The sequence below is a fragment of the Flavobacterium bomense genome (genome assembly GCF_003970355.1).
Window position 1 is genome coordinate 57,672 of record NZ_RYDJ01000011.1, and the last position, 57,671, is coordinate 115,342.

The following is a 57,671-nucleotide window of genomic DNA, read 5'->3' on the forward strand; positions in this document are numbered from 1 at the left end:
CTGGTAACACGGAAACCAGAGAAAAATCTACTTCATTTCTTTCTAAGTTTTTCAACACTTTAGTTTTATTGGTCACATCCAGAATCAATTCGACACCTTGATTTTGTTTCAAAAAATCAGATAAAAAATAAGGAATTACATATTTCCCGGTTGATACGACAGAAATTTTTAATCGTCCTGTCAGTTGTCCCTTGAATGCCATTGTTTTATAATTGATTGCATGCACTTCATTTAGAATTTTTTCTGCAGCCGTGGCGATTTCTTTGCCAAAATCAGTAACAAACAGCTTTCTTCCGATTACTTCTGTTAACGGTACATCAAATTGATCTTGAAAATTTTTTAATTGAATGGATACTGCGGGTTGTGTAAGGTGCAGTTCCATTGCGGCTTTAGTGATGCTTTTATTTTGGGTAATTTTTAAAAAGACATGCAGCTGGTGTAGTGTATAATTCATAAATAATTTTTATGTTTTGTATTACAAATATAAATAAAAATATATGGATAGCCCGTTTTACTTTTGTAAAAAAAAAATAAACAAAAAGATATGCAAAGAATAACAATAGCAAAAGGAGACGGAATAGGACCTGAAATAATGGATGCTACTTTGAAAATTATTAAGGCAGCGGGCGCACAGCTTCAATTTGATGAAATTGAAGTTGGTGAAAAAGTGTATTTAAAAGGTAATACCTCCGGAATTGAAAAGTCATCTTGGGATTCTATAATAAACAATAGAATATTTCTCAAAGCTCCAATTACTACTCCGCAAGGTGGTGGTTATAAAAGTTTGAATGTTACCACTAGAAAATTCTTAGGATTATATTCTAATGTTAGACCATGTATGAGTTTGCACCCTTTTGTGGAAACAAAACATCCAAAAATGGATATTGTCATTGTTCGTGAAAATGAAGAAGATTTATATGCGGGAATAGAACATCAGCAAACGGATGAAGTTGTGCAGTGTTTGAAAATCATCAGTCGTCCCGGCTGTGAAAAAATTGTCCGCTATGCTTTTGAATATGCCAAACAGTATGGAAGAAAGAAGGTAACTTGTTTCACAAAAGACAACATCATGAAGCAGACGGACGGATTATTCCATGAAGTGTTTGATGAGTTAGCGAAAGAGTATCCTGAAATTGAAAACGAGCACTGGATTATTGATATTGGTGCTGCAAAAATGAGCGATACACCAGAGAATTTTGATGTTATTGTAACCTTAAATTTATACGGTGACGTGATTTCTGATATCGCTGCACAAATTGCCGGTTCTGTGGGGCTGGCAGGCTCAGCAAATATTGGAGAAGAATGTGCAATGTTTGAAGCAATTCACGGATCTGCACCCAGAAGAGCCGGGCAAAATGTTGCGAATCCGTCGGGATTATTACAAGGAGCAGTAATGATGCTGAATCATATTGGGCAAAACGAAGTGGCTAGTAAAGTACAAAATGCATGGCTGAAAACGCTTGAAGACGGAATACATACCTATGATATCTTCAAAGAAGGCGTAAGCACTGCAAAAGTAGGGACTTCAGAATTTGCCGACGCAGTAATCCTAAATTTAGGGCAAAAACCAAAACAGCTTCCTGCTGTAGATTATAAAAATGTTCAAGCCTTAGATCTCCCGAAATATAAGAGAAGACCAGCTGCAAAAAAAGAATTGGTAGGTCACGATGTATTTGTGCATTGGAATGGAACCGATCCTAATTCGCTAGCCGAAATTCTAAAAAATATAGGGACTGAAAATCTAAAACTGAATATGATTTCCAATAGAGGAATCAAAGTTTGGCCCGAAGGATTTAAACAAACCTTTTGTACGGATCACTGGAGATGCCGTTTCAAAGCTGAGGATGGAGTACTAGTTAACAAAGAGGAGATCATTGGATTATTGCAGCAATGCATCGACCATAATATCGATAGCATCAAAACTGAAAATTTATATAAATTTGACGGGAAAATGGCTTTTTCATTGGGTCAAGGACAGTAAGAAATGCGTTAACTTCTCCTTTATTTAATTGGTACTCTTTCACTAAATGTGCTGTTTCCTTTAAAGAATTTAATAAGGTGAGTTATTCCTAACACGCTCCATTAAGTAGTAAAAAAAATTAGTCCCTATGAAAAATAAAAATAAAAAAATTAGTTTGGTCTTTGGAATAGTTTGGTTGATTGGTGGAATACTATTGACAATCGTAGCACCTAATAACTTATTTTTCACACTGTTTCTAGGTTTGGGAATATTTTTCACGATCTACACATTACAAAAAAATAAAATTTCATTATAAAGTATTATGGAAAAAGAATATCAATTTAAGCTAGTTGAAGGTCAGTTTGCACCATCAGAAGCAGGAAAAGTACTGTTTTCGTTAATCAACAATAAGATTAATTATCATAATTTAGAAAAATTTAGCAATCAAATTCGATTTGATGAAGACTGTTCGCATTCAAAAATAAGGCTTGAAACTCTTTTAGAAGCCTCTGAATACATCAAGGAACTCATCAAAGAAGCGTCGTCAAAGGATTTGGAACTGAAAATTGACAGTGTAATTCAAATTGTACTGTGTCCTAAAGTAAAAACTGAATTGAATGTTTGAGGGTAGACAATTACTCATTGCCACCAAGCATCACAAAGAAAAAGTGATTGCTCCAATTTTTGAAAAAGGATTAGGTGTTCACTGTTTTGTTCCTGAAAGTTATGATTCGGATATTTTCGGCACTTTTTCAGGTGAAGTGGAGCGGAAAAATACGGCAGTTGAAACCGTCAGGGCTAAATGTTTGGCGGCAATGGAAGAATTTGACTGCGATTTGGCTATTGCCAGCGAAGGCTCTTTTGGTTCACATCCTTCTATCTTTTTTGCCCAGGCCGATGATGAGTTTTTAATTTTTATCGATAAAAAAAACGACTTAGAAATCATTGCCAGAGAACTCAGTTTGGAGACTAATTTTTATGGAGAAAATATTTCTAGTAAAGAAATGCTCTTGGATTTTGCAAATAAGATTCAATTTCCTGCCCATGCCATAATTTTGCGAAGCAAGCCTGATGATCTAACAACACTAGTTAAAGGGATTACCACAAAAGGTGAATTGGAAGATACTTTTCAGCACCTTGTGAACAAATATGGGAGTGTTTATGCTGAAACTGATATGCGTGCGCTGTACAACCCCACTCGTATGGGTGTGATAAAAGTAGCGGCGCAAAAATTATTGGAAACTATAAAAACGGAATGCCCAAGCTGTAAAGCACCGGGTTATTGTGTGATAGATGCGAAACAGGGCTTGCCTTGTTCATGGTGTTCAGCGCCCACACGATCTACCTTGAGTTTTATTTATAGTTGTAAAAAGTGTTGTTTTAGTTCCGAAAAAATGTATCCCCATCAAAAAATAACCGAAGAACCAGGATTCTGCGATTCCTGTAATCCATAAGATATGAGTGTAATCAGTAGTTCGATTCCAAAAGCTGTTGCGCTTTTAAATCAGGAGCAAACCATAGGAATTCCTACCGAAACGGTTTATGGTTTAGCCGCCAATATTTACAGCTCAAAGGCGGTAGAGCGTATATTTTCGATTAAAAAACGTCCGTTTTTTAATCCGTTAATTGTTCATATAAAATCGGCAACTGTCCTTTCTGAAATAGCGAGAGACATTCCTGAAAAAGCGAACTTGTTAGCAAAAGCTTTCTGGCCGGGACCTTTAACTTTGGTTTTAAAAAAGCAAATTTCCATTCCGGATTTGGTTACCGGTGGTAAAGATACCGTAGCGATCAGAGTTCCAAATCACCCAGTAGCCTTAGCCCTGCTGAATCAGTTAGCCTATCCTCTAGCGGCTCCGAGTGCTAATCCGTTTGGCTCTCTTAGTCCCACTACAGCAATACATGTTGCTGACTATTTTGAAGAGGTGTTACCAATGGTTTTGGATGGTGGAGCTTGTCAAAGGGGAATAGAGTCAACGATCATCGGATTTGAAAATGGGGAGCCTATTTTATATCGCTTGGGTTCTTTGGCTGTAGAGGATATTGAAGCAATTGTTGGGCCGGTAAAAATGATTACCCATGATGATATTGCTCCAGCGGCACCAGGCATGTTTTCTAAGCACTATGCTCCTTCGACGACGACTTTTTTGACAGCTGATGTGACGGAGAAGCTAAAAATGTTTCCGGATCAAAAAATTGGAGTTTTAGTATTCCAAAAAGGGATTGATGATCCAAAAATTGTACAACAGGAAATTCTATCGACAACAGGCAATTTAGCAGAAGCCGCATCGCAATTGTATGCTGCCTTGCATAGATTAGATAAGTGCCATCTCGACTGCATTATAGCGGAACGATTTCCAGATGTGGGTTTAGGCAAAACGATAAACGATCGTTTAAAAAGAGCCACCAAAAAATAAAATATGGATACCATCATAAGAAATGCAAAAGTGGTCAATGAAGGACAAATACTTAATTTAGATCTTCTGATTTCAGGAGAAAGAATTGAAAAGATAGCACCATCAATTGGACTAAATCCTGCAAAAAAATATATCGAAATTGATGCGACAGGACTTTATCTGCTTCCGGGAGTCATTGATGATCAGGTTCATTTTAGAGATCCGGGACTAACACATAAAGGCACTATTTTTTCAGAGTCGGTTGCCGCTGTGGCTGGCGGCATCACCTCCTTTATGGATATGCCCAACACGATTCCCAATACGCTGACTCAAGAGTTATTAGAAGAAAAATACAAGATGGCGGCGGAAAAATCAATTGCTAATTATTCGTTTTTTATGGGAATTTCAAAAAATAACTTGGAAGAAGCTTTAAAAACAAATACCGAAAATGTATGTGGAATTACGGATGATGGGCTTTATTTTAATAATGACGAGGGAATTTTAGCCAACTATCCAGAATTTTTGGAGCAACTTTTTTCAAGAACCGATACCTTGGTAGCTTTGCACAGCGAAGATGATTCACTGATAAAAAAGAATACGGAGGATTATAAACTAATTTACGGAACTGAAATTCCTTTTTTTTATCATTCTCTTATTCGGGATGAGGAAGTTTGCCTAAAAGCAACTGAACGAGTATTGAAAATTGCTAAAAAACACCAAACACGCTTGCATCTCTTTCATATTTCAACTTTGGCGGAAGCCAAATTATTTGATAATCATACACCGATCAGAGAAAAACGAATCACCGCCGAGGCTTGTATACATCATCTTTGGTTTTCGGATGCCGATTATGAAAGACTGGGCTCCAAGATCAAATGGAATCCCTCTATAAAAACAGAGCAAGATAGAAAAGGTTTACTGCAGTATTTGCTCAATAATTCAATAGATATTATTGCAACGGATCATGCTCCTCATACTGTTGCCGAAAAAGCAGGGAATTATTTTCAGGCGCATTCCGGCGGACCATTAGTACAACATGCTCTTTTAGCAATGTTAGAATTATTTTATCGTGGTGAAATTCCGTTGGAGAAAGTAGTGGAGAAAATGAGCCATAATGTAGCCGAAATTTACAGAATAAAAGAACGAGGCTATATACGGGAGGGCTATTTTGCCGATTTAGTTTTAGTCGATTTAAATAAAAAACAGGAAGTAACTCCAGACTCTCTTTTATATAAATGCAAATGGTCTCCTTTTGTAGGACAGGTTTTTAAAAGCAGCATCAGTTCAACTTTTGTTAATGGAAATTTGGTGTATGAAAAAGGACTTGTGAAGACAGATATAAAAGGAAAAAGATTGCGATTTGAAAAGATAAGATAATCAAAATGTATAAAATAATTTAAAATAATTAAAATATGAATCTTAGTTTATTACTGGATAATTTAACTAATCCTGCCTTGTTGTTTTTTGTGTTAGGAATTATAGCCGTCTATGTCAAAAGTGATTTAGAAATTCCGGAGAATACCTCTAAATTTATATCGCTGTACCTTCTTTTTTCGATTGGTTTTAAAGGTGGACAGGAATTAGCTCACAGTCACTTTACTATAGAGATACTTTGGTCGATCGTTTTTGGAGTTTTGATTGCGGTATTAATTCCATTATATACTTTTTTTATTTTAAAGAAAAAGTTTAGTATTGAGAATTCGGGCGCAATAGCCGCCGCTTATGGATCTGTGAGTGCAGTTACTTTTGTAACGGCTGTTTCTTTTTTAGAAATTCAAAGTTACAATTTTAGCGGCCACATGGTTGCTGTTATGGCGCTGATGGAAGCTCCGGCAATCATTATCGGAGTGATTTTGATCCGATTATTTAGTAAGGAAAAAGTTCAAAAAACGAAGATGACCACAATTATCAAACATTCATTTACTAATGGAAGCGTGCTCTTGATTCTAGGTAGTTTGGTTATTGGGTTTTTGGCCAGTGAGCAACAGGCTTTAGGAATTAAGCCGTTTACTACTGATATTTTTAAAGGATTTTTGGCTTTATTTTTACTAGACATGGGAATTGTTAGTGGACGAAAATTAAATGATTTTTTCAAAAGTGGCTGGTTTAGCGTCTTTTTTGCTATTGTTTTCCCATTGATCAACGGGTGTATTGTTGCTTTTCTAAGTCAATTCGTTACCGATGATGTTGGGAATCGTTTTATTTTTGCGGTCCTGGCGGCCAGTGCTTCTTATATTGCCGTTCCGGCAGCAATGAAAATAGCCGTTCCAAAGGCGAATCCAGGAATATTTTTACCCATGGCTTTGGCAGTAACGTTTCCTTTTAACATTACTTTTGGGATGCCTATTTATTTTTCAATTGTGCTGTGTCACCTTTAGACAGTTGCTTTGACCAATGTAGTAGCACTTATTAATTGTTTCAAAAACTATTGGTAATAACATGAATGTTCTTTACAGAGAATCGTTAGTGTAGTTTTGTAAACTGTGCCCATTTCAATTGGCAACTAAAATAAATCTAATAAAATTACCTCTAATTCATTTTCTAATGCAGCATAATTTCTTGCAGAACTGAAATAATAATCTTCCGGCATCGTTACAATTTTTTCATTTACAGGATTGTTGTGTATGCAATCCATTTTTTGTCTAATAAATTTATTGCTGTAAATATGTTCTGCATGATAGCCGTTTTGCCAAACTTTGTATTGTTGTTCTTGTTTTAAATGCTGACAAGCTTTTTTAAAATAATCCAAGATCCATTCTCTCCTGCTTTCCGGTTCTTCAATAATAGCCTGAATAATTTTTTTAGATGTATATTTTTTAAAATCACGCATCACATCGGATAATATAAAACCGTTTGTTGCTTTGCAAAGCAGATGAATATGGCTGTGCATAATACAATATCCATAAATTTCTAAGCCCTTTTGATCTTGACAATAGTGTAACGCTTGTATAATAATTTGTTTTTGATTTAATCGTGTAAAAATATCTACCCAACCCATTGTAGTTATAGTAATAAAATAAGCGTCTTCAGTTGTTGTGGCTTTATACTTTGTCGACATTTTTTGTGTTATTTGTATTGTTTGCTCACTATTTTTTGCACATTATTGTGGGCACAGTTTGCAAAACTGCGCTAACGATTGCGGTATATCGGTGCGATCGGGCAGACACCATCAAATTCGCGCACAGCTTTCGGCTATTGGCTCACCCATATAAGGCGATTTAAAATATGGTTTTGATCGAAGTAATCCAGATGGAGGCATTCATTTACATGCTCGAAAACTAGTCTTTACCCATCCTGTTACCAAAGAAAATATGGAAATCTTGGCGCCAACTCCTGATGATGTAATTTGGAATGCAATTTAAAAAACTCATTTCATATAAATATTTCGTCACAACCTTTCATTAAAAAAAACTAACTAGAATGGTCAACTACGATTTTCCAACCTTCTTTAAATTTTTCTACTATTAAAGTAAAAAATCCTTTTTGTTCTCCTTTTTCCATTTGCAAATTCCAAGCACCTAAAACAAAGGCATGTTCGCTATCAATCATTTTTATTTGTTTGATATCAAAAGTTAGAGTACCCATTGAAGCTTTGTCAGGATAAACTTGTTGATAGATCTCTAAGTTTTTTTGCCAGCCGTAAAATGGTCCTGTTTTTCCAACAAATAGTAAAGAATCGGATTTTAAATAACCTTGCATATACCCAATCATATCCCCATTATTCCAATCTAAACGTTGTTTTTCTAAAACTGCTTTAATTTCTTTCTCTTGAGCAATTGATAAATGACTACAAAATAAGAGCACTATTGATAATATGATTTTTCTCATTTTTTTTACGATTTGATTGATTTTAACTTTATTGTGGACAACCTTTATCCCTTTTCATAAATCAAATGTATTCAAAAAATCGTGTTCATTCCCATTTAATTTTATGAAATATTGTACTATAAAATACTTGAACTACTTTTTAATTTTTGTACAATTTTACCCCAATATAAAATGCAGCGTTAATTATTTATTCCTGTACATCTCATGAATTCATTTTCAGGATAAAAAATTAGTTTTTATTTATACTTCTCTTAAACAAAATATGAAAATCCGTTAGCGCGGATTTGCAATCCGTGCCTATTCCAATTAATCAATTAAATATGTTACAGGATACTTTTTTTGAAATTTTTAAATTGCAAATTCTCTTTGTAGATATTCTATGTGCGCACGGATTGCAAATCCGCGCTGTCGCTGTCAAAAAAAAGTAAATCCGCGATCTAGCTTCTGAGGGTGCATAACCACTTGTACACGATTTTTAAAAATATTCAACAATAAAAAAATAAAACACTGCCCATATTATTATAAAAAATAGTCCAAGGTATACATTATTTAAATTTTTATTTAAGTCTTTTTTAATTATTAGTCGGTATAAAATCCAACCTATAAAAACGATTACTAAACCTACTACCATTACAATTCTTGACATAATTTATTTGTTTTTAGTATAATATGATTAATTCCTGTAGAAGCCTATTGCAATTTAGATTTAGTTACTCTTGAGAATGTTCACGAGCGGGACGCTCACGCTAGCGGGGGAATTTCATGCTTAAATATACAAAAAACCAACGAGTTGCATAAATTATTTGAACGATTTTTTGTACAAATTATCTAACATAGAGAAAGGAGGTTATTAGACAGTTTGACGTCCTTTGGCTTGGCGTCAGTTGGGGATTTGTTTAGCCAAATGTATCGATTTAAGAACCAACTTCCAAGTACAAAACCAACTTTAAAGTTTGTGTATGAAACCGATCGCTCTTATTTACAGACAATCGTTAGCGCAGTTTTGCAAACTGTGCCCATTTCAATTGGCAATTAATATAAATCTAATAAAACCACCTCTAATTCATTTTCTAATCTGGTCTTCGGTTTTTAGGGCTTTATTCTTAGCAGACATTTTGTTTGTTTTTAAATAGCAAAAAGTAATGAAGTACTCATAGCTTTTTCGTTTTTTGCTCTCTGTTGTGGGCACAGTTTGCAAAACTGCGCTAACGATTGTGGTATACCGGCGCGATCGGGGTAACAAACGTGAAACAGGCAAGTATAGAACTCGAATAAGACCTTTGGTTCTTAAAAATCAGAAAGATGCAATATGAAAATCCCTTAACTTAATGACATTGCGCGCTAGCTGGGAATCTTATTTAATCACCGCTCGTGCCTAGTGAAATTTAGAGTAATCTATCTATAAGAATTTTCACTAACGAGATGCTTGCGCCAGGCGGATAGAAGATTTATCATAACTTTTTGAAGATCGTTTAAAACTTAATTTTTGATAAAATAGATTATTTCGCCTAAACTTTTACCTGCTGCATATATTGCAAAAACACTTAAGGAAACAGCTGTAATTTTAAATTGTAGTTTGTATTTTGTATTTGCAAGATAATCTTTAGATTTCTGCATCAATTTTATAATTTCTACTTCTAAATTATTCATAATTAGGTGTTTTAAAGTCTTTATATTCTGTTAGTTTTTCTATGTTATTAATGTCAAAATTGCATGAAAATCTAGCTTTTCATACGATTTTGCTTAACTTATATTTAGTATTGAAGTAATTTAGAATATATTATTAAAACAAATATATAAATAATCCTTTACAAATTATTATTTATTTACTTTTTCTGCTAAACGAAGTTTTAACCTTAAAACGCTCTAAATAGCCCCGATAGAAGTGAAAATCCTTTGCTTTGGCGGGAGCCAAAGGCAAAGATTGCAGCGTATAGCGGGACGAAAGTGATTCTGGAAAACAATCGTTCTGCTCCAAAAAAAAAGCTGCCCAAGGTTGGACAGCTTTAGTATGTTGGATATTCCGAAGCACGTTCGGAATCAGCGATTCACATAATTTTAGTTGATAAAATGGGTTCGCTGCTTATTTGATCAGCTCAAAACTTCTTTTTACGAAAGCAGTCAACGCTTCTCCTTTCAATAGGTTTTGTGATAATTTAGCTAAGTCAAGCGCTTGTTTGACCAAACTTTCCTGAGCGTCTTTGTCTTTGTTGTTTAGAATGCTTGTTGCCAACTCAGAATTAGTATTTACAACCAAATTGTACATTTCGGGCATATTTCCCATTCCGAACATTCCACCGCCGCCAGACTGACTCATTTCCTTCATTCTACGCATGAATTCCGGTTGCGTGATGATAAATGGCGAAGCATTGCTATCTAAAGCTTCCAGTTGTACGGAATACGTTTGTTTAGGAACAATAGCTTCTAAAACAGTTTTCAAGTTGGTTTGCTCTTCCTCCGATAATTTAGAAATAGTAGTTTCCTCTTTCTTGATTATATTATCAATATGATCCGAATCCACACGTACAAAAGTCATGTTGCTGTTGTCGCCTTCAATTTTTTGAATTAAATGCGAGATAATTGGAGAATCCAACAATAAAACTTCATATCCTTTGTCTTTTGCAATTTCGATATAAGAGTGTTGCGCTTCTTTGTTTCCAGCATATAAAACCACTAATTTCCCATCTTTATCCGTTTGATTTGCCGCAAGGTTTTCTTTTAATTCTTCTAATGTGTAATATTTACCATCCACTGTTGGATACAAAACAAATGCTCCTGCTTTTTCGTAGAATTTATCTTCGGAAAGCATTCCGTATTCTAAAACAATTTTGATATCGTTCCATTTTTGTTCAAAATCCTCACGGTTTTCAGTAAACAACGATTTCAATTTATCGGCAACTTTACGCGTAATGTAATTGGAGATTTTCTTCACCGCAGCATCCGCTTGTAATCCAGAACGAGATACATTCAACGGAATGTCCGGTGAGTCGATAACCCCTTTTAACATAGTCAAAAATTCAGGTACAATTCCTTCAACATTATCCGTTACGTACACTTGATTTTGGTACAACTGGATTTTGTCTTTCTGAATTTGTAAATCCGAACCTAATTTTGGGAAATACAAAATACCGGTTAAGTTGAACGGATAATCAACATTTAAATGAATGTGGAATAACGGTTCTTCAAATTGCATTGGATATACTTCTCTGTAGAAATCCTTGTAATCAGCATCTGATAACTCCGTTGGTTGTTTCGTCCAAGCCGGGTTTGGGTTGTTGATGATGTTGTCAACTTCTACTTCAGTAAAAATTTTGTCTTTATCTTCTGCAGCAACTTCTTCACCCTTTTTTTGCTCTATTTTCTCTGTTTTGGTTCCAAATTTAATTGGAATAGGCATGAACTTATTGTATTTGTTCAGTAACTGATTGATTTTTGAATCTTCTAAAAATTCCAAAGAATCTTCGGCTATATGCAAGATAATTTCTGTTCCGCGAGTAGTTTTGTCAGCAGGTTCTAGAGTAAATTCCGGGCTACCATCACAAGTCCAGTGCGCAGCTGGCTCGTCTTTGAAAGATTTAGTGATGATTTCCACTTTTTCAGCAACCATAAAAGCAGAATAGAAACCAAGACCAAAATGGCCAATAATTCCAGAATCTTTAGCAGAATCTTTGTATTTATCCAAAAATTCTTCAGCTCCAGAAAAAGCAACTTGATTGATGTATTTTTCCACTTCATCAGCTGTCATTCCCAGACCTTGATCGATGATGTGCAGTTTTTTGCCTTCCTTGTCGATTTTTACCTCGATAATTGGGTTTCCGTATTCTACTTTGGCCTCGCCAATGCTGGTTAAATGCTTCAGTTTTAAAGTTGCATCTGTCCCGTTCGAAATCAATTCACGCAAGAAAATTTCGTGATCGCTGTATAAGAATTTCTTGATTAAGGGAAAGATGTTTTCTACCGAAACATTAATTTTACCTGTTGTCATATTTTGAATTTTTAAGTTTATTTTTATGGATAAAATCCTTTCAAATAGAATACCAATTATTGTTGAAGTGACAAATTGGCGCAGGCGTTAATTATGATATAAAATAATTTAATTTTGAAACTATTTTGTTTTTATTGCTTTGTATCTTTGTTAAAACATTAATTACATAAATTTCAAACGATGAAAAAAATCATTTTATTATGCACATTAGCGGTTTTAATGTTTGCATGTAAGTCAACATCGGTAACGAGTACGAACACCGATAGAAAAGCTCAGGTCATGATGAAAGGAGACTGGGTGATTAGCGCAGTAACCTATCCAGGTTCACAATATATTAAAGTGAATACGTTTCAACTTGCGGATTCCGAATGCTTTATTGGAAGTACGTGGAAGTTTATTTCGAATAATAACAAAGGGAATATGGCTTTGACCAAAGCAAATTGTGTTTCGTTTAGTTCACCAATTACATGGTTTGTTAACAATGACGAGCAATTTGTATTGAAAGTACTTGATGCAGGTGAAAAAGCGCGAAAAGTGAGAGACGGTTATATTTTACGCCTTGCAAACCAAACGGAAACTTCTTTTCAATTGATCGATAAAATCGATGTAGGAGGAAAAATGACGGATGTCGTGTATCAGTTCCAGAAAGTTAATTAATTAATAAAAATAGCGATATGAAAAAGATTTCAATAGTTGCAATGGCAACAATAATGATTATAGGTTCAATGTTTACCAGTTGTGAAGCAATCAAAAACACCAATAAAACCCAAAGAGGAGCTGGAATAGGTGCTGTTGCCGGAGCCGTTCTGGGAGGTGTTCTTGGAAACAATCTTGGAAAAGGCGGTAATGGAGCAATGGGAGCTGTACTTGGTGGAGTTGTTGGTGGAGTTGCCGGTGGAGTTATTGGTAACAAAATGGACAAACAAGCAAGAGAAATAGATGCAGTACTTCCTGGAGCTGAAGTCGTTCGTGTAGGAGAAGGTATTAAACTGGTTTTGAATGAAAATGCAGTGCGTTTTGATACTAATAAATCTTCATTGACGGCCAGTGCTAAAGCAAATTTAGATAAATTAGTTCCTGTTTTTTCAGAATATCCGGATACTGATATTACGATTTACGGATATACTGACAGCACAGGTCCAGCGGATTACAATTTGAAACTTTCAGGAGAAAGAGCGGCATCAGTTAGAAATTATTTAACTAGCAAAGGGGTTTCTTCCAGTAGATTTCAAGTGACTGGTTTAGGAATTGCAGATCCAATTGCCTCCAACGAAACAGTTGATGGCAGAAGTCAAAACCGTCGTGTTGAATTTGCGATTACTGCAAACGATAAAATGATTAAAGATGCTGAATCCGAAGGAAAAAATTAAGTATAAAATACCAAAAAACAAAGGCTGTTTCGTCAAGAAGCAGCCTTTTTCTGTGTCCAAATTGCAATAAAACATTGTAAATTTGCAGTCTTAATTACAGATGATGCTCGAGATAAAAAACATATCCTTTACTTACATTGAAAAGCCCGTAATAGAAGAGGTTAGTTTTGCCATTGCAAAAGGGGAAAACGCCGCTATTATTGGCGAAAGCGGTTGCGGTAAAAGTACGTTGCTAAAACTCATATACGGATTATATGATTTGGATAACGGAACAATTACCTATAATGACAAACCTATTTTGGGTCCCAAATACAATCTGATACCGGGAGAAGATTATATTAAATATTTAGCACAAGATTTCGATTTGATGCCGTACATAACCGTTGAAGAAAATGTGGGCAAGTTCTTGTCAAATATGCATCCGGAACAAAAGCAAGCTCGAGTCCAAGAGCTGTTAGAAATGGTCGAAATGACTGCTTTCGCAAAAGTAAAAGCAAAGTTCCTAAGCGGCGGACAGCAGCAGCGAGTAGCCTTGGCAAGAGTTTTAGCATTAGAACCAGAAATTATTTTGCTCGATGAACCGTTCAGTCAAATTGATTCTTTTCGGAAAAATTCGTTGCGTCGCAATTTATTTAGGTATTTAAAAGACAAAGAGATTACCTGTATTATTGCCACGCATGACAGTACTGATGCGTTGTCTTTCTCTGATGAAACAATTGTGGTTCAAAACGGAAAAGTAGTGGCAAAAGGAGATTCTAAATCCTTGTATGAAAACCCGGCTAATAAATATATAGCTTCTCTTTTTGGAGAGGTCAATGAACTGAAATTGTCGCAATTAATTGAACTTGTGGATGAAGCGGATCAGCCGCTTTTATTGTATCCGCATCAATTAAAAGTGGTGGACAACGCCATTATGAAAGTAGTCGTAAAACAATGTTATTTTAAAGGAAGTCATTATTTAGTCAAAGCAGCTTTTGAAAGAAGAGCGATTTTTTTTGAACATGATTCGGAATTAGCATTAAATCAGGAAGTATATTTGATGTTATCCTGATGATTAGTATTCAGTAAACAGTGCTCAGTATTCAGTGATTTTCAGTTCTGATAACTATCGAAAGTAGAAGTCGTTTTCAACTTTTATAAAAGTAGTAATAAACAAAAACCCCAAAATCAAAGTGAATTTGGGGTTTTGTGCTATGTTAATTTTTTTGTACAACTTACTGATCACTCAATAACTGATCACTGAACCCTTTTTAGAATTAATTCTTTAAATACTTTTCTAAAAACTGGTCTTGTTCCCAAAGCAAATGCAAAATATTTTCTTTGGCTACATAACCGTGTGCTTCTTTTGGCAGAATTACCATTCTTGCCGGAGCACCTAACCCTTTCAAAGCTTGAAAATAACGTTCGGTTTGCAAAGTGAAAGTACCCGGATTATTATCTGCTTCACCGTGTACCAAAAGCATGGGAGTTTTCATTTTATCCGCATTCATAAATGGTGACATCGTGTTATACACTTCAGGAGTTTCCCAGTAGTTGCGTTGTTCGGTCTGGAAACCAAAAGGTGTTAGCGTTCTGTTGTAAGCACCACTTCGAGCGATTCCACACGCAAAAAGATTAGAATGCGTTAGTAAATTAGCGGTCATAAAAGCACCATAGGAATGACCGCCCACAGCTACTTTTTTTCTGTTGATGTATCCTAAAGCATCCACGGCATTGATGGCCGCTTCAGCATTGTCAACTAATTGCGTCATGAAATTATCATTGGGCTCCGTTGTTCCTTCGCCAATTATGGGGAAAGCTGCGTCATCAAGAACTACATAGCCTTTGGTTACCCAATATACGAACGATCCATAACTAGGAAATGTAAATTCGTTCGGGTTTTGTGTGCTTTGTCCTGCTGAATTTTTGTCTTTATATTCAGCTGGATAAGCCCAAATCAACAATGGCATTTTCTCTTTTTTGATTTTGTCATAACCAACAGGTAAATATAACGTTCCGGATAATTCAACACCATCTTTACGCTTGTATTTAATCACTTCTTTACTCACGTTTTTGATACTTTCAAAAGGATTTTTGAATGCGGTAATTGGTGTTAGTTTGTTTTTTTGTTTAATATTTCTAAGGTAATAATTAGGGTATTCATTTTTAGACTGGATTTGGACTAAAACCGTTCCTTTTTTGAAGTCTTCAATCTCCAAAACGTCTTCTTTTTTATCGGTGTAAGTCGAAGTATACAACCGTTTTGCTTGCAACGTTTTCAGATTAAATTCACTTATAAACGGGAATTGCCCGTTTTTAGTAAATCCATTACCAATAAGATATGCATTGTCATTTTCGATAGCCAAAACATACCTGTTGTATTGGTTTTTTCTGGTTTCAAAATTTCCAGGATCAGAATATACATCCTGTGAATTTCTGTCGAAAATTACTTTTGGAGCCTGACTTGGATTCGAGGGATTTATTGCATACGTTTTGGTATTACGGGTATCATACCATTCATCTGTAATTATAGCCACGGTATCATTTCCCCAAATTATTCGGTCGTAGCGTTGTGGTGTTTTTACCAATGAAGTAGCGGAAAGATTAAAAGGCGCGTTCCAAAGAAAAACTTCATCTCTGAATTCCACTTTGTTTGCAGGATCTCCACCGTCTAAAGCTTCAGCATAAGTTAATGTTGCGGGTTTGTCGGTTCTCCAGCTCATGTTTCTTTTTCCTTTTCGAACGGCCATAAATCCTTTAGGAATAATCTCCGTCAGCGGCACTTCATTGACTACTTTTACTTCGTTTCCAGCTTTGTCATAGATTACTGATTTTGAAGGAAAACGACTCAACGGGACAATGTATGAAAAGGGTTTTTGAATCGTAGTCAGCATTAGATAATTGCCGTCAGGGGAAAAACTTTCTCCCGCATACATAGCTGCATTTTTGAATAAAGTTGCTGTTCCGTTCAGATTTACTTTGTACAATTCAGAAGTCATGATGTTCTCAAAATTGATTTCATCATTCTTGTTTTTCAACATATCCGGATAAGTTCTGTTCTGCGATTTTACACCATCGGCGTTTGAAATTATCGGACCGGTTGGCAAATCTTTTTTGGCATCCAAAAGAGCTGCTCTGTTTTTTGGTAACATTTTCACCAAAATAGTTTCGTTGTCATTCATCCAGCTGAACGGACTTCCAATATTAGCATTCACTGTTGCTTCCGTTAATTTGGTGGCTTTCGCCGAAGCAACATCGATAACCCAAAGTTCTACTCCGGAAGCTGTGGTGTGCGAAAATGAGATTTTTGTATCATTTGGAGACCAACCGATAGTACTGATACGAGGATTCGTTGGCAAACCTGTAACCTGTACTTCATTTTTGTCTTTTATTTTGCGTAATTTCAGGTTGTTCACGTATGTAACAGTACTGGAAATATTTGTAATTGGATTAATCCGCAATCCACCCAAACGCAGTTCTTCTTGGTTTAAATCGTCCAGTGATTTATACGTATTTCTGTACGTAAGCAACATGTATTCTTTTTTAGTATCCATCGATACTGAAGGTGCTCTTTCATAATCCGCTAAATCCAATATGGACTGAGATGGTTTTTGATAGGTTAAGTTTTCTTGTGCAAAAGTGGTTAAGCTCAGTCCAAGAAATAAAAAAAATGGAATTTTTAACTTCATAATTTGAATGATTTTAAATTAGCATTGGCAGTATCAATAATTGGTCTAAAATAAATGAATCTTGTTACATTTGGAAACAAAAACTTTTTTTTAACGTTTGAGTCAGATCCGGATGAGGTCACAATAGTATTATTTTTAAGCACTTCAACAGATTGTATTTGTAAGTATAACAAGAAATTGCGCAAAAAAGCATAAAAGTTGTAAATTGCTAAAAAAGTAGTAATTTGTGTGCTCATATTTTCAAGTATGTTTTAAATTTGTACTCGTATTTTAATAAAATAACAATAATATATGTATCATTCAAAAATAGCAGGATTGGGTTATTATGTTCCCGAAAACGTAGTGACTAATGACGATTTGTCCAAAATTATAGACACTAATGATGAATGGATTCAGGAAAGAACTGGAATTCAGGAGCGAAGACATATTATAAAAGGAGAAGACACGACGACTTCTATGGGAGTGAAAGCTGCCAAAATTGCTATTGAGCGTTCTGGTGTTGCTAAGGAAGACATCGATTTTGTGGTTTTTGCCACATTAAGCCCTGATTATTATTTCCCTGGTCCAGGCGTTTTAGTGCAACGGGATTTAGGGTTAAGAACCGTAGGCGCATTAGATGTAAGAAATCAATGTTCTGGATTTGTTTATGCTTTATCAGTGGCAGATCAATATATCAAGACTGGCATGTATAAAAACGTATTGGTAATTGGATCAGAAGTTCATTCTACCGGATTGGATATGACCTCGCGCGGAAGAGGGGTTTCAGTAATTTTTGGAGATGGTGCAGGAGCGGCTGTTTTGAGCAGAGAAGAGGATTTGACCAAAGGAATTTTATCCACACACTTGCATTCTGAAGGGCAGCACGCCGAAGAATTAATTGTAAAAGCGCCCGGAATGGGAGGCCGTTGGATAACAGATATCTTGGCAGATAATGATCCGGATGATGAGAGTTATTTCCCGTACATGAACGGACAATTTGTATTTAAAAATGCAGTGGTTCGTTTTAGCGAAGTAATTAATGAAGGATTACAAGCGAATAATTTGCAGGTTTCGGATATTAATATGTTGATTCCGCATCAGGCAAATTTGAGAATTTCACAGTTTATCCAAAAGAAATTCAACTTGACCGATGATCAGGTCTATAATAATATTCAGAAATACGGTAATACTACCGCCGCTTCTATTCCAATCGCTTTGACTGAAGCATGGGAAAAAGGCAAAATAAAATCAGGAGATACGGTTGTATTAGCCGCTTTTGGAAGTGGATTTACTTGGGGAAGCGCCATTATTAAATGGTAAATAGTAGTACAATAAATCGTATGTCGATTCCAATTGTTCTTTGATAAATAGTCTAAGCCTGCGCAAATTATTGTGCAGGTTTTTTTTATTTAAAGAGGAACCGTTATATTTATAGTTCAAAATTGATGCAACCAATAGTAATACAATCAAAATGACTAATCGTAGAAATTTTTTAAAAACAGCTGCTTTCGCTTCCGCAGCTATGGCTTTACATTCATTCAAAGGGAAACCAGAGGAAGAAAATGATTTTTCATCTAAAAAAGGAAGTAAACCTATTGTGCTTTCGACATGGAATTTTGGAATCCAAGCGAATGCAGCCGCTTGGGAAATTTTAAAAAATAACGGACGAGCTTTAGATGCTGTCGAAGCCGGAGTAAAAATTCCAGAAGCCGATCCTACGGAACGGAGCGTAGGCTATGGCGGAAGACCAGATCGAGACGGTCGCGTCACACTTGATGCATGTATCATGGATGAAAACGCCAATATAGGCTCAGTAGGATGTTTGGAGTTTATAAAACATCCCATTGCGGTGGCTCGCGCTGTGATGGAAAAAACACCGCATGTCATGTTGGTAGGTGATGGTGCTTTGCAGTTTGCGTTGTCGCAAGGTTTTGTAAAAGAAAATTTATTGTTGGAAGAATCTGAAAAAGAATGGAAAGAGTGGTTGAAAACCAGCCAATACAAACCCATTGCCAATATTGAAAATCATGATACCATTGGGATGATTGCATTGGATGCTGACGGTAATCTTTCTGGCGCATGCACCACCAGCGGAATGGCTTTTAAAATGCACGGACGTTTGGGTGATTCCCCGATTATTGGCGCTGGATTGTATGTAGACAATGAAATTGGTGCGGCCACGGCCACAGGACATGGAGAAGAAGTGATTCGGATTTCTGGTTGTCACTTAGTGGTTGAGCTGATGCGCCAAGGAAAATCACCACAAAAAGCGTGTGAGGAAGCGGTTGCCCGAATCGTAAATTTGACCCGCAAAAGAAATAAAAATGTAAAAGATATCCAAGTTGGTTTCATTGCCTTAAATAAAAAAGGAGAATATGGCTCGTATTGCATTCAGGGCGGTTTCAACTATGCTGTCCATGATACATCTGGAAACCGATTAATTGATGCCGATTATTTTTTGAAATAAATGAAAAAAGCACAACTGGAAATTGCCTGTTTTAATTTAGAATCGGCTATAATTGCTGAAAATAGTGGTGCTGACAGGGTTGAATTGTGTGCCAATAGAACAGCTGGCGGAACAACGCCAGATTTAGAACTTACTAAAATTGTTCGCGATAAAATCACCATCGACTTGAATGTTATGATTCGGCCTCGTGGTGGGAATTTCGTTTATTCTGATTCTGAAGTGGCACAAATGAAATTAGAAATCTTGGCATTCAAAAAACTTCAGGTTGATGGTTTTGTTTTTGGAATTTTAAACGAAGACGGTAGTATCAGTGAACAACAAAATAAGGATTTAGTTGCTTTGGCAAACCCATTGCCTTGTACGTTTCATCGTGCTTTTGATGGTGTAGAAAATAAATTTCAAGCACTTGAATCGCTAATCGGATGTGGTTTTAAAACCATTTTGACCTCTGGACAAGAAACAAATGTAGTTGACGGTATCGATGTTTTGGCAGCCTTAGTTAGAAAAGCAACTGACCGAATTATAATTATGCCGGGCGGCGGTTTGCGTTCTGTTAATATTACCGCATTAAAACAAAAAACAAAAGCTATTTTCTATCATTCTTCCGCAATTATTGATGCAGGGGAACTAGCAAATCAGTTGGAGATCCAAGCCCTAAAAGCAAATTTAGAATCCCTGTAAAACTTTATAAATCAAAAAACCCGGAGTTGGCATACTCCGGGTTTTTCTTTTTGTAACAAACTATTAAAATGAGTTTCTTTTGATTTAGAGTAGACTAAGGAAAGGCTAGTTTGTTACAAGCATTTTGCTTTTTTTATTTAAATAACAAAAAAAAGGTTTTATATTAATAAAAACCTTATAAAATAATAGAGAAGTTTTTATCGTTTCAAAGAAAAATGGGATTTATATTCTTTTAAAACAGAGTCCTCAGTATAGGAAATTGAAAACCAGTAATCATCCGCTGGGAGTGCATATCCATTGAAAGTTCCATCCCAACCGGAACCGTTAGGCAATAGTTCTTTCAATAGTTTTCCATAACGATCGAAAATATATAATTTTAAATTTTCTTGATTTGGTATTCCGGTGATGTTCCAGGTATCGTTAAATCCATCTCCGTTTGGAGTAAAGAATTTAGGGCTGTTGATAAGTTTCACTGTTACTGGAATGGTGAAAGTTCCGCAATTGGCATCGCTGACCGTTATTTCATGAATTCCGGAACTCACATTGGTGAATACATTACGCTCTTGAGGGGAACCTCCATCTAATGAATATAAGAAATTGCTTCCATCACCTACAAATGGGACGGCAATAACAGTTATGGTTTGGTTGTCCGTGAACCACCCGCTGGTTGTATAAGTTACAGAGGCTGGTTTTGAAGATTCAATAACCGTAAAAGGGACGCTGTCAGCAGTACAGCCAAAAATGGATAAGTTCGTAACAGTGAGCGTATAGTTTCCAGGTTCATTTGTTGACAAATTCTCAGCTGTACCTACTAAAGTTCCATCTTCACTTTTCCATTCAAAGGAATATTGTGGTGCAGTAAATCCACTTTCAATCAAGGCATCGGTAGTGATTCCGGTATCAATATCGATACAAATGGTAGGAACGATAAGGACTGGTTTTGGTTTTTTGGTGATAGTAATTACCATCGGTTTTTCGGCAGGACAAATCACTGTTCCTGATGTTCCTGATTGGGCATAGCCATAAATAGTGGTTGAAACAGTGATGAAATCCCGTGGGAATTTTTCAGTGTTGTTGCTTCCTGGACCACCTGGATTAGTGAAATATCGTGTTACAGGAGCTGTATACGAAGGAAGTTCAAAAGATTCACATCTGGTGACAGGAGTAATAGGTGTTATAATTGGAGTGTTATAAATGGTGACAATAAAAGGGTCTTCATCAATGCAGGTAACTCTATTGTTGTTTTCTACATATACAAAAAGCGTTGCTGTGGTAGTTATTGGGGAATAAGGAGGCAGTAATTGCACTCCAGTTCCATAGGGACCATTGGAAGCGGTGTAATAACTTCCAATCCCTACTATGGTTGGTAAATTAAAACTATTGCAGGCATATTGATCTGCTATGTCATTTACAAAAGTGACTAAAACATATATGCTGTATTCCGATACACAGCTGTTAGTGACGGTAGCAGGAGCATAAACATAGATTGTTTTTGAGGTTTTCAAAATGGTACCGGGAGGTAAAACAGGATTTGTGGGCGATGGTCCGCCTGCAAATTCGTAATATTCTCCGTTTATCAAATTATCTAAAATATAATTTTGGCCACATCGAATAACTTCAACCGGTTTTGCATCAATTGCAGGCGATTTATTAATGGTAATTAAGAATTCTTCTTGCACATAACAGGGTCCGGAAGTAGCTTTGTCATAAAAATACATGATTTGCGTTGTCGTTACAGGATAGCCCACTGGCCGAAGCGCACCGGTTCCTAAAGTCCCCGTGAAATAATTTCCTGAATGTGCTACTGCAGGTAAATAATAGACGTCGCAATGCGGATCTGTATCTGCTAATACTGGTAAAGGAGTAATATTTACCGTAATGGTAAAATCTAAATTATCGGTACACGTTTGACCTGTGACATAAAACCAAAGTGTTGTAGTGGCATTAATGAATGTTCCGGCAGGAATAACTGTTCCGCCACCCGCAGGAGCAGTTCGATATTCTCCTACTGTTAATGCAGGCAGTTTGTAGGCAGAACAGGAATTTACATCTGTTGGAGGCGTGATGCTTGATAGATTAATAAAAACTTTAAAGATTTTTTCATCAGCACAATTTTTTGGAGACGTAGCTGTTTCTTTATAGACGTAGATTTGAGTAGTTGTATTTATTACTGTTCCTGCAGACAAAAGAGATCCGCTCTTGCTACTGCCTGTATAGTAGACGCCGCCATTGAGATTCGCCGGCAGGATATAGGATGTACATGCAAATTGATTTACATAATTCGGCAATGCAGTAAAGGGTATTATTGTGATGTCAAAAGGGTTTTCTTGTGTACAAGACGGGGTAACCGTAGTGTCCTCAAACCATACATATATCCTGTTTATTCCCGGAGTATTTATTGTGGATCCAGCAGCTAATTGTGTGTTTCCTGGGGCGCTACTGCCTCCGCTTTGAGTGAAATATTTACCATAGAGCAAAGGCGGAAGCTTATATTTTGTACAATAGGTTTCAGAAGCGGGTGTGATAGTACTTAAATTTGCAATAGTAATATTAAAAGAATCTTGGTTGGTACACACTCCGGATTGATTGAAAACATATAAATTAGTTGTCGTTGTAGATATCACGTTTCCGGCAAAAAGTTGTGTTCCAGTTCCACTAGTTCCAGTCCAATATTGTGCTCCGGCATTTAGCAATACAGGTAAGGTATAAGACGTACAAACAAACACATCGTTTAATACATCGACTTTAGGTAATGGAGATACTAATAATTGAAAACTAGTAACAACATAACAATTAGGATTTGTAATATTTTGTAAACGCACCCACAACGTTGCACTTGGCGATAACAATTGGTTGCTCGAATTTAGAGTTATGATGTTTGCATTGTTATTAGCTCCTACTAATGAGGAGTGAAAAGTAAGTATCTTGTCCGAGGTATTTTGAGAACCTATGATCGATGCAATTTGTGACGTCAAATTGAAATTAGCTTTTAAAGGGCTTTCAGATAAATTTCTGGAGCATAATGTTGCAGCTGCCGGGGTATTTGCAATTTGTGGTGGCGGAACAATAAGCAATTGGAAAGACCTGATTTCATAGCATAATGTATTTGGGTTTTCAATTCTGACAAAAATTTGCTTGCCACTTTCAATACTCGCAATCGTCTGAAGGATTGGTACTGTGCCAGTATTCCCAATGGCATCTCCATTAGTTAGGTGATAGGAAATAATAGTGTCTGCGGGCAAATCATCTAAAACACCAGCTGTTCCGGACGATTGGTTAACGCCGGCTAGAATGATTATGCTGTTTTTATTTAAATCAAAATCAGAGGATGAAGCTCCGGTATCACAGGCGTAAATGTTAGGAACGGTATTTAATACACCAATCTTAGGATAAATTTCTATAATGATTTCATCGGTAACCGCGATGCATTCAGGTTCTTTATACGTGACACTGTAGGTATGAATTCCGGAACTAACCAGTGGAGTAATTGTGTTGAGGTCTAATGTTTCTCCTGTTTGTGCCGGAGAAAATGCTATTCCTTGTTTTTTCCATACAAAAGTGGTTCCGGGACTTAAACCCATTGCAGATAATGTTGGTAAAGTATTTCCAGGACAAATAGCAGTATTGTTCGCCACTGTGTAATCAAATCCTAATACATCTTGTCCGATGTTAAAGCTATTTGCTTCTAAAAAAATGGCAGAATCATAACCTGTATTATTTCCTCCATCGGCAATAACTAATTTGATGCGATAAATATGGTTGATATCTAAACCGGTCGCTGAAGCTAACATTGAAACAGTTTGTCCATTAAAATTTATTGCAGGACCAAATCCACTGCCGTTAAAAGCTCCAAAATAGTTAGGATTGGCAGAAGGACAATTCTGATTATAGGCATCATCTCTTATTGTCTCCACAGAAACCGGAACAGTTGTATTTGGAATTACGGCTAAATTTATATTTGAACTTCCAGCCGTTACATCTTTTAAAAGAAATGCAAATGCATCAGAGAAGTTACATTGGGAGGTTCCGTACTCTTCTGAAGCAAAAACAAAGGAGAAATTAAAATTAGGTGTTTTTGGTTGAAAATCAAATTCAATGTAACTCGCATTTATAGAATTAATAGTTATTCCTGATTGAGAAAGTAAATTTCTTTCCAAATCAGTATCGCCCAGCCAAGCTGAATTACCATCACTTAAAATAGTAGTATTGGGACTGATAATTTTATTAACATCTCCGGTACTCAAAACGACACCATTTGCGAACGGGAAATTTGCATTGCTGTTTTCAAAGTAACCAATACCATTTGTTGAGCCATAAAACGAACCGGATTTATAAGTGACATTGGTTCCGGATACACAAGGTGAATTGATTAAGATATCATTAATCAATTGATCCGCCGTGTAAGTAGATGTATTGATTGTTACCGATTGTGAAAAACAAACGGCATTAAATAATAATAAAAACAGGAGTTGAATTTTTTTCATATTATTAATTAATTGCATATTTCAAATATACAAAAAACCGATAAAAAGTAAATTAATACGATGCAATAGTATTTTTAAACATATTTGTAATTTTAATCCTATAATTTACTAAAAATTCTTCTCTGAAGAATAGAATCTTTAGTAATGCTATTATGAGTTTCCATATCGATTTTCTAAATGATTTTTCTAATTAAATACTATATTTGTAACCTTAAAATAAACACATAAAATGACATTATCACAAATTCTTACGCCTTCGATCGAAAAAGCGGTTCAAGCCATATTTGGCATTGCTATTGACAAAGTAGAATTTCAAACTACACGCAAAGAATTTGAAGGAGATATCACTGTGGTTATTTTCCCATTGTTGAAAGTAGTCAAAAGTAATCCTGTAGAGCTAGGGAATAAAATAGGAACTTATTTGGTCGAAAACATGGTAGAAGTGAGTCGATTTAATGTTGTTTCAGGATTTTTAAATATTGTTATTTCTGATGACTATTATTTGGATTTCTTTAATGAAATAAAAGACGATTTACGCTTTGGTTTCGTTACTCCATCCCGAAGCGTCGGGACTGAAGACAAAGCCGTAATGGTGGAATATTCTTCACCAAACACCAATAAACCATTGCATTTAGGTCACGTACGCAACAATCTTTTAGGATATTCGGTGGCAGAGATTATTAAAGCTTCTGGTAAAAAAGTGTACAAAACTCAAATCATTAATGATAGAGGAATCCATATTTGTAAATCGATGTTGGCTTGGCAAAAATTCGGAAACGGAGAAACTCCAGAATCAACAGGATTAAAAGGAGATAAATTAGTTGGTAATTATTATGTTGCTTTTGATAAAAAGTACAAAGAAGAAATAGCGCAATTAATAAGCGCAGGTAAAACAGAAGAAGAAGCAAAGAAACAAGCACCAATTATTTTGGAAGCGCAAGAAATGTTACTAAAATGGGAAGCAGGAGATGAACAGGTAATCACGCTTTGGAAAACTATGAACCAATGGGTTTATGACGGTTTTGCTATTTCGTATAAAAACCTTGGAGTCGATTTCGATAAATATTATTACGAAAGTAATACCTATTTATTAGGAAAAGATGTTGTTCAGATTGGTTTAGACAGAGGCGTTTTCGAAAAAGATCCGGATGGTTCCGTGTGGATTGATTTAACGGACGAAGGTTTAGACCGTAAAATTGTATTGCGTTCTGACGGTACTGCAGTTTATATGACGCAAGATATTGGTACGGCAATCCAGCGTGTGAAAGATTATCCAGATGTAGGCGGAATGGTTTATACCGTAGGAAATGAGCAGGATTATCACTTTAAAGTGTTGTTTCTTATCTTGAAAAAATTAGGTTTTGATTGGTCTAAAAACCAATTTCATTTATCATACGGAATGGTAGATTTGCCTTCTGGAAAGATGAAAAGCCGTGAAGGAACGGTTGTTGATGCCGATGATTTAATGCAGGAAATGATAGATACAGCGCAAAAAATAGCAGAAGATTTAGGGAAATTAGACACCTATTCTGCGGAAGAGAAAAGTGAGCTATATAAAACTATTGGTTTGGGTGCTTTGAAATATTATATTTTGAAAGTAGATCCTAAAAAGCGAATCCTATTTAATCCCGAAGAATCGGTAGATTTTGCCGGAAATACCGGTCCGTTTATTCAATATACGTATGCCAGAATTCAATCTATTATTCGTAAAGCGAATTTTGACTTTTCGAATAAATCAAAAGTTGCAATACTTCATGAAAAAGAGAAAGAATTGGTGAAACAGTTAGCGTTGTTTCCTGAAGTGATACAAAATGCAGCACAGCATCACAGTCCGGCTTTGCTTGCAAATTTCACCTATGATATAGTTCGGGAATACAACTCATTCTATCAGGCGGTTCCTATTCTTGGCGAAGAAGATTTTGAAAAGAAAATTTTCCGAGTTCAATTATCTAAAAAAGTAGCAGATACTATAGCGGCTTCCTTTAAACTATTGGGTATTAGTGTGCCAGAAAGAATGTAATAATGGCATATTTTTTGCGTTAATAATTACTTAATAATTTAAAAATACGATTATGAAAAAAATTTCAATCTTAGCTTTACTTGCACTTGTAATAAGTTCTTGTACAAATGATCCCGCTTCAGGAGGGAATGTAACCTTGAAAGCCTCCGCGGTGTCTACAACAGCTAAGACTTCTCTAAATGCTCGTACTGCTGCCTCTACAGTAGTTTTTACTGATTTTAAAATTAATATTGGGAATATCGAATTTGAAACCGACATGGAAGATGCGATGTACAGTATGGATCCTAAATATGATGACGTTAAACTTAATGGGCCTTTTTTATTAGACTTGCTTGATCCAAACCTAACGTTAAGTCCATTTATTACTTCTGTAAATGTTCCGAATGCGAGATATGAGGAAATCGAATTTAAATTCGAAAAATCTACTTTACTTGATGAAATGAATGGTAAGACTTATTTGATTAAAGGAACCATAAATGGGAAACCATTTATTATCTGGAGCGATGAGGATGCCGAACTTGAATTGGATTTTGAAGACCAAAACAAAGATTTCACTATCAACAGTAATGATTTGTCTTTAAACATTAAAATACATCTTGATGCTTTAATGAATAAATTAACAACTTTGGCAGACCAAGGCCTATTATTAGATACCGATGGAGACGGAGTTATCGAAATTAGTACTGGTAATGAAGATAGTCACAACGATATTGGCGACTTCATAAAAAATTTACTAGAAAATGAAACAGATTTAGACGACAACGATTAATCTAAAGTTAATTGATCGTATAATAAAAGAGGCTATCTGAAGAAGATAGCCTCTTTTTATTTATAATACTATTTAAACTTCAAAATCAAATGCTTAAATTTGCGCCTTAATTAAAGAGAAAAAAATGTATGTTCGATAATTTAAGCGATAAACTAGATAAAGCCTTTCATATACTTAAAGGTCACGGAAAAATCACGGAAGTAAATGTAGCCGAAACGTTGAAAGAAGTTCGAAGAGCCTTGCTTGATGCGGATGTCAACTTTAAAATCGCCAAAGATTTTACCACCAAAGTAAAAGAAAAAGCAATTGGACAGGATGTATTGACAACGCTTCAACCTGGACAATTACTAGTAAAGTTAGTAAAAGATGAATTGACAGAATTAATGGGTGGTGATGTTGCCGGAATCAATCTTTCCGGGAATCCAACGGTTATTTTGATGGCTGGTTTGCAAGGTTCGGGGAAAACTACTTTCTCGGGGAAATTAGCGAATTATCTTCTTACAAAAAAGAACAAAAAACCACTTTTGGTGGCCTGTGATATTTACCGTCCAGCGGCAATTCAACAATTATATGTAGTTGGAGATTCGATAGGAGTGGAGGTATATTCTGAGCCAGAAAATAAAAATCCGGTTGAAATTGCTCAAAACGCAATCAAACATGCAAAAGCAAATGGATTCAATGTCGTGATTGTCGATACTGCTGGTCGTTTAGCTGTCGATGAGGAAATGATGAACGAAATAGAACGTGTTCATAAAGCCATCGAGCCACAAGAAACCTTGTTTGTAGTGGATGCAATGACCGGACAAGATGCTGTGAATACAGCAAAAACCTTCAACGAAAGATTAAATTTTGATGGAGTTATTTTGACTAAATTAGATGGAGATACGCGTGGTGGAGCAGCAATTTCGATCAAATCAGTTGTTAATAAACCAATCAAATTCGTAGGTACAGGGGAAAAGATGGATGCCATTGATGTGTTCTATCCAATTCGTATGGCCGAAAGAATTTTGGGAATGGGAGATGTTGTGTCTTTGGTCGAAAGAGCCCAAGAGCAATTTGATGAAGAAGAAGCACGAAAAATCCAAAAGAAAATTGCCAAAAATGAATTCGGTTTTGATGATTTCCTTTCTCAAATTCAACAAGTAAAGAAAATGGGTAATATGAAAGATTTGGTTGGAATGATACCAGGTGCTTCAAAAGCCATGAAAGATGTGGAAATAGAAGACGATGCTTTCAAACATATTGAAGCCATTATTCACTCGATGACTCCAGTTGAAAGGAGCAAGCCGGCTCTAATTGACGTGAAAAGAAAAGCCCGAATAGCTAAAGGCTCCGGTACCAAAATCGAACAGGTGAATCAATTGATGAAACAGTTCGAACAAATGAGCAAGATGATGAAAATGATGCAAGGGCCAGGAGGTAAAAACCTTATGAAAATGATGGGTGGTATGAAAGGTGGAATGCCAGGAATGAGATAAAATGAGTAAAAAGCCGAAAGTCTTAAAGTTGTAACGACTTTAAGACTTTCGGCTTTAATACATTAAACTAAATAAAAATGCAATTACTAGACGGAAAAAAAACTGCGGAAGATATAAAAAGCGAGATTGCTATTCAAGTGCAGAAAATGAAAGCTGACGGGCAGAAAGTGCCTCATTTAGCAGCGGTTCTTGTTGGGTCAAACGGCGCAAGTTTGACTTATGTTGGCAGCAAAGTAAGATCATGTCAACAAATAGGATTCGAATCTACATTGGTTTCTTTAGCGGAAGACATCTCGGAAGTTGAATTATTGGCAAAAATCAAAGACCTCAATGAAGATGATGAATTAGACGGTTTCATTGTTCAATTGCCTTTGCCCAAACACATCGACGAGCAGAAAATCCTGATGGCTATTGATCCTGATAAAGATGTGGATGGATTTCATCCAACCAATTTTGGAAAAATGGCTTTAGAAATGGAAACGTTTTTGCCTGCAACGCCTTATGGAATAATGGAATTGTTAGAACGTTACAAAGTAGAAACAGCGGGCAAACATACTGTTGTTATTGGACGAAGCCATATTGTGGGTCGACCAATGAGTATTTTGATGAGTCGCAAAGGTTATCCAGGGGATTCAACTGTAACTCTTACGCACAGCAGAACCAAAAATATAGAAGAATACACTAAAAATGCCGATATCATTATTACGGCTTTAGGAGTTCCTAATTACCTAAAAGCAGATATGGTGAAAGAAGGTGTTGTGGTTATTGATGTGGGTATTACCAGAGTGGAAGATAGTTCACATCCAAAAGGATATGTGATTACCGGTGATGTTGATTTTGAAAATGTAAGTAAAAAAGCATCGTTTATTACTCCGGTTCCGGGTGGAGTAGGACCTATGACCATTGCAATGTTATTGAAAAATACGCTTTTGGCACGGGAAATGAAAAGAAATAAATAAAGAGAAAATAGTTTTGATTGAAAGCCTTAGACACCAGTTTAAGGCTTTTTTTAGTTTAAAAATGTATAAAATTCTGATAATTGATGCGGAAATAGAATTTAAAGAATACTTTTGTACCACTTAAAAAAAGACCTTTAAAATGGACGATTATTATTCGGAAATGTTGAACTAATATAGCGCTTGAACGATTTTCAAGAGGCTGTACATAAACCTATAGAATTTTTGAAATGAGAGCTTTTTACAAAAACAATAACGGATTAATTGCCACCGCTGAATGGACTCCAAACTGCTGGATAAATATTGAATGTCCTACCAAAGCCGAAAAAAAATATTTACTCGACGAATTACAAATTCCTGAAGCATTTTATAACGACATTGAAGATATTGACGAAAGACCAAGGATAGAAATTGAAAATGGTTGGACTTTGATTATCATGCGAATTCCTGTGAAGAGTAATGATGTGAAGTTGCCTTTTCATACGATTCCTGTTGGAGTTGTTTTTAAAGGAGAAGTTTGTATTACCATCAGTTTTCATAAAACGGAAATGCTTACTGATTTTGTAACCTATACCAAACGTAAGAATATAAACATTAAAGACAACTTCGATTTAGTGCTCAAATTATTGCTTTCTTCCAGTGTTTGGTTTTTGAAATATTTAAAGCAAGTCAATCAAAAAATAAGATTAGCCGAGGACAATTTAGAAAAGTCAATTAAAAATGAAGAATTACAAGCGTTGCTTCAAATAGAAAAATGTTTGGTATTCTTTATGACTTCCTTGAAAGGGAATGATATCCTATTGCATCGAATCAAGAATATAAAGTCCCAAAAAGAATATTTTGATTTAGATTTACTGGAGGATGTTGAAATTGAATTGCGTCAGGCACAGGAAACCACTAATATTTATAGCGACATCTTAACGGGAACTATGGATGCGTACGCTTCTGTGATTTCTAATAACATGAATACGATTATGAAGCAGATGACTTCGATTTCGATTATTCTGATGATTCCAACATTGATTGCCAGTTTGTACGGAATGAATGTGCCTAATGATTTACAAGACAATCGTTATGGAATCTGGATTGTCATTTCTGTATCTGTTTTATTATCTGCTTTTGGTGTGTTTTTGTTCAAAAGAAAAAGATGGTTTTGATAGAAATAGATTTCAACTTTAAATTTCACTATTCCTGAGACTATGGATTTACTTTAATAGTGTATCAAAAAGTTTTAATTTTCCAAAATAATGATTTTGAAATAAAAGTATAATACTATGTTTAGGGTTAAATAATAGCTGTATACACCAAATAATGGTCTTTTTTAGAGTTAAAGCGCCTTGTTAATGATGGCTTTATGAAATATTTTTCGCATAATTTAGGATAGGCCAAATTTATAAACTACATTTATTTCTCAAATAAATTACTATCTAATGAGAAAAAAATTACTGTTTTTATTCGTACTTTGTTTTGGTATCACTCACGCTCAAAAGGACTACTTGAACTATGAAAACCTTACTAAAAGTCTAAAAGAGCTTGACGCCAAAAGTAAATATTGCACTGTAAAATCAATTGGTAAAAGTAGTGGAGGTAGAGAAATATGGGTAGTAACAATTTCCGAATCAACCACTCCAAAACCAGCTTTGCTTATCACAGCCGGGCTTGACGGAAAATACCGTGCTGGTACACAGATCACCTTAAAAATGATTGATAACGTATTGAAAAACGAGAAGTTAGCTGCGATTTTAAAAGAAAAAACGATTTATTTTGTTCCTGCTGTAAATCCGGATGCCATAGATGCTGCTTTTGGTGCTGTAAAAATGGAAAAGCGCGGTAACGATAACAAAACAGATGATGACAGAGACGGTAAAATAGGCGAAGACCCTTTTGAAGATTTAAATAAAGATGGTTTAATTACGCAACTTCGGATTGAAGATGTAACAGGAAGTTTCATTGAAAGCCCAGAGGATTCCCGTGTTTTAATAAAAGCAGATCCAACAAAAAATCAGGTTGGCAAGTATGTTTTAATTTCAGAGGGAATTGATACCGATAAAGACGGAATGTTTAATGAAGATTTTTCAGAAGGAGTCAATATCGACAAAAATTTTACTTTTGACTATCCTGCTTTCGAAAAAGGGGCAGGAGTTTATGTAGCTTCTGAGCCAGAAACCAGGGCACTTCTTGATTTTTTATATTTGAATCAGAATATTTATGGTGTACTTACTTTTGGGATGCACAATAATTTATCTGAGACTCCAAAGTATGATAGTAAGTTAGCTAGTTCTAGAATTATTAAAGGATGGTTAGAAAAAGATAGTAAAGCAGCAGAGCAGGTTTCTAAATTATATACCCAAAAAGCGACAATCAAAGGCGGCCCTAAAATGCCGATGACCAAAGGAAATTTTGCGCAAACCGCTTATTTCCATGCAGGGAGATTCAGTTTTTCAACACCAGGCTGGTGGGTTCCTAAAGTAGAGGCTAAAAAAGATTCGCTGTATTCTAAATTAGAAAAGCCAGCAGAAAAAGATAAAGAGGAATTAAATTCAGAAGTCTCTTTTTTAAAATGGGCTGATAGCCAAAATATAAAAAATGTTTTTGTTGACTGGTCAGTTATTAAACATCCTGATTTTCCAAATCAAAAAGTAGAAGTAGGAGGTTTTATCCCTTATGCTCTGAACAATCCACCTGTGAAATTTTTAGAAGAAACAGCGAATAAACATGTGCTTTTTGTGGAAGAACTTTTGGCAGCCATGCCAAAAATTGAAACAAATGTTCCCGAAGTAGAAAAGATAAAGGAGAACTTACACCGAGTCACTATAAAAGTGGCCAATAAAGGGTTGCTGCCTACTTATACTGAAATAGGAGATAAAATCCGATTTGTTTCTAAAATGAAAACAGAAATTCTACTCCAAAAAAATCAAATCATGGTTTCTGGCAGGAAATATTTTATCCGTAATAGTATGCAAGCGGATGAATCAGAGGAATATTCATGGCTGATTTCAGGTACAGGAAAAGTGACGATCACTACAGGTTGTGCCACTGCAGGATTTAAAGAGGTAATTGCTGATTTGAAATAATAAGTTGACTTCAAAAAAATAAAAAAGGATATTGAATCCTCACCGATAAAAAGTAAAAAAATGAAAAAATACATACTACTCAGCTTGTTCAGTTTTATTTTTTGGGTTACTAATGCTCAAAAAAATGGTATTGCTCCACAAGATTTAAATGGCATCCGTGCCATTGGTTCCCCTGCTAATCCCAAAGTAAAAATGACTTGGGATCAGTACCATGATTATGCACAGGTGACTCAGCTAGGAAGTGATTTGGTGAAAGCCTATCCAAATTTAGTTAAAATGGAATCCGTAGGGAAATCCTATGAAGGAAGAGATCTTTGGGTATTAACGATCTCTGATTTCGATTCCGATAAAGTTGAAAACAAGCCTGGTTTTTATATCGATGGCGGAATTCACGCAAATGAAATGCAAGGTGTTGAGGTTGCCATGTATACGGCATGGTATTTAGCGGAAAGTTTTCAAACTATTAAATTCATAAATACTTTATTAAAAGAAAAGGTGTTTTATATAGTAATGACTATCAGTCCTGACGGGCGGGAAAATTTTATTTACAAACCGAACAACTCTAATACCTCTCGTTCAGGAATGCGTCCTTTTGATAATGATGGTGATGGTCTGGTGAATGAAGATACGCTTGATGATTTAGATAACGACGGGAATATCGTGATGATGCGCAGAAAATCAAAAACAGGACGATGGAAAACAGATCCTAAATATCCTACTCGCATGTATCAGGTCAAAGGAGATGAAATAGGAGACTATGAAATGTTAGGGTATGAAGGTTTAGATAACGATAAAGATGGTTTAGTAAATGAGGATTTGATTGGGACGTATGATCCAAACCGAGATTGGGGATGGAATTGGCAACCTAATTATGTTCAAAATGGGGCATTGTTTTATCCAGGTACACTTCCTGAAACCCGTGCTATAAAAGCCTTTATTATCAATCATCCCAATATTGCCGGAGCACAAAGCTACCATAATTACGGCGGAATGTTTTTAAGAGGTCCTGGCGCTGCAGAAGACGATGCGTTATTTGCTCCACAAGATATTGAAGTGTACGATAATATTGGAAAGTTAGGAGAAAAAATGATTCCGGGTTATAATTATTTTGTAATTCACAAAGACTTGTACACTGTTTATGGTGGAGAAATTGATTTTTTGTCTTTGACTCGAGGGATATTTACTTTTAGTAATGAATTGATGACTTCCTATAAGTTATTTAACCAAAAAAATACCGCTGGACGATGGGATAATGATGAATTCAATGAATTTGATAAATACCTGTTGTTTGGTGATGGCTATGTAGAATGGAAGGAGTTTAATCATCCGCAGTTTGGCGATATTGAAATAGGAGGTCCTAAAAAGAATTACATTCGGAATCATCCGGGGTTTATGATTCAGGAAGATGCACACAGAAACATGGCGTTTTCATTGTACCATGCGTATCAGACTCCAAAATTAGAAATTGTAGGTATTGAAACTGAAAAGCTTTCAGGGGATTTAGTTGCAGTGACTGCCACAATTATGAATACAAGGATCATTCCAACCCATTCGCGACATGATGTAAAAAACAAGATAGAGCGTCCTAATTATATCAGTTTAGCGGGTAGTACCGTTGTAGCGGGTATGACAGTTCAAAACGAAGATTTGAATTTATTTACAGAACAAAAATTCAGTCCAGAGACCATTGCAGTACCTATTATTGAAGGGATGGGTAATGTAAAAGTAAGATGGATCGTTAAAGGAAATCCTTCAGGAGCAACGGTAAACGTTTCCAGTGCCAAAGGCGGAACAGTCTCTGAAAAAGTAAAATAGATAAATACTACTGTGGTTTTTAATCAGTACAAACGTGTAATTTGTTTTAGAGTGAAGTGCTATTCAGTACGCTTTAAAATGGTTTCTAAAAACCCAGACTAGCTCTGGGTTTTTTATTTATAATTGTTTTTTAATAATCGCCTCGTCCTTTAAATCTAGGATCATCTCTTTTGATAAATTCCGTTCTTCTTTTTGGTACTTCTGTTTTTGGTAAACTGGCTTCTTCGGTTTTGATCGAAGGTTCGATGAGTTCGTTTAATTCTTTGATTTCGGCATCAGTCAAATCACGGAAACGACCCACAGGAATGTCCAGCGAAATATTGATAATTCGGATGCGTTTTAATGCCGTAACTTCATACCCCAGGTATTCGCACATTCTACGAATTTGACGGTTTAAACCTTGTGTCAACACGATTTTAAAAATGGTAGAACTAATTTTTTCTACCTTACATTTTCGGGTGACGGTGTCTAAAATTGGTATGCCATTTCCCATTTTTTCAATAAAACGATCGGTGATGAGTTTGTTGACCGTTACGGTATATTCTTTTTCGTGATTGTTTCTTGCACGTAGTATTTTATTGACGATATCGCCGTCATTGGTCATAAAAATCAATCCTTCACTGGCTTTGTCTAATCGTCCTATAGGGAATATACGTTTGGGGTAATTGATGTAATCTACAATATTATTGCGAACCTCCAGATTTGTAGTGCATTCGATTCCTACCGGTTTGTAGAAAGCAAGATAAATAGGTTTTTCGTTTTTCTCACGGATTAGTTTACCGTCAATACGCACTTCATCATTTGGTGAAACTTTAGTGCCTAATTCCGGTACGACTCCATTGAGGGTTACTCGACCTTCTGCAATGATTTTGTCAGCTTCGCGGCGGGAGCAATACCCGGTTTCTCCTATGAATTTATTGAGTCGTTTTAGATTTTCTTCCATGATACAAAAGTAATGAATTTGGAAATAGTTATAGGAGTTTTGTATAATCTTTGTCATTTGGACAAAGCAGAAATGGCATAACGATCATACTATTCTGATGGTGTTTGTTTTACTCTGTTTCAAATAAAAAGTGGGAGACTTTTTTATACAACCCATCGTCGTGCATGCTATGCCCTAACCCATTAGTTTCAATAAAAATAGAATTTTTCCAGGTGCTGGCTATTTTTTTTCCTTCTTCAAATAAAACAACTGTATCATTAGTGTCATGAGCGATTAATCCTTTTGTTTTTATTTTAGTAGCAAAATGCTTGGCTGAGAATTTTTCAAGTTTTAGTTTAAAATGGTGTAGATAATGTGCTTCAAGTCCTTTTGAAATTTTAGAGTTTAAACTCAACATTGCAATATAATTATCGAGAATAATTTTGAAATCACTCGGCGATCCTAAAATCACCATTTTCTCAATAGTGTTGTTTTGATAAACAGATTGATAATACAAGCAGGTTTTTCCTCCTAAGGAATGGCCAATTAGGTATTGCGGTTTAAATTTTTGAACTATAAAATCAATAGATTTCGCATATTGGGGAATATTAAATTCCTTTCCACTTGATAAGCCATGAGCAGGAGCGTCGATTGCTATGATTGTACTACCGGATTTTTTTAAATAGGGTACCATTTTTTTCCAGCGTGAGGCATTGCTTTCCCATCCATGCACGAGGAGTATTACAGTATTATTTCCTTTCCAAGTATAGGTTTGAATGTCGTGTCCGTTATGCTGAAAAGTTTCCGCAGCTGTTTCTTGTAGTATTTTAGGAAGTTTTGCAGCAGTAAGCCTGCCTTCTCGGGGTTCGCTAAAAAGAGAATAAGCAAGTTGGGTTGCCTTGTCAAGAAATACGTAGCTTAATAAATTTACGTATAATCCAATAGTTTTAGTAAACAGATAATAAAGTATTTTTTTCATAAAAAAAAGTCCCGATTGGTATCGGGACTTAACTATAATTAGAATTTAGAAAACAATTGTTCCATTTTCTCTTTTTCTTCGTCAGCCAATACACTGTCGACTAATATTCTTCCGGAGTGTTCATCAGTAATGATTTTTTTTCTGGAAGCAATTTCTACCTGTGTTTGTGGGGGTATCGTGAAGAAAGATCCTGCAGAGGCTCCTCTTTCGATAGAAACAACAGCTAAACCATTGCGAACACTTGTTCGGATTCTAGTGTATGCTTTTAGCAATCGTTCTTCTATTAAAGCTTGGTATTCTTGTGATTTCTCAGTTAAGAACGCTTCTTCTTTAGCTGTTTCTGCCATAATGGCGTCTAACTCTGATTTTTTATGCTTTAAGTGATTTGACTTCGCTTCTAATCTTTCTTTAGAACTAGAAATTACTTCTTTCTTGTGTTCGATTGAAGCTTTCATTTCTTTAATTTGTTTTTCAGACAACTGAATTTCTAATTCTTGAAATTCAATTTCTTTAGTCAACGAATTAAATTCTCGGTTGTTACGAACCGTTTCTTGTTGCTTAGTATATTTTTTGATGGACTCTTTGTGCTCATCAATTGCATTCTTTTTTACTTTGATTAGATCCTCAACAACTTCGAGTTCTCCTTTCAGTTTTTCTGAACGGGTGCTTAAACCTGCAACTTCATCTTCTAAATCGTCTACTTCTAAAGGAAGTTCTCCTCTTACGTTTCTGATTTCGTCAATTCTAGAGTCAATAAGTTGTAAATCATAAATTGCTCTTAACTTGTCCTCAACACTTAATTCTTTCGTATTCGCCATATTCTATAAGTACTTAACTGGATTTGAATTTTCTTCTGATAAAATAACTGCAAAATTAAGGATTTTTTTCCGAAGATACTCAACAATATAATTTTTTGTATAACGTTCGCTTTCAAAATGTCCTATATCGGCCAAAAGCAACTTGTTTTCGGCCTCATAAAATTGATGGTACTTCAAATCGGCAGTCAAATAGGCGTCTGCTCCGGCCTGAATTGCATTTTTTATGGCAAAACTTCCCGCTCCGCCAAGCACAGCTACTTTTTTAATTGTTGCACCTGTAAAACCGGAATGTCGAATTCCGCCGCACTCCATTTTTTCTTTTGCAAAAAGCAGAAACTCTTTTTCATTCATGGGATTTTTTAATTCGCCTATCATGCCTAAGCCAATATTTTGGTGTTGGTTTTGCAATTCATAAATTTCATAGGCCACTTCCTCATAGGCGTGGCTATTGAATAAGGCTTTCAGGATTTTTTTTTCTAAATGTTTTTCGAAAGTGACTTCGATTTTGATTTCGTCACCTTGTACAAATTCAAATCGTTCTCCAACCTGCGGATTGCTGTGCTCGTTTCCCATATAGGTTCCAATTCCTTTCGAATTAAAACTGCAATTTGCATAATTCCCAATCGTTCCCGCTCCTGCGTCAAAGAGGGCATTTCGTACTTCTTCCGCATTTTTAGGAATCGTGTAGGTTACTAATTTCCGAATGAAATTTTGCTTTGGAATCAGGATTTTAGTATGTATTAATCCTAATGCATCACTAAATATTTTATTTACACCTTCTTGATGATTGTCTAGCGCAGTGTGAACGGCATATATAGCTATGTCATTTTTTATGGCTTTGATAACAGCGCGTTCCACGTAGTTTTTACCCGTTATTTTTTTCAATCCAGAAAATAAGATGGGATGAAAACAAACCACCAGATTGCATTTTTTTGCAATTGCTTCGTCAATTATATTTTCTAAAGCATCATGGCAAACTAAAATACCTGTAGCCTCCGTTTCCTGATCGCCAACCAATAGTCCTACATTGTCAAAATCTTCAGCATAGGCGAGTGGCGCCATTTCTTCGAGTACGTCTATTATTTCTTTGATTTTCATGTTTTTGACTCTGATTTACACAGATATATATTTTTACACAGATTCAAAGTTATTTTTAATTTGCGAAAATTTGTGAAATCTGTGTTAGATTTTTAAATCAAAGATAATTTATTCTACTTTCGTAAAATGAATTTACTTCGAAAATTACTATTCCCTTTTGCCGTTTTGTATGGTTTAGTAACGTGTATTCGAAACTTTCTTTTCGATAAAGGGGTTTTAAAATCATACTCGTTTGAATTGCCCATTATTGCTGTTGGGAATCTTAGTGTTGGAGGAACCGGAAAAACGCCCCAAATTGAATATTTGATTCGCTTGCTTTCGGATAAATATAAAATTGCTACACTAAGTAGAGGCTATAAAAGGCAATCTAAAGGTTTTATTTTGGCAGAAGCCACTTCGAATGCAGAAACCTTGGGAGATGAACCTTTTCAGTTTTATCAAAAATTCCCATCGATTCAAGTTGCGGTTGATGCCGACAGAAAAAATGGAATAGAGCAATTGCTTTCGCTATCCATAAAACCAGAAGTGATTTTGCTTGATGACGCTTTTCAACATCGAAAAGTAAAAGCGGGTTTTTATATTTTATTGACTTCTTATGGTGATTTATATTCGGATGATTGTATGTTGCCAACCGGGAATTTACGCGAAAGCCAAAGCGGAGCGGCAAGAGCGAATGTGATTATGGTGACTAAATGTCCTCATAACCTTTCATTTGAGGAGCAGGATGACATTAAAAAGAGGCTAAAAGTTGGTAAAAATCAAGAATTATACTTTACTTTTATAGCATACGATGGTTATATTTATGGTGAAAATTTAAAGATAAAGGGGAATGAAATTCAAGATGCTGCTAAGGTACTAGTGGCAGGAATTGCAAAACCGGAACCATTTTTCGCCTATTTTAAGGATACTAATGAGGTCTGTTTGTCTTTTCCGGATCATCATAATTTTACCGATAAAGACATTTTAGAAATTAAAAAGTTAGCTCAAAACAACATGATTATCACTACCGAAAAAGATTATATGCGATTGAAAGGAAGTTTACCAAGCGGACAACTCTTTTATCTGCCTATAAAAAGTACTTTTATTTTCGGGAGTGAAAATTTTGATAAAACAATTACAGATTATGTGGGAACAAGTACAGGAAACCGTTAGTTACATTAAGCAAAGAATTGATTTTACGCCAGAATATGGTGTGATTTTAGGATCAGGATTAGGGAGTTTTACCGATGAAATGAAGGTAGAATATACACTGCCCTACAATGAAATTTTAAATTTCCCTGTATCAACGGTACCAGGTCATAAAGGGGCCTTGGTTTTTGGAACAATAGGCGGTAAGAAAGTAGTGGCCATGCAGGGACGGTTTCATTTTTACGAAGGCTATTCGATGACTGAAGTGACTTTTCCGGTGCGAGTGATGAAGTTTTTAGGGATTGAGAAATTAGTGGTTTCAAATGCATCAGGCGGTGTGAATCCGGCTTATAAAGTAGGCTCTATTGTGATGCTTACGGATCACATCAATATGACGCCGGAGCACCCTTTACGTGGGAAAAATGACGAACGTTTTGGACCTCGTTTTGTAAATATGAGTGAGCCGTATTCGAGAAAAATGATTGCAAAAGCGACTGAATTAGCTAAGCAACTTCATATCGAGGTTCATGAAGGAATTTATCTGGGGCTTCAAGGGCCTACTTTTGAAACTTTGGCTGAATATAGAATGGTCAAGATTCTTGGTGCAGATTGTGTTGGGATGTCAACCGTTCCTGAAGTAATTGTGGCCCGTCACATGGATCTGGAGACCTTTGGAATTTCTGTAATTACGGATATGGGTAATGAAGAAAGTATTGGCACTATTTCACACGATGAAGTATTGGAAGTAGCAAAAAAAGCTGAACCGCAAGTGAGGAGTCTTATTAAAGAATTGATTTTAAACTATTAATGACTAGATGTATTCAGCGATTGTTATGTAAAATTCCTCTGGGGCGAACGGTTTTGTAATGACTTCATTCATTCCAAAAGACAAGAGCATTTTGCGGTTTTCATGCAATGTGATCGCCGTAAACGCTATGATGGGGGTGGTTTTATCAAATATTCTAATCAATTCTGTAGTGATTGTGCCGTTGATACCCGGTAAATGAGCGTCCATAAGAACCAAGTCAAATTTGCTTTTTCGAACTAAATCAATGGCATCTTCCCTATTGTCAACTAATTCACAAATGATTCCTTTATTGATGAGTATCTTTTTAGTGATCATTTGGTTGATTTTATTGTCCTCTACCAAAGTATTTTTTATTCAACAATTTTGAATCATAGTTTGCTTTTGGTTTGGTTTCTTCTTGTAGTGGTTGTTCGCTTATTTTAAAGTCCAGCAGGAATGAAAATGTAGATCCTTCTCCTAACTGTACTTTTTAGTTTAATTTGGCCGCCCAGTATTTTAATTAATTTTTTTATGATAGTTAATCCTAGCCCCGTGACGCCATATTTTTGATTTACTTCTATGGGACTTTGGGAAAAATTGTCAAAAACACTTGCCAGTTTATCTTCGGGGATTCCAATTCCGGTATCAGTAATTTCATAATATAAAGTTGCATTTTCATTCTGCAAAGAGTGCTGTTTGGTAATTACGTGTACGGCTCCGTTTTGTGTAAATTTTAGCGCATTGTTGATTAAATTTCATTTGGGTTTTCTACCAATAACAAATGGGTAATTCCGTTGATGGCATTCAGAGGGGTTTAAAACTTGAAAATAAAGTCGCGCTCTTAGAGAACGTTTCTATGGCGTTATCATACTCTTTTAAATCAAAATAAATTTTACCCAGATTATAATTCTGAAGTGCTTGATCTTCTATGTTTTTATTTCGAGTCGCATAAAGGATTGCTTTTTGAGGGTGTAGCAGTGCCTCTTTTAATTGTTAGTTTGAATGCTGGAGTTCCTTAACTAGTGTAATATAAAATACTGTCCGTTTTCTCTGTAGATTGAGGAAACAGTGAGGAGTAAAAAACAACAATAAACACGAAAAAATAATTCATTTGTAATTAAATTTTTTTGTGGTTATTTTCTGTCAATAGTATTAGGTCAATTATTCTGGATGAATAACCAATTTCATTATCATACCATCCAACTACTTTTACCATTTTATCAATAACCGAAGTGAGTTGAGCATCGAATATACAAGAATTTTTATTGCCAATGACATCAACTGAAACAATTGGGTCCTCGGTATAATCTAAAATACCTTTTAAAGTAGTTTGTGCAGCATTTTTGAAGGCGGCATTTATTTCCTGTATTGTTACTGTGCGCTTTACATTGAATGTGATGTCAGTCAAGGAGCCGTCAGGGACAGGTACCCGGATGCCGCAACCGCCAATTTTACCTTCAAACTCGGGAAATATTTTTGTCAACGCTTTTGCAGCGCCAGTTGTTGTGGGTACAATAGATTGACTTGCTCCTCTGGCGCGACGCAAGTCTTTATGTGGTTGGTCGTGCAGACTCTGGTCTGTGGTGTACGAGTGAATCGTAGTAATGTAGGCTTGTTCTATACCGCAAAGGTCATTGATTACTTTGATCATTGGAGCGGCATTATTGGTAGTACAGCTGGCATTTGATATAATGGTTTCCGTTCCGTCAAGTATACAGTCATTGACACCTAAAACGACTGTTTTGATAGTGTCTACTTCTGATGGTGCGGAAAGGATTACTTTTTTGGCCCCAGCCAAGATATGGGCATTCAGCGCTTCAAAAGTCTTGTATTTACCTGTGGATTCGATTACGTAATCAATGTCTACACTTTTCCAGTCCAGATTGGAAATGGTTTTTTCATGGAAAAACAAAAAATGATTTCCGTCTACCAGAATTCCTTTTTCATCATCGCTGACCGTAAAGGGTAACACCCCGTGAATACTATCATATTTCACTAAATGGGCCATCGTTTTCTTGTCGGCAATATCATTTATGGCAACAACTTCTATTGAGGGATGGTTTAAAAGTAATCGGAATAAATTTCGGCCGATTCTTCCAAAACCATTTATGGCAATTCTTGTTTTCAAATGGATTCGTTTATTCATTTATTCGTTTATTTGGTTAACCGATTAAACAAATAAACGAATAAACTATTTATAAAATATGTTTTTGTGCTTTATATGAGGAACGTACTAATGGTCCGCTTTCTACATGACGGAACCCTAGTTCTAAACCAAATTTCTCGTATACTGCAAATTGATCGGGTGTTATGAATTCTTTTACCGGCAAATGTTTTTTGCTGGGTTGCAAGTACTGACCTATTGTAACAATATCCACATTGGCTTCCCGCAAGTCCCGCATGGTTTGAAAAACTTCGGCTTCCTGCTCGCCCAGACCTAGCATAATACCTGATTTTGTTCTCTTAATTCCTTTTTCTTTCAAGTAGCGTAATACGGCTAAACTTCTGTCGTATTTTGCCTGAATGCGGACTTCACGGGTTAATCGGCGTACCGTTTCTACGTTATGCGAAACTACTTCAGGATTGGCTTCTACGATACGGTCAATATTTCTTTCGATACCTTGAAAATCAGGAATCAGCGTTTCCAGTGTTATATTGGGGTTCATTCTTCGAATGGCTTTTACGGTTTCTATCCAAATGATTGAGCCGCCATCTTTTAAGTCATCTCTGTCAACGCTGGTAATCACGGCGTGTTTGATATTCATGATTTTGATAGAACGCGCTACCTTCTCGGGCTCATCCCAATCTACGGTTTCGGGTCTTCCTGTTTTTACCCCGCAAAAACCACAAGAGCGCGTACAAGTGTTTCCCAGAATCATAAAAGTTGCTGTTCCTTCACCCCAGCATTCACCCATATTAGGACAACTTCCGGAGGCACAAATTGTATTTAAGCTATATTTATCCACTAAGCCACGAAGCTCAGTGTATTTTTTTCCTATTGGGAGTTTTACCTTCAACCATTTTGGCTTTGCAGTTGGTAAAGTATTTTCTAAAACTATTTCCATATTTAAATTTTCAAAGTACAAAGATAAGGAATAGAGTTTATTTGTAGATTCGTTTCGTTGTTTATTTGAATAAAGAGATACGGATACTTTGGCAGTACTAGAGTCGCTTTTCTTAGGAAGTAGTCGTTCTGATTTTCGGTATATCCATGCTTTTTGCTATGTTTCTCGAAATGGCAGCAAGGGATACCACTACCATCAGAGCTCAATTAGATTTTTTTGTTGGTGTAAGGTGCACTCGTAAAAAAAATCAGGTATAAAAAAATCTTCAAAATGAATGGAATCTTTTTTATATCTGCTATTTGTTTTCTATTTCATTTTTGGAATTATTCAATTTGTTAGAGTTTTATGGAATAATGAAGTATATGTTTTTCATGGTTGTGAAGATGTAGAAAATTCTCAAGGATATGTAAGTAATTATAAAGAAGGAGATATTATAGGAAGGCCGTTAGTTTATTTTACTTTTTTTGGAATAGTGACGAGTCTGATAATAGACATATATTGAATTTAAAAAACAAGATAAACTTTTTAAGTAAGTTACCCTTTTTGATATTTCCAATAATAATTTTGGGGCTTTTATATTTTTTTGGTTTAGATAATAAATTTGAAAATCAAAAAATAGATTTGCTATATTTTTTAAGATAAATTTACCTTCTACTTTTAATGATTTCTGCCAATAATTTCTTGGCACGAAGCAACTTAATTTTGACATTACTTAGCGGCTCATCAATCTTGTTTGCAATTTCCTGGTAACTCATTTCCTGAAAATAACGCAACTGTATCACCTCTTGATAATGGGGTTTCAATTCTTTAATGAATTGCAGTAATCGGGAAAGATTTTGTTCCGTTATCAATTCATCTTCCGCAGATGGAGTAGTGTCGGCAATATTGTAGGCTTGCTGATCGTGTTCATCGGTAATTTCTACAAAAAGACTCGATTTTTTTTTCCGCAATAAATCGATGTGAACGTTTTTTGCAATAGCAATAAGCCAGGTGTTGAACTGGAATTCCGCATTGTAAGTGGCTATTTTATCAAAAGCTTTCGAGAACGTCTCAATGGTGATATCTTCGGCATTGGTTTCGTTTTCGGTGCGTTTCAGCATAAAACCATATACTTCATTCCAGTAATGATTCAACAGAAAAGTGAAGGCAACTTGATCGCCTTGTTTTGCTTTTTCTATCTGTTCGTTTATTTCCAATGGACTGGTTTTGAGAATGTATTTGTTATAAAAATATTGATTTGAGTAAATAGCAATACCAATTCAATTATTGGATACCAATATACAACATCTTTTTCTTTTAATTTGCCTGCCGAAAATCCGATGACAATCCATGTTACAAGATACCGAAGCGCAATTAAACTAAGCACTAATATCCATTGGAATTGAAAAGACAGCAATACAATGGGCAATAAAATGAATAACAATTGCGAACAGTAAAACAGACCTAATTGTAATTTATCAAAAGGTTTGTAATAATTTGCAGTAGCCACATGTCGTCTTTTTTGAATCAGCCAGTCTTTGTAAGTTTTTTTTGGTCTGGAAAGCGTAATGCTTTCCGGCGTGAAAGCAATAGTGGTATTTCTAGCATTTGCCGCCTGGTTTACAAATAAATCATCGTCACCGGAACGAATTTGCATGTGATCAATAAAACCATTTACATTGAAAAACTCTTCTTTTTTATACGCTAAATTTCTTCCTACACCCATGTACGGATGTCCTGTTTTTGCCCAGGAAAAATATTGAATCGCGGTTAACAAAGTTTCAAAACGAATTATTTTATTCAGGAAAGAATTGGCAATTTTTTCATATTTCCCATACCCCAACACGATAGTTTTTTGCATCGTAAATTGAGAACTCATGGCTGTTATCCAGTCCTTTGAAGTGGGATAACAATCCGCATCAGTGAATAGTAAATACTCTTTTTTTGCGGCTTTTATTCCTAATGTCAACGCATATTTTTTGTTTCCCCAAAAGGCTTCGTTGTTTTGTACTTTTACCAAACGAATATTTGGATATTGTTTTTCAAAACCTTCAAAAATAGCCAGAGTAGCATCACTTGAGGCATCGTCAATCAAGACAATTTCAAAATCAGGATAGTTTTGTTCCGCCAGTAAAGGGATGAAATTTGCTGCATTTTCTTCTTCGTTTTTGGCACAAACAATAACTGAAATGGGGATTCTTTTTGGTGTTATTTTTTGGATTTTGGCGAAAGCAAATTTCCCAAAAACACCTAGATAATATAAAATTTGAACCGCAATAATAAAAATAAAAAAGTAAAGAATTAGTATAAGCATCTGAGTTTAATGAGTGTTTAAATCCCCGATCCCGAAGCTTCGGGACGGCAGAGTGCAAAGGTATGAATAGAATTATGAATTGTAAATTATAAATTATGATTTTTAAAAGAATTTATAGTGGACATTTCTTCATCTTATTTGCAACTGCTATTGACTGAAAATCTTTTGTTTTTTCTAACTCAGAAATGATGTTTTGATGGTTTTTTTCGTCTCTGTTTTGAGATAATTTTTTTGTGGCTTGAATTTCAGTTATTTCAATTTCAAAGGCGACAATACCGCGAGTTTGCATCATGGTTTTTTTAGATAAATCTGCTATACGAATCGGGTTTTCAGAATTCTGTTCGTACTTATCGACCAGTTTTTTTAAGGATTCAATGATGGCTTCTCCTTCAATAATTTTTATTTTTCCGTACACATGAACCGCAATATAGTTCCATGTTGGAACATTTTCATGATCGTACCAAGAAGAAGAAATATAACTGTGAGGTCCGGAAAATACAGCTAAAATTTCGTCGTTGTCTATAAAACCATTCCATTGTGGGTTTTCTTTAGAAATGTGCCCAGATAAAATTTCCTTGCCTTCTTTGTTGGTTTCCAGTTCCAAAGGAATATGTGTGGCACACAATTTCCCATTGGTTTGATTGATTAAAATACCAAAACTATTCTCTTGCAGAAATTTTTTGATTTCTTCCTGATTTTCGTTTTTGTAGATTTCTGGAGTGTACATTTTAGGATTGGGTTTTTGGGAATTAGGAATAGGGATTAGTAAAACGATTTTAAAATTTATTGGACTAATGCCTAGCACCTAAATCACATTTACTTCGGCCTCAATATGGATGCCAAAAATTTTAAAAATAGTGTCCTGAATATTTTTAGAAACATTCAAAATTTCCTGTCCGGTTGCATGACCATAATTCACTAAAACCAGCGCTTGATTTTTATGGATTCCGGCATCGCCAAAACGTTTTCCTTTGAAACCGGCCTGTTCTATCAGCCATCCAGCAGGAACTTTTACTTCAGTTTCTGAAATATCAAAATATTTCATTTCAGGAAATTTCTTGTAAATTTTTTCGAAATCGGATTTTAACAGAATCGGATTTTTAAAGAAACTGCCACTGTTTCCCAATGCTGCCGGATCGGGTAATTTGCTTTGTCGAATGGTAATTACAGCATTGCTGACGTCCTTTAAAGTCGGATTGCTGATGTTGTTTTTGGTTAATTCAGCCGAAATATCGCCGTAAGAAGTATTGATTTTATGATTCTTTTTAGTCAATTTAAAAACAACTGATGTAATGATGTATTGGTTTTTTATTTCGTTTTTGAAAACACTTTCCCGGTAACCAAAATGACATTCGTCCTTTGTGAAAATTTTTATTTCCTGATTTGCTACCGTCATTGCTTCACAGGAAACAAAAGTATCTTTGATTTCAGTTCCGTAAGCACCAATGTTTTGGACCGGCGTAGTCCCTACATTTCCGGGAATTAGCGACATGTTTTCTAATCCTCCAAAATTTTGATCGATGGTCCAAAGCACAAATTCATGCCAGTTTTCGCCCGCCTGACTTCTGACCCACACAAAGTCTTCGTTTTCTTCAAGGATTTTTTTGCCTTTCAAATCGATATGAATCACAAGGGCATCAATGTCTTTTGTCAAAAGCATGTTGCTACCTCCGCCCAAAATAAATTTTTGCTGCGTTTTATTTTCTTGTAAAATAGTTGTCAAATCCTGTATAGAATGAATGGCGACAAACTGTTTTGCTTTGGCTTCAATACCAAATGTGTTGTATTTTTTTAAAGAGAAATTAGGTACTATTTCCATAAAAGAAAGGGCGTTTTGTGTTGTTGAATCCTGCACCAAAAGTAAGGATTAAAATTTAGTTGCATACGTTTTCATCCAGATATGCATCATAAACAACGGCATTATATACGGCGTCATTCTGGTGTCTCCTTTTTGTAAATTCATTATCAGTTTATGGATGTGAATATGTTCAAAATAAGGGATTTGAAACAGATCACTTTTTGCGAAAGACTCTAGTTCATCTTTAAAGGCATGACTCTTTGTGATATAATCACCCCACGGCGCACTCAAACCTACTTTTCTGAAATTCAGAATTTGATTTGGTAAACGTTCTTCCATTGCTTTTTTTAGAATGAATTTCCATTTTTTTCCTGAGAAGAGCCACTTGTCATCCAATGATCCGAGACCAACAACTAATCTTGGGTCCAAAAATGGTTCCCTGCATTCAATGGATGCGCCCATTGTACAGCGATCGTTCCTGTCCAGAAGTGAGCATAAATAGGTGTGTTGGTCAAAATAAAGGGCTTGTCTCCGTAAGTTATCTGGATACAAAGATTTTGCTTCTTTATAAATTTGTTTTCGGTATTCGTTTTCAGGAGGGGTATTGATTCCAAAAGTTTCCGCAATATCATTTGGATAAATAGTAGAGCCATTATAAATAACCAAATCAGATTTTTTACTAATTTGAGCATAACGCATTAACTTCTCGTAGCGTGGTTTTTTTGTAAAAAAATCTAGATTGCCAATGGCTGCAATAGAATTCAATAATGAGGGATATTGTAGGGTTTTGTAGCGTACATAACCACCCATTAACTCATCAGCACCTTCGCCGGAAAGCAATACTTTTACGGAAGGTTTTGCCATTTGAGATACCGCTAAAAGATGCGGTTCACTCAAGTGCATGATTGGTTCATCCTGAAAATAAGTGGAACGTAGTAACTGGTTATAAAGATTTTCATCCTCTAATTGCATAGTTTGAAATCCATAATCGAATTTCTCGGCCATCATTTTTGCCAGATGTGCTTCATTGTGTTCTTTCTCTTTGAAACCCATATTAAAGGTCTGGATGCCGTTGTATTTCTGGTGGTGTAACGAGGCTAAAATAGAGGAGGAATCCAGTCCACCACTCAATAAAACACCTACAGGCACGTCACTTACCATGCGCATTTTAACTGAATCATCAAAGGTTTCCCGAAACCATTCGACCGGATTTTTTATTTCAGGGTGGTTTTGAATTTCCTTTTTTAGATTCCACCAGTTTTCCATAATGGTTTTTCCGCCTTCTTCAATAATTAGGCTATTGCCAGGCAGTACCTTTTTTACGTTTTGGTACAGCGTGTTTTCTCCAGCTACAAATCGGTTAAAAACATATTCTTCCAGTCCGTCTTGCGCCATTTTAAGCGGAACTCCAGCCGTGAAAAGTGCTTTTTGTTCCGATGCAAAATAAAATGTTTCGTTATAAAAAGAATAATATAGCGGTTTAACGCCCATTCTGTCTCGAACAAGAGTCAGCTTTTTTTCTAATGTATCCCAAACAGCAAAAGCAAACATACCATTTAGGCGGTGGAGCATTTTTAAACCGTACAATTGAAATAATTTCATTAAAATCTCCGTGTCTGAGGTCGTTCTGATATCAAATCCATTACTTTTTAACTCTGGATAAAATTCTTTGTAGTTATAAATTTCGCCATTATAAATGAGCACATATCTTCCGTCTTCGGATAGGAAAGGCTGGTGCCCGGCTACTGAAACATCCAAGATTGAAAGTCTTCGGTGTCCAAAACCAATATTGTTTGCTATAAATAATCCTTTGTCATCCGGACCGCGATGTTCCAGAGAATCCCGCATATTAGTAAGAACGCGTTCGTTTACTTTTTTCTGAGATTGTAAATGCAAGATTCCATTAATTCCACACATAATTAATTGGATTGATTTTGGTTGATTAATTCGTGGTATTTATGGGCAATAATCTTCATGTTAATACTATAATCAGCATTTTTTTCAACAATTTTTCTATTCATAGAAACAGCTTCGTTTCGGTATTTATCGTTTTCAAATGCCCAAATTAATTCTTCGGCAAGTTTATTGTAATCATCTACGGGGACTAATTGCCCGTTTTTGCGGTGTTTAATCCAGCTTTTATTTCCGGAAATAGCACTTAAAATTGGATAACAATTAGTTGCCATTGCTTCAAATAAGGATGCCGAAACGCCTTCCGTTACGGGCATACTGATGTAAATGTTTGATTCTTGCAATAGCTTTGGCAATTCCGTATTCAGAATTCTTCCGGTAAAATTGACTTTATTTTCAATGTTTAACTTTTTAGCTAACTCTTTTAATTTAAAAAGTTGTGTTCCGTCTCCTACAATGGTAAGGACGAAATCTATCCCTTTTTGGTTTAAAACAGCAAACGCTTTTAAAATAATAGCATGGCAGTATTCAGGCATCAAAGAGCGGGTGACGATAGCGCAAATTTTTTCAGGATTGGCAGTTTTTTGATTGCCAAATTGCACCAAATCAATTCCCTTTGGTAATACCAAAACTTTACTCATGTCAACTTTAGCCTCCAGCATAGATAAAGTCATCACGGGTCCCCAAGCGTGAATTAAATCGGCTTTTTTGAAAGCGTAATGCTGAATTATTTTTTTTAATGGAAGTGAAATAGATTTTTCCGGCCACAAATCTGTTCCGCCTTGTTGTGCGATTGCAACTGGTTTTACTCCGGACAATGCAGCAAGAAAACCATAACTGGTGGTTCGTTCCGCAATTACCATATCCGGTTTTTGCAGTTGGATTATTTTTCTGATTTTTAAAACAGCAAATTTAAATTCGAAAATCCGTAGTATTCGGTTCTTAAAACTATCGCTAGGCGTTTTTAATTCCCATGTTATAATTTCGAAATCACCAAATTCCTTGAGTCCATTCATCCAGGTGATGGCATCGGCTCTGTAGGATTCCCCCAAAAAAAGTATCCTTCTCTTTTTTGTCGATATCATTTGAATTACTCGGAAGTTAAGGCTCGATTGATGAAATCGTTCAATGGTTTTAGCACAATCAGTTTTTGACTCATTACGGCAACAAAATCTTTTTTGGCAGCTGCCGAAAAATCAATTTTCTGTGAAGACTCAAAACTTTTTAGTTTTAATAATTCAATAGCCGGATGTTCTTTTTCGTACCCTCGTGGCGGGTTTTTCAGGGTGTTTTTTTCATTACGATCAAAGTTGTTAAATTCTTTTTTGAAATCTTTCTTCTCAAGAATAGCTTCCAGATCCTCATGAAAAAATGCTATTTCTTTGCGCATTTTTTTTAAGTCATGGGATTCCGGGCAGTACAATCCGCCGGCAATAAAACTCGCGCCTTTTTCCAGATGAATGTAATAGCCGGAACGATTCAGCCCTTTGGCACCAGACGAAAGCCAGATTCCCAAATGCGATTTGTAAGGCGTTTTGTCCTTAGAAAACCGAATGTCGCGATTGATTCTGAACGTACAATTTTTAACTTCTAGCATTTCCAGCGATGGATCCAAAGGTTTCATCGCGTCCAGTAAATCCCCAACTAGTTGTTGGTAGTCTTTCTTGAACCTTTCGTAGCGTTTTTTGTTTTCCAGAAACCAATCCCGATTATTATTGGCTTTTAAATCATCAAGAAATTGTAGTGTTTCTTTTGAAAGCATCTTGTACTATTGTATTTGTTTTCTTAATTCTTCTTCGCTAATGAAACCGGATTTTCTCCATTTTACAGCTGCTTTTTCATATAATAATAGAGTAGGAAGTTCACTGATTTTCATTTCGGTCATTAAGGTTTTGTTTTTGTCGGCATCCAATCGTATGATGGTTACGCTATCTGCTAGTTCAGTTTGCATTTTTGTGATGTAGGGCGTCATTTTTTTGCATGGCGCACACCATTCTGCATAAAAACTAACCAATACTTTTTTATCAGAGTCTACTGATTTATTGTAGTCCTGCAAAGTCATTCCAGTGATTTTGTTGCTTGGTTTAGACAGTCCTGCAGCGTCCCATTTTAATATTCCGCCTTGTAATTGGTAAACATTAGTAAAGCCAAGTTCTTCCAGTTTTTCAACGGCACTTTGACTTCTTCCGCCGCTTTTGCAGTACACGAAAACAGGTTTTGTTTTGTCTAGTTTTTCGGTGCCTGCAACAAAGCTGTCTCCGAGCCAATCTACATTTACGGCTTTGTCGATATGATCTGACGAAAATTCCGCAGGCGTTCGTACATCCAGAATTTGTGGATTTGGTGTTGCTGCAATTTTTTCGCTAAAAACTTTTGCATCGATAGTTTGACTTTCTTTTGATGCTTGTCCATTACAAGATAAAAAAGCAAAAGATATGATTAATACGAATATTGAACTGAATTTCATTGTAATTTGATTTATAATTGAATACGCTAAATTAGGTGTTTTTTCAATTTTCAGGCCTTATAAAGTACTAAATAAAAGTTATAAGTTGAAAATTTTATAGCTCTGATGGGTCAATTTTAGAATAACTTCCGTACGTTCCGGATGGGTATCTGAAATGAAAAGTTGACCAAAAGTATCGCTGTTGACCATTTCGATTATTTTGGCCACGCGACTTTCGTCTAATTTATCAAAAATATCATCAAATAACAGAATTGGTTTTACACCGCTTTGTTTTTTTAAAAACTCAAATTGCGCTAATTTTAAAGCGATCAAATACGATTTTTGTTGGCCTTGCGAGCCAAATTTCTTTATTGGATGTTGGTCAATTTCAAAGGCTAAATCGTCTTTATGGATTCCTACACTCGTATAATGTAACGCTCGGTCTTTATTGATATTTTCCTGTAAAAGGGTCAACAAGTCTTTTTCGAATAAATGGCTTTCGTAAACGAGTTGCACGGTTTCCTGTGAACCCGTTATAGCTTGATGATGGGTATTGAAAATAGGAATGAATTGTTCTATAAATGCTTTTCTTTTTTCGAAAATATAGTTTCCAAAACCATTGAGTTGTTCATTATATATGGAGAGCGTGTCAGTATCGAAAACATGATTTAACGCAAAATATTTCAACAAAGCATTGCGCTGACTCATTACTTTCTGGTATTGAATAAGTTGCTGTAAATAGTGGGAGTCCAGTTGCGAAATCACACTGTCCATGAATTTCCGTCGGGTTTCGCTGCCTTCCACAATCAAATCTCTATCGGCCGGAGAAATAATCACTAAAGGAATAAACCCAATATGATCTGAGAATTTGTCGTAGGCTTTGCCGTTGCGTTTCAATATTTTTTTCTGTCCTTTTTTAAGGCTGCAGACAATTTGTTCCGTTCTTTCGTTTTTTTCAAATGCAGCATCTATAACGAAAAATTCGGCTCCATGTTTGATGTTTTGTACCGCCAATGGATTAAAATAGCTTTTTCCGTACGATAAATGGTAGATTGCATCGAGCACATTTGTTTTGCCAATACCGTTTTTACCTACAAAGCAATTTATTTTAGAGTCAAAATCAAAATTAGCTTCAGAAAAATTCTTATAATTGAACAGTGAAATTTTTTTTAAATACATGGGTAAGGCTTGCTGGTATTGAGAACTTTGCTGTTTTTGAACAGACTTTTCAAAGTGGGTGCAAATTATTGAAAAATATCGATAAAACCGTCTTTTCTGTTTTTTCTATGAGAATTATTTTGTCTTTGGAAACAAAGAATCTGATAAGATATTTTTTTTAAATATAAAAGCATATTTTTTGTGTGGGTTTGAATAAAAATTTTATTTTTGCGACTCACTAAATTAAATTTAAATGGCTACTTACAATAAAAGAGGATATAAAGCACCAAAAGAAAAAGAAACAAAAGACGGCGTTGAAGCAGTAGTAATTGATGATAAGGACAGTACAACAGCAGAAGTATTTTCTAAATTAGATCAAACCGCTACAATAACGGAGGATTGGGTAGCTAAAAACCAAAAAATTATTATTGGATTAGTTGCCGCTGCTACCCTATTTACTATTGGATATTTAGCCTACCAAAGATTTATTGCTGCGCCACAACAAGAGGAAGCCGCTAATGAAATGTTCGTGGCACAACAAAATTTTCAAAAAGCAACAGATGGAGTAGCAAGTGACTCCTTATATAAGCTGTCTTTGAATGGTTCAGAAGGTAAATTTGGATTTCTGAAAATTGCAGATGAATATTCTGGAACTGATGCTGGAAATTTAGCTAATTATTATGCGGGAATTGCCTATTTGAATACCGGAAAATATACTGAAGCGATTGATTATTTAGGTAAATTTAAATCGGATGATATTGTTTTAAGTGCGTTGGCAAAAGGAGCAATTGGAGATGCTTATTCTCAAAAAAATCAACCAAAAGAAGCGTTAGAGAATTATGTAAAAGCGGCAGGATCTAATAAAAATGATTTTACAACACCACGTTTCTTATTGAAGGCCGGAAAAACAGCTTTGGCTCTAGGAAATAAAGAAGAAGCATTGAAATATTTTACTGACATCAAAGAAAATTATGAGGGCGCTCCAGAAGCTGCTTCAGTTGACGTTTTAATAGGATTGGCACAATAATATAAAAGTTAATAGTCACAGTTTTTAGTTTCCAGAAACTGCATACTGCGACTGTGACTGAAAACTAAATAAGATGGCTACCGAAAATAAAAATTTATCCGAGTATGACAAAAATATGGTTCCAGATGCGAAAAAATTTCGTTTCGGAATTGTAGTTGCAGAATGGAATGACACCATCACCGAAGGGCTTTTTGATGGGGCATTCAAGACATTATTAGAAAATGAAGTTCCTTCCGGACAAATCATACGGTGGAATGTTCCAGGGAGTTTTGAACTTGTCTATGGAGCCAAAAAAATGTTGCAAACTCAAAATGTGGATGCTGTTATTGTTATAGGGTGCGTCATCCAAGGACAAACCAAACATTTTGATTTTGTGTGTGAAGGCGTTACGCAGGGAATAAAAGATTTGAATGTTCAAACGGATGTTCCGGTTATCTTTTGTGTTTTGACAGATAATACCATGCAACAATCAATTGATAGAAGCGGAGGAATTCATGGAAATAAAGGGACTGAAGCAGCTATTGCTGCTATAAAAATGGCTTATATCCGCCAGCAGGCTTCTTTGAATCATCAGTTTGATAACCAACAGTTATTGTCTTCCGGTGCTTTGCAAATTGAAAATTTGCCATTGGAATTAAAAGAATAAGAATAAAAATTTATAATTCTTTAACCTATACTATTGCATATATAGTATAGGTTTTTTGTTTTATTTATGATTAAATACGCTACCATTCCCCGTAGAAATTCATTAAATTTGTGCTTCTTGGTTTTATAATAAACTATTGTCGCCCGGAGAAGTCTATACTGAGCGAAGTCGAAGTACAGTCAAAGGGATAAACTTTAAACCTAATTTTTTTAATGTCGAGTATAATTCAATTACTTCCGGATCATGTTGCCAATCAAATTGCTGCTGGCGAAGTCGTTCAAAGACCCGCTTCGGTAGTCAAAGAATTGCTCGAAAACGCGGTAGATGCCAGAGCAACGGATATCAAACTAATTATTAAAGATGCCGGAAAAGCATTGGTTCAAGTCATTGACAATGGTTTAGGGATGAGTGTTACTGATGCGCGTTTGTGTTTTGAGCGCCATGCTACCTCCAAAATCCGTCATGCCGAAGATTTATTTTCACTGCATACCAAAGGGTTTCGTGGCGAAGCATTAGCATCTATTGCGGCAATTGCCCATGTGGAAATGAAAACCAAACAAGATCAGGAAGAACTTGGAACCCATATTATTGTTGAAGGCAGTAAATTCGTATCTCAAGAGGTAGCTGTTTTGCCTAAAGGAACTTCATTTGCCGTGAAAAACTTGTTTTTTAATATTCCAGCACGACGGAATTTCTTAAAGTCGGACACCGTAGAATACCGCCATGTAGTGGATGAGTTTCAGCGTGTGGCTTTGGCTCATCCAAAAATACATTTTACATTTTATCACAACGGCAGTGAAATGTTCAACTTGCCTCCATCAACTTTACGACAACGAATTGTGAATATTTTTTCAGGTAAAACCAATGAAAAATTAGTTCCGGTTCAGGAAGAAACTGAAATTGTAACAATTCAAGGATTTGTAAGCAAACCAGAATTTGCCAAAAAAAATCGTGGAGAACAATTTTTCTTTGTCAATGACCGTTTTATAAAAAGCGGTTATTTGCATCATGCGGTTATGGCTGCCTATGACGGAATCTTGAAAGACGGTGCGCAGCCCAGTTATTTTTTATATTTGTCAGTGCCACCCAACACTATTGATATCAATATTCATCCCACTAAAACGGAAATTAAGTTTGATGACGAACATGCTTTATATGCTATTTTACGATCTTCGATAAAGCATAGTTTGGGCCAGTTTAATGTGGCTCCAGTATTAGATTTTGATCGCGATTCTAATTTAGATACGCCGTATCATTACAAAGATTTAGAAGGTGCTACACCGACGATTCAGGTAGATGGCAACTTCAATCCGTTTTCTGAAGAAAAACCCAGTAAGCAATTTACCAGTTATAGAAAACCAGAACCAACCGCTAATTGGGAAAGTTTATACGTAGGCTTAAAACAGGATACGGATGAAATAGGGCATTTGACTTTCGAAAATGAAGAAGTTACCTCGTCTTTATTTAATGACGAAGAAGTGGAGCATTCTGTTCATAAAACGTATCAAATACATAAAAAATATATTGTTTCCTCCATCAAATCCGGAATGGTAATTGTCGATCAGCAGCGGGCGCACCAACGTGTTTTGTATGAGCAGTTTTTGGTCAATATGACGGTTAATCAAGCCTCAAGTCAGCAGTTATTATTTCCTTTGAACCTATTTTATTCGTCAAGCGAAATGGAGCTTATCGGGGAATTACAATTATCATTAATGAATACCGGATTTGTTTTTGAAGAAAATAACACCGATCATATTGTTATTTCAGGAATACCGGTAAATGTAACGGAGAGTGAAGTTTCACTGGTTTTAGAACAATTATTAAGTGATTTGCAGGACGGAATTCCAGAAAGCAGTTTCAGCCAGAACGATACGATTGCCAAATCGATGGCCAAAAGTTTAGCCGTGAAAACAGGAACACACCTGACAGAAAAAGAACAGGAAAATTTGGTCAACGGACTTTTTGCCTGTAAAGACCCAAATGTTTCCCCATTCTATAAACCCACTTTCATCACTATGCGTGTGGAAGATTTAGATAAAAAATTTGCATTATGAGAAACGTTACTGAAACCGTAAAACAATTAATTATTATCAATGTATTGTTTTTTGTAGGGACACTGATTATAAAAGAGCCCGCCTATAAAATATTAGCATTGTATTTTCCGGAAAACCCAAGTTTTCAATTGTGGCAACCGGTGACGCACATGTTTATGCATGGCGGTTTTATGCATATTTTTTTCAATATGTTTGCGTTATATTCTTTTGGATCTGCTTTAGAGCAAATGTGGGGAAGTAAGAAATTCTTGTTTTTCTATATTTCCTGCGGATTAGGTGCAGCGTTGTTGCATACCGGAGTCAATTATTACTATTTTCAAGACGGATTGAATACGCTAATGGCTAATGGTTTTTCTAAACAAGAAATTTTGCAAATTTTGAACGAAGGTAAGATTGATACCAGATGGCAGGAGATCTTAGCGGTTTCTGATTTTCAGAATTTCACAAGTGCCTATGTAGGTACTGCAGTGGGAGCCTCTGGCGCTATTTACGGAACGATAGTAGCCTTTGCCTTTATGTTTCCTAATGCTGAGTTGTCTTTGATGTTTATTCCTGTACCCATAAAAGCAAAGTATTTTGTTCCGGGTTTAGTGTTAATCGATTTGTACCTG

50 protein-coding genes and 1 pseudogene (2 of these 51 cut by a window edge) are annotated in these 57,671 nt (G+C 35.7%); 26 read left to right on the forward strand and 25 right to left on the reverse strand.

What is annotated here, in order from left to right; genetic code table 11:
* Positions 1-454: the start of a LysR family transcriptional regulator gene (locus EKL98_RS10450; protein ID WP_126555109.1), read on the reverse strand. It extends 467 nt beyond the left edge of the window; 454 of the gene's 921 nt are visible here — the first part of the coding sequence; the start codon lies at positions 452-454; its stop codon lies off the left edge, out of view.
* Positions 455-544: 90 nt separating this feature from the next.
* Between EKL98_RS10450 and EKL98_RS10455 the strand changes: the two genes are divergently transcribed.
* From EKL98_RS10455 to EKL98_RS10480, 6 genes are all read left to right on the forward strand, one after another.
* Complete coding sequence (locus tag EKL98_RS10455) at positions 545-1,981, forward strand: NADP-dependent isocitrate dehydrogenase (RefSeq protein WP_126555107.1); 1,437 nt, start codon at positions 545-547, stop codon at positions 1,979-1,981.
* A gap of 301 nt (positions 1,982-2,282) precedes the next feature.
* Positions 2,283-2,585, forward strand: a complete 303-nt coding sequence (locus EKL98_RS10460) for a hypothetical protein (protein WP_126462128.1) — start codon at positions 2,283-2,285, stop codon at positions 2,583-2,585.
* Positions 2,578-3,414, forward strand: coding sequence for a DUF6671 family protein (locus EKL98_RS10465; protein ID WP_126562271.1), 837 nt, complete (start codon positions 2,578-2,580; stop codon positions 3,412-3,414). Before EKL98_RS10460 ends, EKL98_RS10465 begins: the two co-directional genes overlap by 8 nt.
* Positions 3,415-3,417: 3 nt before the next feature.
* On the forward strand, positions 3,418-4,377 hold the full coding sequence (locus EKL98_RS10470) for an L-threonylcarbamoyladenylate synthase (protein ID WP_126462134.1): 960 nt from the start codon (positions 3,418-3,420) through the stop codon (positions 4,375-4,377).
* 3 nt (positions 4,378-4,380) lie between these two features.
* On the forward strand, positions 4,381-5,733 hold the full coding sequence (locus EKL98_RS10475) for a dihydroorotase (RefSeq protein WP_126562273.1): 1,353 nt from the start codon (positions 4,381-4,383) through the stop codon (positions 5,731-5,733).
* Between the two features lie 35 nt (positions 5,734-5,768).
* Positions 5,769-6,734, forward strand: a complete 966-nt coding sequence (locus tag EKL98_RS10480; protein ID WP_126562276.1) for a sodium-dependent bicarbonate transport family permease — start codon at positions 5,769-5,771, stop codon at positions 6,732-6,734.
* A gap of 125 nt (positions 6,735-6,859) precedes the next feature.
* Here the strand turns inward: EKL98_RS10480 and EKL98_RS10485 are convergent, their stop codons facing one another.
* Entirely contained in the window at positions 6,860-7,414 is a 555-nt protein-coding gene (locus EKL98_RS10485; RefSeq protein ID WP_126516040.1) for an REP-associated tyrosine transposase, read from the reverse strand.
* Positions 7,415-7,499: 85 nt separating this feature from the next.
* On the opposite strand from EKL98_RS10485, the pseudogene EKL98_RS18065 reads away from it, so the two are divergent.
* A pseudogene (locus EKL98_RS18065) lies at positions 7,500-7,718 on the forward strand (RNA pseudouridine synthase); the annotation flags it as partial.
* Positions 7,719-7,767: 49 nt separating this feature from the next.
* Here EKL98_RS18065 and EKL98_RS10495 read toward each other — a convergent pair.
* The 3 genes from EKL98_RS10495 to htpG all read right to left on the reverse strand — a co-directional run bounded on the left by EKL98_RS10495 (position 7,768) and on the right by htpG (position 12,169).
* Positions 7,768-8,184, reverse strand: coding sequence for a YybH family protein (locus tag EKL98_RS10495; RefSeq protein ID WP_126562278.1), 417 nt, complete (start codon positions 8,182-8,184; stop codon positions 7,768-7,770).
* A 1,479-nt stretch (positions 8,185-9,663) separates the two neighbouring features.
* The gene (locus tag EKL98_RS17610) at positions 9,664-9,834 is read right to left on the reverse strand and encodes a hypothetical protein (protein ID WP_158614923.1); all 171 of its coding nucleotides are present in this window, start codon (positions 9,832-9,834) and stop codon (positions 9,664-9,666) included.
* Between the two features lie 433 nt (positions 9,835-10,267).
* Positions 10,268-12,169: a molecular chaperone HtpG gene (gene htpG / locus EKL98_RS10500; protein ID WP_126562280.1), complete on the reverse strand. Its 1,902-nt coding sequence runs from the start codon at positions 12,167-12,169 to the stop codon at positions 10,268-10,270.
* Positions 12,170-12,349: 180 nt separating this feature from the next.
* Between htpG and EKL98_RS10505 the strand changes: the two genes are divergently transcribed.
* The 3 genes from EKL98_RS10505 (at position 12,350) to EKL98_RS10515 (ending at position 14,590) form a co-directional block, all read left to right on the forward strand.
* Positions 12,350-12,826 carry a lipocalin family protein gene (locus EKL98_RS10505; protein WP_126461565.1) on the forward strand — a complete coding sequence of 159 codons (477 nt, stop codon included), beginning with the start codon at positions 12,350-12,352 and terminating at the stop codon, positions 12,824-12,826.
* 17 nt (positions 12,827-12,843) lie between these two features.
* Positions 12,844-13,539, forward strand: coding sequence for an OmpA family protein (locus EKL98_RS10510; RefSeq protein WP_126461562.1), 696 nt, complete (start codon positions 12,844-12,846; stop codon positions 13,537-13,539).
* Between the two features lie 103 nt (positions 13,540-13,642).
* Positions 13,643-14,590: an ABC transporter ATP-binding protein gene (locus EKL98_RS10515; protein ID WP_126516102.1), complete on the forward strand. Its 948-nt coding sequence runs from the start codon at positions 13,643-13,645 to the stop codon at positions 14,588-14,590.
* Positions 14,591-14,795: 205 nt separating this feature from the next.
* On the opposite strand, the gene EKL98_RS10520 is transcribed toward EKL98_RS10515, so the two are convergent.
* Positions 14,796-17,207, reverse strand: coding sequence for a S9 family peptidase (locus EKL98_RS10520; RefSeq protein ID WP_126562283.1), 2,412 nt, complete (start codon positions 17,205-17,207; stop codon positions 14,796-14,798).
* Positions 17,208-17,498: 291 nt separating this feature from the next.
* Between EKL98_RS10520 and EKL98_RS10525 the strand changes: the two genes are divergently transcribed.
* From EKL98_RS10525 to EKL98_RS10535, 3 genes are all read left to right on the forward strand, one after another.
* A complete protein-coding gene (locus EKL98_RS10525) occupies positions 17,499-18,506 on the forward strand; it encodes a 3-oxoacyl-ACP synthase III family protein (protein WP_126453562.1) in 1,008 nt (335 codons plus the stop codon).
* Positions 18,507-18,657: 151 nt separating this feature from the next.
* Complete coding sequence (locus EKL98_RS10530; protein WP_126562284.1) at positions 18,658-19,653, forward strand: isoaspartyl peptidase/L-asparaginase family protein; 996 nt, start codon at positions 18,658-18,660, stop codon at positions 19,651-19,653.
* On the forward strand, positions 19,654-20,334 hold the full coding sequence (locus tag EKL98_RS10535) for a copper homeostasis protein CutC (RefSeq protein WP_126562287.1): 681 nt from the start codon (positions 19,654-19,656) through the stop codon (positions 20,332-20,334).
* Positions 20,335-20,531: 197 nt separating this feature from the next.
* On the opposite strand, the gene EKL98_RS10540 is transcribed toward EKL98_RS10535, so the two are convergent.
* Positions 20,532-24,818 (reverse strand): T9SS type B sorting domain-containing protein, encoded by a 4,287-nt coding sequence (locus EKL98_RS10540; protein WP_158618328.1) that lies wholly within the window; start codon positions 24,816-24,818, stop codon positions 20,532-20,534.
* A gap of 229 nt (positions 24,819-25,047) precedes the next feature.
* Here EKL98_RS10540 and argS point away from each other — a divergent pair, with 229 nt between their 5' ends.
* The 7 genes from argS (at position 25,048) to EKL98_RS10575 (ending at position 34,930) form a co-directional block, all read left to right on the forward strand.
* Positions 25,048-26,838, forward strand: coding sequence for an arginine--tRNA ligase (gene argS, locus EKL98_RS10545; protein ID WP_126555075.1), 1,791 nt, complete (start codon positions 25,048-25,050; stop codon positions 26,836-26,838).
* 52 nt (positions 26,839-26,890) lie between these two features.
* Positions 26,891-27,607, forward strand: coding sequence for a hypothetical protein (locus EKL98_RS10550; RefSeq protein WP_233584089.1), 717 nt, complete (start codon positions 26,891-26,893; stop codon positions 27,605-27,607).
* A gap of 128 nt (positions 27,608-27,735) precedes the next feature.
* A complete protein-coding gene (gene ffh, locus EKL98_RS10555) occupies positions 27,736-29,085 on the forward strand; it encodes a signal recognition particle protein (RefSeq protein ID WP_126461544.1) in 1,350 nt (449 codons plus the stop codon).
* A gap of 77 nt (positions 29,086-29,162) precedes the next feature.
* Entirely contained in the window at positions 29,163-30,044 is an 882-nt protein-coding gene (locus EKL98_RS10560; protein WP_126453576.1) for a bifunctional 5,10-methylenetetrahydrofolate dehydrogenase/5,10-methenyltetrahydrofolate cyclohydrolase, read from the forward strand.
* 227 nt (positions 30,045-30,271) lie between these two features.
* The gene (locus EKL98_RS10565; RefSeq protein WP_126461538.1) at positions 30,272-31,198 is read left to right on the forward strand and encodes a magnesium transporter CorA family protein; all 927 of its coding nucleotides are present in this window, start codon (positions 30,272-30,274) and stop codon (positions 31,196-31,198) included.
* 273 nt (positions 31,199-31,471) lie between these two features.
* Positions 31,472-33,115: a M14 family metallopeptidase gene (locus EKL98_RS10570; protein WP_126562291.1), complete on the forward strand. Its 1,644-nt coding sequence runs from the start codon at positions 31,472-31,474 to the stop codon at positions 33,113-33,115.
* Positions 33,116-33,175: 60 nt separating this feature from the next.
* Positions 33,176-34,930, forward strand: coding sequence for a M14 family metallopeptidase (locus tag EKL98_RS10575; RefSeq protein ID WP_126562294.1), 1,755 nt, complete (start codon positions 33,176-33,178; stop codon positions 34,928-34,930).
* 130 nt (positions 34,931-35,060) lie between these two features.
* On the opposite strand, the gene rluF is transcribed toward EKL98_RS10575, so the two are convergent.
* The 4 genes from rluF to EKL98_RS10595 all read right to left on the reverse strand — a co-directional run bounded on the left by rluF (position 35,061) and on the right by EKL98_RS10595 (position 38,747).
* Positions 35,061-35,873 carry a 23S rRNA pseudouridine(2604) synthase RluF gene (gene rluF / locus EKL98_RS10580; RefSeq protein WP_126562297.1) on the reverse strand — a complete coding sequence of 271 codons (813 nt, stop codon included), beginning with the start codon at positions 35,871-35,873 and terminating at the stop codon, positions 35,061-35,063.
* Positions 35,874-35,982: 109 nt separating this feature from the next.
* On the reverse strand, positions 35,983-36,831 hold the full coding sequence (locus EKL98_RS10585; RefSeq protein ID WP_126562300.1) for an alpha/beta fold hydrolase: 849 nt from the start codon (positions 36,829-36,831) through the stop codon (positions 35,983-35,985).
* Between the two features lie 38 nt (positions 36,832-36,869).
* Positions 36,870-37,649, reverse strand: a complete 780-nt coding sequence (locus EKL98_RS10590; RefSeq protein WP_126453591.1) for a zinc ribbon domain-containing protein — start codon at positions 37,647-37,649, stop codon at positions 36,870-36,872.
* A gap of 3 nt (positions 37,650-37,652) precedes the next feature.
* Positions 37,653-38,747 (reverse strand): Nif3-like dinuclear metal center hexameric protein, encoded by a 1,095-nt coding sequence (locus tag EKL98_RS10595; protein WP_126461523.1) that lies wholly within the window; start codon positions 38,745-38,747, stop codon positions 37,653-37,655.
* Positions 38,748-38,873: 126 nt separating this feature from the next.
* On the opposite strand from EKL98_RS10595, the gene lpxK reads away from it, so the two are divergent.
* Positions 38,874-39,899, forward strand: coding sequence for a tetraacyldisaccharide 4'-kinase (gene lpxK / locus EKL98_RS10600; protein ID WP_126562302.1), 1,026 nt, complete (start codon positions 38,874-38,876; stop codon positions 39,897-39,899).
* Positions 39,871-40,683 carry a purine-nucleoside phosphorylase gene (locus EKL98_RS10605; protein WP_126562305.1) on the forward strand — a complete coding sequence of 271 codons (813 nt, stop codon included), beginning with the start codon at positions 39,871-39,873 and terminating at the stop codon, positions 40,681-40,683. The genes lpxK and EKL98_RS10605 overlap by 29 nt, the downstream gene beginning before the upstream one ends.
* Positions 40,684-40,686: 3 nt before the next feature.
* Here the strand turns inward: EKL98_RS10605 and EKL98_RS10610 are convergent, their stop codons facing one another.
* From EKL98_RS10610 to recF, 14 genes are all read right to left on the reverse strand, one after another.
* Entirely contained in the window at positions 40,687-40,998 is a 312-nt protein-coding gene (locus tag EKL98_RS10610; RefSeq protein ID WP_126562308.1) for a response regulator, read from the reverse strand.
* A gap of 104 nt (positions 40,999-41,102) precedes the next feature.
* On the reverse strand, positions 41,103-41,411 hold the full coding sequence (locus tag EKL98_RS10615; RefSeq protein ID WP_126562310.1) for an ATP-binding protein: 309 nt from the start codon (positions 41,409-41,411) through the stop codon (positions 41,103-41,105).
* A 55-nt stretch (positions 41,412-41,466) separates the two neighbouring features.
* On the reverse strand, positions 41,467-41,640 hold the full coding sequence (locus tag EKL98_RS18495) for a tetratricopeptide repeat protein (protein ID WP_126562342.1): 174 nt from the start codon (positions 41,638-41,640) through the stop codon (positions 41,467-41,469).
* Between the two features lie 139 nt (positions 41,641-41,779).
* The gene (gene gap / locus EKL98_RS10625; protein ID WP_126562344.1) at positions 41,780-42,790 is read right to left on the reverse strand and encodes a type I glyceraldehyde-3-phosphate dehydrogenase; all 1,011 of its coding nucleotides are present in this window, start codon (positions 42,788-42,790) and stop codon (positions 41,780-41,782) included.
* Between the two features lie 67 nt (positions 42,791-42,857).
* Positions 42,858-43,727, reverse strand: a complete 870-nt coding sequence (gene lipA, locus EKL98_RS10630; RefSeq protein ID WP_126453603.1) for a lipoyl synthase — start codon at positions 43,725-43,727, stop codon at positions 42,858-42,860.
* 644 nt (positions 43,728-44,371) lie between these two features.
* The gene (locus tag EKL98_RS10635; protein ID WP_126461508.1) at positions 44,372-44,923 is read right to left on the reverse strand and encodes an RNA polymerase sigma factor; all 552 of its coding nucleotides are present in this window, start codon (positions 44,921-44,923) and stop codon (positions 44,372-44,374) included.
* Positions 44,914-46,020, reverse strand: coding sequence for a glycosyltransferase (locus EKL98_RS10640; protein ID WP_126461505.1), 1,107 nt, complete (start codon positions 46,018-46,020; stop codon positions 44,914-44,916). Before EKL98_RS10640 ends, EKL98_RS10635 begins: the two co-directional genes overlap by 10 nt.
* Positions 46,021-46,132: 112 nt before the next feature.
* Positions 46,133-46,747 (reverse strand): FMN-binding negative transcriptional regulator, encoded by a 615-nt coding sequence (locus tag EKL98_RS10645; RefSeq protein ID WP_126562317.1) that lies wholly within the window; start codon positions 46,745-46,747, stop codon positions 46,133-46,135.
* A 78-nt stretch (positions 46,748-46,825) separates the two neighbouring features.
* Positions 46,826-47,839: a UDP-N-acetylmuramate dehydrogenase gene (gene murB, locus EKL98_RS10650; RefSeq protein ID WP_126555053.1), complete on the reverse strand. Its 1,014-nt coding sequence runs from the start codon at positions 47,837-47,839 to the stop codon at positions 46,826-46,828.
* Positions 47,840-47,887: 48 nt separating this feature from the next.
* Positions 47,888-49,735 carry an asparagine synthase (glutamine-hydrolyzing) gene (gene asnB / locus EKL98_RS10655; protein WP_126562319.1) on the reverse strand — a complete coding sequence of 616 codons (1,848 nt, stop codon included), beginning with the start codon at positions 49,733-49,735 and terminating at the stop codon, positions 47,888-47,890.
* Between the two features lie 2 nt (positions 49,736-49,737).
* Positions 49,738-50,814, reverse strand: coding sequence for a glycosyltransferase (locus EKL98_RS10660; protein WP_126562322.1), 1,077 nt, complete (start codon positions 50,812-50,814; stop codon positions 49,738-49,740).
* A 5-nt stretch (positions 50,815-50,819) separates the two neighbouring features.
* Positions 50,820-51,491, reverse strand: a complete 672-nt coding sequence (locus EKL98_RS10665) for a DUF2461 domain-containing protein (RefSeq protein ID WP_126555047.1) — start codon at positions 51,489-51,491, stop codon at positions 50,820-50,822.
* A 6-nt stretch (positions 51,492-51,497) separates the two neighbouring features.
* The gene (locus EKL98_RS10670; RefSeq protein WP_126562324.1) at positions 51,498-52,196 is read right to left on the reverse strand and encodes a thioredoxin domain-containing protein; all 699 of its coding nucleotides are present in this window, start codon (positions 52,194-52,196) and stop codon (positions 51,498-51,500) included.
* A 78-nt stretch (positions 52,197-52,274) separates the two neighbouring features.
* Complete coding sequence (gene recF / locus EKL98_RS10675) at positions 52,275-53,354, reverse strand: DNA replication/repair protein RecF (protein ID WP_126461484.1); 1,080 nt, start codon at positions 53,352-53,354, stop codon at positions 52,275-52,277.
* A 232-nt stretch (positions 53,355-53,586) separates the two neighbouring features.
* Here recF and EKL98_RS10680 point away from each other — a divergent pair, with 232 nt between their 5' ends.
* The 4 genes from EKL98_RS10680 to EKL98_RS10695 all read left to right on the forward strand — a co-directional run.
* On the forward strand, positions 53,587-54,360 hold the full coding sequence (locus EKL98_RS10680; RefSeq protein WP_126555043.1) for a tetratricopeptide repeat protein: 774 nt from the start codon (positions 53,587-53,589) through the stop codon (positions 54,358-54,360).
* Between the two features lie 73 nt (positions 54,361-54,433).
* A complete protein-coding gene (gene ribH / locus EKL98_RS10685; RefSeq protein ID WP_126453629.1) occupies positions 54,434-55,006 on the forward strand; it encodes a 6,7-dimethyl-8-ribityllumazine synthase in 573 nt (190 codons plus the stop codon).
* Positions 55,007-55,218: 212 nt separating this feature from the next.
* Complete coding sequence (gene mutL / locus EKL98_RS10690) at positions 55,219-57,060, forward strand: DNA mismatch repair endonuclease MutL (RefSeq protein WP_126562327.1); 1,842 nt, start codon at positions 55,219-55,221, stop codon at positions 57,058-57,060.
* Positions 57,057-57,671: the 5' portion of a rhomboid family intramembrane serine protease gene (locus EKL98_RS10695; RefSeq protein WP_126453633.1), read on the forward strand. The gene runs 132 nt beyond the window's last position; the window shows 615 of its 747 coding nt (coding positions 1-615); the start codon lies at positions 57,057-57,059; its stop codon lies beyond the right edge, outside the window. Before mutL ends, EKL98_RS10695 begins: the two co-directional genes overlap by 4 nt.

What these genes read in the sequence shown, in the direction of transcription:
- EKL98_RS10455 (WP_126555107.1), top strand. Translation starts at nt 545, where the DNA reads ATGCAAAGAATAACAATAGCAAAAGGAGACGGAATAGGACCTGAAATA.
- EKL98_RS10460 (WP_126462128.1), top strand. Translation starts at nt 2,283, where the DNA reads ATGGAAAAAGAATATCAATTTAAGCTAGTTGAAGGTCAGTTTGCACCA.
- EKL98_RS10465 (WP_126562271.1), top strand. Translation starts at nt 2,578, where the DNA reads ATGTTTGAGGGTAGACAATTACTCATTGCCACCAAGCATCACAAAGAA.
- EKL98_RS10470 (WP_126462134.1), top strand. Translation starts at nt 3,418, where the DNA reads ATGAGTGTAATCAGTAGTTCGATTCCAAAAGCTGTTGCGCTTTTAAAT.
- EKL98_RS10475 (WP_126562273.1), top strand. Translation starts at nt 4,381, where the DNA reads ATGGATACCATCATAAGAAATGCAAAAGTGGTCAATGAAGGACAAATA.
- EKL98_RS10480 (WP_126562276.1), top strand. Translation starts at nt 5,769, where the DNA reads ATGAATCTTAGTTTATTACTGGATAATTTAACTAATCCTGCCTTGTTG.
- EKL98_RS10485 (WP_126516040.1), bottom strand. Translation starts at nt 7,414, where the DNA reads ATGTCGACAAAGTATAAAGCCACAACAACTGAAGACGCTTATTTTATT.
- EKL98_RS10495 (WP_126562278.1), bottom strand. Translation starts at nt 8,184, where the DNA reads ATGAGAAAAATCATATTATCAATAGTGCTCTTATTTTGTAGTCATTTA.
- EKL98_RS17610 (WP_158614923.1), bottom strand. Translation starts at nt 9,834, where the DNA reads ATGAATAATTTAGAAGTAGAAATTATAAAATTGATGCAGAAATCTAAA.
- htpG (WP_126562280.1), bottom strand. Translation starts at nt 12,169, where the DNA reads ATGACAACAGGTAAAATTAATGTTTCGGTAGAAAACATCTTTCCCTTA.
- EKL98_RS10505 (WP_126461565.1), top strand. Translation starts at nt 12,350, where the DNA reads ATGAAAAAAATCATTTTATTATGCACATTAGCGGTTTTAATGTTTGCA.
- EKL98_RS10510 (WP_126461562.1), top strand. Translation starts at nt 12,844, where the DNA reads ATGAAAAAGATTTCAATAGTTGCAATGGCAACAATAATGATTATAGGT.
- EKL98_RS10515 (WP_126516102.1), top strand. Translation starts at nt 13,643, where the DNA reads ATGCTCGAGATAAAAAACATATCCTTTACTTACATTGAAAAGCCCGTA.
- EKL98_RS10520 (WP_126562283.1), bottom strand. Translation starts at nt 17,207, where the DNA reads ATGAAGTTAAAAATTCCATTTTTTTTATTTCTTGGACTGAGCTTAACC.
- EKL98_RS10525 (WP_126453562.1), top strand. Translation starts at nt 17,499, where the DNA reads ATGTATCATTCAAAAATAGCAGGATTGGGTTATTATGTTCCCGAAAAC.
- EKL98_RS10530 (WP_126562284.1), top strand. Translation starts at nt 18,658, where the DNA reads ATGACTAATCGTAGAAATTTTTTAAAAACAGCTGCTTTCGCTTCCGCA.
- EKL98_RS10535 (WP_126562287.1), top strand. Translation starts at nt 19,654, where the DNA reads ATGAAAAAAGCACAACTGGAAATTGCCTGTTTTAATTTAGAATCGGCT.
- EKL98_RS10540 (WP_158618328.1), bottom strand. Translation starts at nt 24,818, where the DNA reads ATGAAAAAAATTCAACTCCTGTTTTTATTATTATTTAATGCCGTTTGT.
- argS (WP_126555075.1), top strand. Translation starts at nt 25,048, where the DNA reads ATGACATTATCACAAATTCTTACGCCTTCGATCGAAAAAGCGGTTCAA.
- EKL98_RS10550 (WP_233584089.1), top strand. Translation starts at nt 26,891, where the DNA reads ATGAAAAAAATTTCAATCTTAGCTTTACTTGCACTTGTAATAAGTTCT.
- ffh (WP_126461544.1), top strand. Translation starts at nt 27,736, where the DNA reads ATGTTCGATAATTTAAGCGATAAACTAGATAAAGCCTTTCATATACTT.
- EKL98_RS10560 (WP_126453576.1), top strand. Translation starts at nt 29,163, where the DNA reads ATGCAATTACTAGACGGAAAAAAAACTGCGGAAGATATAAAAAGCGAG.
- EKL98_RS10565 (WP_126461538.1), top strand. Translation starts at nt 30,272, where the DNA reads ATGAGAGCTTTTTACAAAAACAATAACGGATTAATTGCCACCGCTGAA.
- EKL98_RS10570 (WP_126562291.1), top strand. Translation starts at nt 31,472, where the DNA reads ATGAGAAAAAAATTACTGTTTTTATTCGTACTTTGTTTTGGTATCACT.
- EKL98_RS10575 (WP_126562294.1), top strand. Translation starts at nt 33,176, where the DNA reads ATGAAAAAATACATACTACTCAGCTTGTTCAGTTTTATTTTTTGGGTT.
- rluF (WP_126562297.1), bottom strand. Translation starts at nt 35,873, where the DNA reads ATGGAAGAAAATCTAAAACGACTCAATAAATTCATAGGAGAAACCGGG.
- EKL98_RS10585 (WP_126562300.1), bottom strand. Translation starts at nt 36,831, where the DNA reads ATGAAAAAAATACTTTATTATCTGTTTACTAAAACTATTGGATTATAC.
- EKL98_RS10590 (WP_126453591.1), bottom strand. Translation starts at nt 37,649, where the DNA reads ATGGCGAATACGAAAGAATTAAGTGTTGAGGACAAGTTAAGAGCAATT.
- EKL98_RS10595 (WP_126461523.1), bottom strand. Translation starts at nt 38,747, where the DNA reads ATGAAAATCAAAGAAATAATAGACGTACTCGAAGAAATGGCGCCACTC.
- lpxK (WP_126562302.1), top strand. Translation starts at nt 38,874, where the DNA reads ATGAATTTACTTCGAAAATTACTATTCCCTTTTGCCGTTTTGTATGGT.
- EKL98_RS10605 (WP_126562305.1), top strand. Translation starts at nt 39,871, where the DNA reads ATGTGGGAACAAGTACAGGAAACCGTTAGTTACATTAAGCAAAGAATT.
- EKL98_RS10610 (WP_126562308.1), bottom strand. Translation starts at nt 40,998, where the DNA reads ATGATCACTAAAAAGATACTCATCAATAAAGGAATCATTTGTGAATTA.
- lipA (WP_126453603.1), bottom strand. Translation starts at nt 43,727, where the DNA reads ATGGAAATAGTTTTAGAAAATACTTTACCAACTGCAAAGCCAAAATGG.
- EKL98_RS10640 (WP_126461505.1), bottom strand. Translation starts at nt 46,020, where the DNA reads ATGCTTATACTAATTCTTTACTTTTTTATTTTTATTATTGCGGTTCAA.
- EKL98_RS10645 (WP_126562317.1), bottom strand. Translation starts at nt 46,747, where the DNA reads ATGTACACTCCAGAAATCTACAAAAACGAAAATCAGGAAGAAATCAAA.
- murB (WP_126555053.1), bottom strand. Translation starts at nt 47,839, where the DNA reads ATGGAAATAGTACCTAATTTCTCTTTAAAAAAATACAACACATTTGGT.
- asnB (WP_126562319.1), bottom strand. Translation starts at nt 49,735, where the DNA reads ATGTGTGGAATTAATGGAATCTTGCATTTACAATCTCAGAAAAAAGTA.
- EKL98_RS10660 (WP_126562322.1), bottom strand. Translation starts at nt 50,814, where the DNA reads ATGATATCGACAAAAAAGAGAAGGATACTTTTTTTGGGGGAATCCTAC.
- EKL98_RS10665 (WP_126555047.1), bottom strand. Translation starts at nt 51,491, where the DNA reads ATGCTTTCAAAAGAAACACTACAATTTCTTGATGATTTAAAAGCCAAT.
- EKL98_RS10670 (WP_126562324.1), bottom strand. Translation starts at nt 52,196, where the DNA reads ATGAAATTCAGTTCAATATTCGTATTAATCATATCTTTTGCTTTTTTA.
- recF (WP_126461484.1), bottom strand. Translation starts at nt 53,354, where the DNA reads ATGTATTTAAAAAAAATTTCACTGTTCAATTATAAGAATTTTTCTGAA.
- EKL98_RS10680 (WP_126555043.1), top strand. Translation starts at nt 53,587, where the DNA reads ATGGCTACTTACAATAAAAGAGGATATAAAGCACCAAAAGAAAAAGAA.
- ribH (WP_126453629.1), top strand. Translation starts at nt 54,434, where the DNA reads ATGGCTACCGAAAATAAAAATTTATCCGAGTATGACAAAAATATGGTT.
- mutL (WP_126562327.1), top strand. Translation starts at nt 55,219, where the DNA reads ATGTCGAGTATAATTCAATTACTTCCGGATCATGTTGCCAATCAAATT.